This window comes from Herminiimonas contaminans, from assembly GCF_015645465.1.
Classification (GTDB): domain Bacteria; phylum Pseudomonadota; class Gammaproteobacteria; order Burkholderiales; family Burkholderiaceae_D; genus Oxalicibacterium; species Oxalicibacterium contaminans.
The window spans coordinates 57,672-113,896 of record NZ_JADOEL010000007.1; the positions used below are offsets into that span (position 1 = coordinate 57,672).

Below are 56,225 nucleotides of genomic sequence, written 5' to 3' on the forward strand. Positions count from 1 at the left end.
CTATTGTAGGCGCGCCTACCGGGAATGTGAATCTTATTGGATTGATACGGGACCGCGATGAATTTGCTTGAAGCACAACTAGCCTATCCATTTGACGACACGTTGCCAGACGTTGGCAGCACATTCGAGGTAATGCCCGGCATCAAGTGGCTGCGCATGGGCTTGCCCTTCGCCCTCAACCACATCAACCTGTGGCTGCTGGCCGATGAATACGAGGGTGAAAACGGCAAGGTCCGCGGCTGGACCGTCATCGACTGCGGCATCTCCAACGACGCCACCCGCGCCGCCTGGGAAACCATCTTCGCCACCCAACTGGAAGGCTTACCGATAGTGCGCGTCATCGCCACCCATTGCCATCCCGATCACGTCGGCCTGGCCGACTGGATCTGTAGTCGCTGGAACGTACCGCTGTGGATGACCACAGGTGAATATACCTTCGCCCGCATGATGTCCGCCGCCTTACCCGGCGCGGACGGCACCTCGATGTTCCCGTTCTTCAAACGTCATGGCCTGGCTGATCCGCAAATGCTGGCAGAGCTGGAAGGCCGCCGCAGCTACTACCCAACACTGGTACCTAGCGTGCCGACTTCATACATACGCATGCATGATCATCAAAGCTTTCGCATAGGCGATCATGCATGGCGCGTCATCACCGGCTTCGGCCACGCACCGGAACATGCTGCACTCTACTGCGCAGACCTCAACTTATTAATCTCCGGCGACATGGTGCTGCCGCGCATCTCGACCAACGTTTCAGTATTCGCAGTGGAACCCGAATCGAATCCGGTACAGCAATACCTGGACTCGCTGCTGAAATACAAAGACCTGCCGGAAGACACGCTGGTACTGCCGTCACACGGCAAACCTTTCCGTGGTTTGCATACGCGTATCCAGCAATTGTTTGACCATCATGCAGCGCGACTGGAAGAAGTACTGAAAGCTTGCGTCACACCACAATCGGCAGCGGACATCGTACCGATCATGTTTGTGCGTAAGCTGGATTCACATCAGTTAAGTTTCGCGCTGGGTGAGGCGCTCGCGCATTTGCACAAGCTGTGGAAGGATGGGATGTTGAAGCGGATTATTGATGAGGATGGGGTGATACGGTTTCAGGTTTACTAAGCTTTCAGAACCGAAACCCATCTAGTCTTATAGCAATACACCCCACTCTCTCAACGACTCATAGCATGTTTGAGATGAATAATGGATAAGGTCTGCTCTTGAATCTGCAATAGAATTAAAAGCATATTCGCGCTCCTTATTTTTCATTCCGAGAGTCGTGGCGAAAATATGCGGTTGATTTAAACCTTCATCCGATTTACGAGATATTAGTTTTCGAATACCAAGACGATCGTTGTTCTGGTTATCAAAACCATATCCAAGAAAAATTATATTCTCAGCTTGCCACAGCAGATCAAATGCATTGCTATCAATTTCATCTGCTCGGTCAGCGGGAATGACTCTCAGGCTTTTTACAGCGGAGGCCATCCTGTTACCTAGCGCCCTTGGTTCCTCTTCTACCAATCCATATCTGAAACTTGTTTCCGGCCCAAACTTCCCTAAATGCCCGTGTACATGGTGAATAGGAAACTGGCTTGATATTTCATAAGCTAAATCCGCGGTTAATCCATAGGTATTTTTTATAGCAGTATGCAAAAACAACTCTAAAGACCGATCATAGTTAAACGTTATAAATGACACATTATTATTTACAACGAGATCAGCAACGTCGTTTACTTGGTCATACATTCGGCTCCAAAGATAACCATACCAATCACTATTATTTGCCTTCCCATCTACCGAAAAGAGTTTTTCCGGTTTTTCACAATCTAGTAAGTACGCAGCTATAGCCGCTTTCCCCGCGTCAGAAAAAATATCCCTTCTCGCCAAAAAAGCATCTATCGAATGTGTACCGGATTCCTGAAATGAGGCGAAAAACGGTTCGGAATAAATTCCCAATAGAGTAGTCGCCGCAGAGAAAGCCCTTACTTTCTTTTCTTTAGGATAGGCTCTAGTTAAGCCACAAATTTCTCTCGACAACTCTGATCCAGTTGGAAAGCCAAAGCAGCAACTTGCACCGGCTCCTAAAACAAATGTTGTATTAGCTCTTAACATTGTTCCCCCTATGTTTTTGGCGCCTAAGAATATTCTGTTTCGCGCCATCTATGTTAATCCAGCGTTGCGTGCCGCTTTTGAATTCCACTGTGACGATGCCGTTTGTGGGGGACAGAAAATGGAAAAAGAAGTGGGTGTGTTTGAGCGCAGCGAGTTTCACCCACTTCCCATTTTTTGTCTCCCACAAACGGGAACCCCGCAGGGGCAGCGGCGCCGTGGTCGCCTTTCTTTGCGTACTTTCTTTGGCGAAGCAAAGAAAGTAAGTGGCCGCCGGGCCACACCCGGCAAGTCACCACGAAGAAAGACTGGTATTAGCGAAGAAACTAAAGCTTTCTAGCCTTCCTAGGCGCATTAGCAAACAAAAAATCATAAGCCCAATTAGGCAACAACCTAAGCACCTTAGCCACCACTCCCATCTGCCAAGGAATCACCCGATAGCTGCAGCCCGCAGCTATCGTGGCAGTCGCCACTTCAGCAAACTTCTCCACCGGCATCAAGAAGGGCATCGCATAATCATTCACCTGCGTCATAGGTGTATCGATGTAACCCGGTGCGATGGTCACTACCTTGATACCTGACTTCTTCAACTCCACCCGCAGCGATTCGCAGTAGCTGATCACAGCCGACTTCGACGCACTGTAAGCACCTGCTCCCGGCAAACCACGTATGCCCGCCACGCTGCCTATGCCGACCAGGCGGCAATTCGTGTGTCCAGCTGCAGCTTGCGCCTGCATGGCAGGAAGGAAGGGTGAGAAGGTCGCAACCGTCGCCGTGACATTGGTAGCAAACACCTGCTCAAACACTTCCAGGTCTTCCGCATACTCGGTCAGCGTGCCACGCGAGATGCCGGCGTTTGCGATAACGATATCTATACCTTGCGCGTGTGCGATGAAGTTAGTCGCGGCTTGTGCCAATGCCGCATGGTCATTGACGTTCAGCGCATAGATCTGATGATCCGCTGCGTGTGGCAAACCCGCCACCAGTTCCTGCAGCATTTCGTGACGGCGTGCCACCAGGCCCAGCACCGCACCTTGCTCTGCGTATTTACGCGCCAGTGCCGCACCCAGCCCGCTGGATGCACCTGTGATGAACACGCGTTGCCGATTCGTTGTCATGGACGTTCCCCAATAAAAAATCCGCAATCTTGCGAGTTGCGGATTTTACTCATGCTGCGATGTGCTGAGTACTCAGCACGGTGATTTTACTTGGCCGATTTGGTAACCAGCCAGTCCATGACTTGCAGGGTAGCTTCGTGCAGGACGGCTTCCGGACGGTTGCCCAGCGATGCGCCGACGATGGATGGCGAGGTGATGTAACGACCATCGATCGCGATCATAGGTACGCCGTCAACCTTGTATGCGCCTTGCAGCTGGGTTGCGCGCTGTACTTTGGACTGGATGCCGAAGGAGTTGTAGGTTTCAGCGAATTTCTTCGTGTCTACACCTTGCTTGGCGATGAAGTCAGCGATTTGCTTGTCGGTGTCCAGCGGTTGACGCTCTACGTGGATGGCGCGAAATACTTTGCCGTGCAGGGAGTTAACCCAGCCGAGTGCTTCCAGCGTGTAGTAGAGCTTTTGTTGCGGTACGAAAGAGTCGCGGAAGGCAACTGGTACACGCTTGAAGTTGATTTTGTCGCCTTGCTTTTTCACCCATGCTTCGAGCGATGGTTCGAGCGCGCTGCAGTGCGGGCAGGAGTACCAGAAAAATTCGGTGACTTCGACTTTTTTGCCGCTGTCGACTTGCTGGGCTTTTTCCAGCGTACGGTAATCAGTGCCATTGACCGGAGCGGATGGCGAAGCGCCGGCGGTCGCGGCAAACAAACTCAGACTTGCGACAGCCAACAGGTGTTGAATAAAACGCATGTAAATCCCTTTCAGTTATTTGCCAATGCGCACCACTGCGACATCGACGCCGTTATCAGACAGCTTGCCACGCACTCGGTTCATTGTTTCCAATTGGCCGAATGGACCGATACGTACCCGGTGCAATGCACCGGTATCGGCTTGATAGGCAGAGACGCTTGCTTCGAAACCCAATAATGCCAGTTTTGCCTTCATGTTTTCTGCATCGGCGCGTTCACGGAAGGCGCCAGCCTGCAGATAGTAAATCCATTTTTCATCGCTTTCAGCCTTGGCTGCAGCTTCTACCTTGGCCTGGGCTTTTTCCTTGGCCAGTGTCGATTTGTCTACGACCGGAGCAGCAGGTGTGGTCGTTGCTGCCGGTGCGGCAGGAGCGGCCGGATCTGTCGTTTCTACAGGTTTAGGCTGCTTTTTACCGTACAGAGGTTTGTTCGGATCGGACAGGTCGTTGGTCGCTGGCGGCAGCTGTGTCGAACGTTCCGGCTGCGCGCCGGTTTTGTTGGTGAACGGCAGCGGCGTTTTGGAAATCATCAAGGCCACACCGACCGCAATACCCAAACCGATAATGAGGCCGAGGATGAGGCCGAGCAAGGTACCGCCAGCCTGTTTTTTTAAATCTTTAGTCATAAATATCCTGTTACATGCGCGCCGGTGCCGAAACACCGATCAGGGCTAGGCCGTTACGCAATACTTGTCGTGTTGCACTCATGAGGGCGATACGCGCCATCTTCAGTGCTTCATCATCTACCAATACACGTTCTGCATTGTAGTAGCTATGCAATTCGCCTGCTAAGTCGCGCAGGTAGAAAGCGACCTGGTGCGGGCCGAGTTCTTCCAGTGCTTTTTGCAGGGTTTCCGGATATTCGGCGAGCTTGGCCAGCAGCGCGGCTTCGCGCGGTGCGGTCAGCGGCGACAGATCCACATTCGTCAGGCTGGCTTCATCGCCGTCTGTCCATTGTGCGAGTACCGAGCAGATACGCGCATGGGCGTACTGCACGTAGTAGACCGGGTTTTCATCGCCTTGCGTCAATGCGATATCAACGTCGAATACGAATTCGGTATCGGCCTTGCGCGAGATGAGGAAGAAACGGACAGCGTCGCGACCACGGGTCAGGTCACGAACTTCGCCCTCTACCGTTTCACCATTCGACCATTCGATCAGGTCGCGCAGTGTGACGTAAGAACCAGCACGCTTGGAAATTTTGACTTCCTCGCCATTACGCATGACGGTCACCATTTTGTGCAGCACGTAGTCGGGATAGCCCTGAGGAATACCGATGTCGAGTGCCTGCAAGCCAGCGCGCACACGTGCGATGGTGCCGTGGTGGTCGCTGCCCTGGACGTTGATCGCTTGCGTAAAGCCGCGTTGCCATTTGACGGTGTGGTAGGCGACGTCCGGTACGAAGTAGGTATAGGTACCGTCGGATTTTTTCATTACGCGATCTTTGTCATCGCGGTAATCGGTAGTGCGCAACCACAGTGCGCCATCCTGTTCGTAGGTCTTGTCGGCCTTGATCAGCGCCTGCACGGTTTTTTCTACCTTGCCGTCAGCGTAGAGCGAGGACTCGAGGTAGTAGTTGTCGAACTTGACGCCGAAAGCCTGCAAGTCCAGATCCTGTTCGCGACGCAGATAGGTCACCGAGAACTGGCGTATCGATTCGATGTCGTTGATGTCGCCGCTGGCGGTGACCGGCTCGCCATTGCTGGCGGAGACTGTCTTCTTCGCCAGGAAGTCGTTTGCGATGTCCTGGATGTAGTCGCCGTTGTAGGCTGATTCCGGCCAGCCTTCGACACCCGGTTTCAAACCACGGCCGCGTGCCTGTACCGAAGTAGCCAGGGTCGCGATCTGCACACCGGCATCGTTGTAATAGAACTCGCGGGTAATGTCATAGCCTTGCGCCTGAAACAGCGAAGACAAGGCATCGCCCAATGCACCCTGGCGACCGTGGCCGACGTGCAGCGGACCGGTCGGGTTGGCGGAGACGAATTCGATGATGACTTTTTTGTTATTACCCAGATTGCTTTTGCCGAACTCGGCACCTTGCTGCAATACGGTTTTCACCACAGCCTGGCGCGACGCTGCGGTCAGGCGCAGGTTGATGAAACCCGGACCGGCGATGTCAGCCGATTCGATCAAGTCACGGTTGGCCGGATTATCGAGCAGGGCGGCGACCAGCGCCTGCGCTACTTCGCGTGGATTTTTCTTGAGCGGTTTGGCAATTTGCATCGCCAGGTTGCAGGCGACATCGCCGTGGCTGGGGTCGCGCGGACGTTCCAGCGTGATGTTCGGCTGCAAATCGGTACCGGCCACCAACGGTGCGACGGCGGCTTGGAAGAGTTCGGTGAGGCGTTGTTTTTGTGCTGCGAGCATGGAGTTGTTTCTGACGGTACAAGACCGAATATTGAATTGGAATAAACGTAGACGGAATTATACTGGCTAGCCAGCCCTCATCCGCCCATTTTGTCGCTGCAATACGTCCCTATGAAACGCGACATCTGGAAAGCCTGCGGCTCCCACGGCAAGCTGGAAAGACGCTGCTCAGCCAAAAAGATGTAAGTACACGCTATCAAGGTTTCGCCTGATTCTATTACAACATCGACATTTTGGCGGCGATATTCGCTGCCTTCAAACTGATCCAGCGCGGCCACGTCCTGCGGCGTCACATCATAGTAAATTACGCCTTGCACCACCGCATCCGCCTGCGCCACCATGCCGGGATAGGTGTCGTCGGCCAGCGCATAGCGGGCGTGATCGCTGAGCGTTGCTGTTGCCGAAAGGTAATTGCCGCGCACGACCCGCTGCCAGATTTCCGGAAACATCAGCGAGCCGTAGGTAAATATATGCATAGGGGCGAATAAGCAGGACAGTTAAGCGGGCAGGATATGCCGCCGACTTTCGACCAGATATTCTAAGGGAAGTGCCCTACTGCAGTGTGACAGCGGGAGAGAAATGAAACGGCAGGCCATACGGCTGATCCGCACGGCCTGCCTGGCCAACCAATTACTTAATGCTTAATGCGCGGACGGATCAGCCGCGATGGCGTCATGTTCATCCAGCACACCTTGCTGCGCCGCCACTTTACGCGCCAGCGCTTCCGCACTATCAACCAGGCGTTCGGTCGCCTCGCTCACCAGGTTCACATTGCCATACGCAATCGCTTCCGCCACCCCGGCGTGCAGCAAGGCCGTGACCGACAGGTAATCGAAGCTGTTGTAATGACAAAACCAGAAGCGCCGTGACAAGCCCTGGATGGAACGCAGGCTGTCGGTGAGGAATTCATTGCGTGCGCAGTTGAGGCACAGTTCATTGAACTCTTTATCGTTACGGATGAAGAGCATTTTGTCATTCGCCGCAGAAGCTCGGCGGAAGTTGTCACCCAGCAGCGCAAACTGGCGGCGCTGCTCAGGCGTGGCACGCCGCGCCGCATGCCGGAATACCAGCCGGTCTATTTCACGACGCACTTCCAGCAGGCGCAGCTGCGCGACCGGATCGACTTCGGTCACAAAGATGCCGCGCTTGGGCTTCACTACCAGTAAGTGTTCGAAGCACAGCTTGCGCACAGCCTCACGTACCGGTGTGCGGCCAAAGCCAGCGACATCGCTGAGAAAGGCTTCGTTTACATCGGTGCCCGGCTGGATTTCCATCGTGACGATGGCTTCCTCTATGCGCAGATAGGCGCGTTCAGACGAGCTCGCGACGGATGGTCGCGGCGAGGGTAAAGGTTGTCGGGTCGGCTTGAGTTCCGGCCCGATGGATACTGGTTTGACTGCAATACGGTTAGTCGCCATAAATATTTTTCTCTTTGTTTCTATGTTCAGGCTAGTCTGGTCTCCACCCATTTGACGATGCCGTCGAGGGTACGAAAATCTTCTGCCGAGCGCGCCTCCACCGTCGCGCCCAGTTCGTCGAACATGCGGCTCAGCGCGCGGCCGGGCCCCAGTTCCAGTACGACAGTGACGCCGCGTTCCAGCGTCGTCTCCATACAATCCTGCCAACGCACCGGCTCCGCGATCTGCGCCGACAAGGTATTCGCTATCGTCGCTTCCGCACCAGCGAGGCCATTGATGCCAGCCAGCACCGGCGCTGTCAGCGTGCGCGCAGGCACTGTCGTCAGCAAATGGCGGAAGGGTGGCACCGCCGCCCGCATCACCGAGGTATGCGAGGGTATCGCCACATCCAGCGCCTTGCACCAGTGACCGGCGGCTGTAATTTCCGCTGCTGCCGACTCAATATCGTCACGCACACCGCCGAGCACAAAGTGATCATCTGCATTGATGATTGCCAACTCAAGGTTGTAACATTTGCAGATGTCATCCAGCGCTGTCGCTGCCAGTCCTTTGACTGCCAGCATACCCGCATGAGCTGGTGCGACCTGATCCATCAGCAATGCACGCTGCGGCACCAACAAGCCCAGCTCCTTCACGTTCCACGCCCCGGCACAGCCATAGGCCGCCAGTTCACCCACGCTGTAACCGATGAATACTTCCGGTTGTGGCAAGCGTTCCTGCAATGCAGTCCAGGTCGCGATCTCGGCACCACAGATCAGCAATTGCGCGTTGCGGTTGCTGAATAAATTCTCACCGCTGGCAGCCAGCGCAACGACATCCACGCCAGTGGTTGCGGAATAGACTTTCAGCCAGTCGCGCGCTGCTTCCGATTGCAGCGCGAGATCGAACATCTTAGTATGCTGCGCACCCTGCCCCGGACACGCGATCGCCAGGCCGCTCATATCACCGCCGTCCGCTCAGTCAACGCTGCAATGAATAAAGTCGCTGCCAGCAAGTCGGCTGAACCACCCGGACTCAAACGACGCGCGACGAATACCTGATGGATGTGCTTCGCACGTTGCAACCAGTTCGCCGCGAACACGCCGCCTTCGGCCAGGAAGGAAATCGCTGAAGTGCGTGCATAGTGCAAACCATCGGCTCCGGCCCTATGCAATAGATTGGTATCTTCCAGCGCCGCCATGATGGCAAAGAAGGATTGGCAACGCGCAGCCACGGCATTGCCACCGGCCTGATGGATCGCCACCAGGGTTGGCAAACCTATCTTGAACACATGCGGAAAACCGGCCGCCGCTTCACCACGCGCACCACCGACCGCATATTTGCGGCACACCAGGTTGCCATGACTGGAACTCATATCCTTGCTGTCGGCCAGCTTGATGTCTGCACCCCAGCTATCGATCACAATTTGCGCAAGATCAGCATTAGGCAAAGCGGCGGCATCCGCCTTGCCTAATGCCGCGCACAACAAACCAAGATTGAAGATGGCACCGCGATGCGTGTTCACACCTGCAGTCGCACGCAACATGGTCGCTTCCGCCGCGATGCCTAGCCGCGTCAGTTCAGCGAAATCTGCATCGCGCGTACCCGCCTGATAAATCGCTGCGAAGTAATGGCGCAGGCTGAACAGGCTTTTGATAAAGGTGGCAGCCTGCATGTCATCGTGACTGCCGTTATCCGTTTTGCTGACCAGCCCCGGCTTCGGATACAGACACATCTCGTCATACAAGGCACGCACCGCCGCCCGCGCCACCTGTTGCGTGCGGAGTCTGTACACAGTGCTTGCGATCAATGCCATGCCGATTGCTTCCATACTGATTCCAGTGTTGCCAGTGCAACGCCTTCATTACTTTTGACCATGACCAGTCGTGTGTTCGCCAGCAACTCTTTCCAGGCGACGGCACGACCATCCGGGAAAATCATTTCACCATCGAGGCGCACGCGACCTTCTTTTTCCACCGCATCCAGCAAGCGCAAACCGGCATGCGCCTGCTCCAGCGTAGCCGGTGCCAGCAACAAATCGACATCCGAGTTGTCCGCTAGGTAGGGCGTACCGGTCACGCATTGCCAGGCCAGCGAACCATAGATACGCAAGGTCAGGCCTAGCTTAGCCGCATCCGTCTGCAGATGTATCAGCGTGTCATACCAGCCGGCTGGCAACGGTGTTTGCTGCAGCAGGGCTTCCGACAAAGTCATCGCATCACTCGCTTCGCGCACCACCGATGCCGGCACGCAAAATGCCAGTGAACGCTGGTCGGTGGTACGCGGCAGGCGCAAGCCCAGTTGCACCATATCGAGCCGGTCACCGGGTTGACGACTGCGCGCGACGAAGGGCAAGCCACGCGCCGCGTGCTGATGTATCGCAGCGGCCTGCACGCCATCCCGCACATGCATGCGTTCGGCGGCTTCCGGCCAGTTTAGCCAGACGCGTGAATGACGCTTGAATACGAAAGACGATGATTGCGGCGCGATCATGTCAGCCTCCGTCAGTATTCGCGCACCAGTTGCGCCACCCGTGCAGCACCGGTGCGGCCACCGCGACTGGCACCCAGGGCGCGCCGCTGGTCCAGTCGGTTCTTGCTGGAAAGCGCGTTCAGCAAACACTGATCCAGCGGACCTTCCCAGATTTCTTCGACGGCACCGAGTGCGACGAAGTTATGTGCGCCCGGACCAAGTATGGGTGAGGTACGGCACAAAGCTTCCAGCTCTTCCAGCGGCAACTTGGTGATGCGTGACATTGCAGGCAGCGCCATCACGCGTATCTGTGCACCGGGTACCGCATAGGTTTCATCTGCAATCATGCCGAGCGAGAGGAAACCGCCACTGACTGCTTCGCTATAGACCACGCTAAGCAACTGATGACCACGCGTACGCGCCACCGCGAAGCATTTCGCCAGGTGCGCGAGGAAAGGACTATTGCCCAATAATTCATCACGGCGCGACAACTGCTGTCCCTGCGTATCGACCAGCATCAGGATAGGCATGCGTGGCTGATCGTTCATGATGGCGATCACGGCCTCGGACAATTGCAGCGCGATATCAACACCAATAGCGGCGTGATCCAGCGTGCCTACCACCGCGACCATTACATCGCCTACACGACCCTGTCCGGTCAGCACCTGGCCACTGGCCGTGACCGTATGTCCTTGCGGGAACAACTGATCACATAATTCTTTCCACTCAAGCATGTTCTTCCCTCCGCACGTGTGCGCTCATTTCCAGGAACTCGGGTATCTCTGCCAGCGGCACATTCTTCGCATCGGCCACACCCAGCGCCTGCCAGATTTGCGTCGCATCGGCGCAATCAGAGAAACGCTGCATGCGATTCTTCAAGGCCGCGTGTTCCTGCGTGACGCTTTCCAGCGTGAGCGGGCGTGAAGCACCGAGCAGGCTAACAGCAGCATCACGGAACGCCGCGATGTCATCCGGCACGATCAGATCGGCATCTCCCATCAGGTAGCGATGCTTGCCACCCATGGTGCGCCACACCAGCGCGCGATCACGGGCGTCGAATTCTTCCACGCCTTTGGCAGCTTCTATGACTTCAGGGCCGGAGACAGAAAGACGACCTTCTTCCGAGATGATCATGTGATCACAGCATTTGGCGACGATGCCTATGCCGCCATAACAACCGTTGGAGCCGCCTATCATGACGATGACCGGAATACCGGCATGCCGGACTTCGAATACCGCGCGCTGGATTTCAGAGATCGCGATCAAACCTGCATTCGCTTCATGCAAACGCACGCCACCGGTATCGAGCAGCAGCAATACTGCAGCCGGACGCTGTTCTACTGCGCGCTCCAATATGCCGGTCAGCTTGGCACCGTGAATCTCACCGACCGAGCCACCCATGAAGGCCGGTTCCTGCGCAGCGATCAAGACTTTGGCACCACTCAGCAAACCGGAACCAATCACGATGCCATCGTCAAATGCGACCGGCTGCCCCAGCACTGGCAAGTGCGGACTGAAGTGACGTTCTGCAGGTGGCAGGATTTCTGCAAAACTGCCGGCATCCAGCAAGTCGGCAATACGCTGGCGTGCAGTGCGTTCGAGGAAACTTTTATGTGCGCCGCTCATGCGTTACCTCGGAATTCTTCGACTGCCTGCATCAGGCGCAGACTGACGACGGCCGGAGTTGCACCCGCATCGTTGATGGTAATGACGAGGTTGGCGAGGCGATAGCGTTCGGCGCAGGTGCGCGTAACAGCACGCCAGGTTTCATCGAAACCATGCACCGAGGTTTCGATCACGAACTTTACCTTGTCGTCGAGTTCTGCCGGTTCAAACAGCACTTCCAGATTGCCAGAGCCGACGACGCCGACCAGGCCGCTGCCTATGTTGCGATCAGGGTTGGCACAAGGGCCAACTTCAAATTCAAGTGTTTGCATGGGTGCCTACCAGTTTCTGAATCTGTTTGGTGGTTGATAGAGATTGCCTGACCATCTGACCAAATCCTTCATGGATTTGGCGGCCAGCAAATCGCGCGTCGCCAGTGATACATCGACGCCTATGTCTTCCGGCCGCTGGATCACGCCACGGTCGCGCAGATTGTCGACGACACGCTGGTCGCGCTTGAGGCCAACTGCAGTAAAGCCAGCCACACCACGTACTGCCTGCTCACGTTCCTGCGGGTTGCTGCATTTATGCAGATGCGCGATGCCTTCTTCAGTCACGATTTGTGTGACGTCGTCGCCATACACCATGACCGGTGGCAGTTCCAGCGAGAGGTCTTCCATCAGTTGCCATGCATCCAGCTTTTCTGTGAAAGTCGGGCTCATTTTTTCGCGGAAGGATTCGACCATCTGCACTACCAGCTTGCGACCGCGCGGCATGGTCGCACCGGTCGCCTGCGCCGCTTCCTGTCCCGCCTTCAGCCATGGATAGCTGACATGACGACGCGCCCGTGACTCGGAACCGAAGTTGGGTGCACCGCCGAAACCGGTGATGCGGTTGAGGGTGGCGGTCGAGCTATTGCCTTGCGTATCGACTTGCAGGGTCGAACCTATGAACAGATCCGAGTAGTGACCGGCGATCTGGCAAAACACGCGATTCGAACGCATGCTGCCATCCGGCCCGTTGAAGAAGACGTCAGGGCGCGCCCGCACATACTCTTCCATGCCGAGCTCGGAACCGGCGCAATGTATGCCTTTGACGAAGCCGGATTCAATCGCCGGGATCAGCGTAGGGCATGGGTTGACCGTCATGTAATTACAGATCTTGCCGCGCAGGCCGAGCGACTCAGCGTAAGTCGGCAGGATCAGCTCTATCGCAGCCGTGTCAAAACCGATGCCGTGGTTCAGGCGGGTAACGCCATACGGGGCGTACAAGCCCTTGATGACCATCATCGCCATCAGGATCTGGGTTTCAGTGATCTGTGCCGGATCGCGCGTGAAGATAGGTTCTATGTAATGCGGCTTCGGTGCCTGCACCACATACGAGACCCAGTCACCCGGTACGTCTACGCGCGGTACGGTGTCTACGATTTCGTTGACCTGCGCGATGATGATGCCGTTCTTGAAGGCAGTGCCTTCCGCGACTGCTGGCGTGTCTTCGGTATTCGGCCCCGTGTAGAGATTGCCGTTGGCATCTGCACTTTGCGCCGCGATCAATGACACGCGCGGCGTCAGATCCATGAAGTAGCGACCATACAACTCTAGGTAAGTATGGATCGCACCGACATTAATCTTGCCCGCCTTGATCAGGCGTGCGAGGCGCACACCCTGATCGCCGGAGTAGCAAAAGTCCAGACGTGACGCGACGCCACGTTCGAAGACATCCAAATGCGCAGCCAGTGCCAGGTTGGATTGGATGATGTGCAGGTCATGCACCAGATTCGCATCCATCTTGGACAAAGCCGTAGCAAGGAAGTCGGCATGCTTCTGATTGTTGCCTTCGACGCATACACGGTCACCGGATTCAATCACCGCATGCAGCAGGGCGGCGATGTTTTCGGCGGCGACTACTTTGCCGTTGGCGTGCGACGCACCGCGCTTGAGGCGCGCCGCAGTGTTACGGGCCAGCGTATCCCAGTGGAAGTCCGGCGACATTTTCATGCTGCCACCTCCACTGCTTTAGTACGCTTGCTGAAAATCCCCGAGATGACTGGCCACATCAGCGTAATCAATGCCAGCGTGGTGATGGAACCGACCAGGTAGTTGGACCAGAAGATTTCCATGCCGCCATGCGACAACAACATGGTTTGACGGAACGCGTCTTCTGCCTTGTCGCCCAGTACCATCGCCAGCACCAGCGGAGCCAGCGGGTAGTCGAGTTTCTTCAAGACATAACCAACAATGCCGAACACGACCATCAGCCAGACATCGAACATCGCACCGTGCACGGTGTAAGCACCGATCGCACACAGCAGGATGATGACAGGTGCAACTATGGTGAACGGTACTCGCAAGATGGCAGCGAAGAATGGCACGGTACTCAGCACCACGATCAGGCCGACGATATTACCGAGGTACATACTGGCAATCAGGCCCCAGACGAAATCCTTTTGCTCAACGAAGAGCATAGGGCCCGGTTGCAAACCCCACACCATCAGACCACCCAGCAAAACCGCAGCGGTAGCCGAACCCGGAATGCCGAGTGCCAGCATAGGCAGCAAGGCCGTCGTACCGGATGCATGTGCCGCTGTTTCCGGTGCGATCACACCTTCCAGGCTACCTTTACCGAAGTGCTCTTTCTCTTTCGAGAAGCGACGTGCGATGCCGTAGCCCATGAAGGAAGCAGCAGTTGCACCGCCAGGTGTCACACCCATCCATGCGCCGACCACGAAGCTGCGTACCAGCGATGCCCAGTAACGCGGCAGTTGACGCCAGGTTTGCAATACCACTTTCAGATTGATGCCGGCTTGCTTGCCACGGAAGGCCAGACCTTCTTCCATCGTCAGCAGGATTTCACCGATACCGAACAAGCCGATGACGACGATCAGGAAGTCGACACCGCGCAACAATTCGTCGAAACCGAAAGTCATGCGTAAGCCGCCGGTGATGGTGTCCATACCGATGGTGGCGAGACCGAAGCCCAGCATCATCACGAGTATGGTTTTGAATGGCGAACCACCGCCCATGCCAACGAAGCTGCAGAAAGTCAGCAAGTACACCGCAAAGAATTCCGGCGGACCGAATTTCAGTGCGAACGACGCCACCAGCGGTGCCAGGAAGGTAATCAGCATCACCGAGAAAAACGCACCTATGAAGGAACCGCTGAAAGCAGCCGTCAACGCTTCCCCGGCCTTGCCTTTCTGCGCCATCGGATAACCATCGAAGGTCGTCGCGACCGACCACGGCTCACCCGGGATGTTGAACAGGATGGAGGTAATCGCACCGCCGAACAAAGCGCCCCAGTACAGGCAGGACAAGAGGATGATGCCGGCGGTCGGCTCCATCGAGAATGTCAGTGGCAACAGGATCGCCACGCCGTTCGGCCCGCCCAGTCCCGGCAGTACGCCGATCAGGATGCCCAGCGTGACGCCTATGAACATCATTAAAATATGCTGTCCCGTAAGGGCGACAGAAAACCCATGCATCAAATAACCCAGCTCTTCCATGAATGTCTCCTTCTATGGATTTTTTTATTAGCGAGATTCAGTAGCCGAATGCCGCTTCAAGCGGGCCCTTGATCAACGGAACCATGAATTGAATTTCAAACAGCCAGAACACAACTGCTACCACCGACAAACCTACCGTCAGTGATTTCAACCAACTGTATTTACCTAGTACACGCATAAAGCCTGCGATGAGTGCCAGTGCCGCGATGTACATGCCGAGGAATTGCGCGATCGCGACAAAGCCGAGTATCGGTGCCAGCACTTGCAGTACTGGCTTGAGTTCACCACGTGTGACAAACGACGAAGCGTTAATCGCTTTGCTGCGGGTCGCGTTAAACATTACGACCGCAGCAGCGATGCACATGATGATGCCGATGCGGAACGGGAAGTAACCGGACTTCGGTCCGGCACTCCCCCAGCCTGCGCCCCGGTGGTAGCTGTCCCAGATCAGCAAACCACCGGCAATCATGAATGCCAGGGCGCAGGCGAACTCCGCCACACCGTGCTTGACTAAGACACGGTCTTCTTTTTGATTGCTATCCATGTTGCTGCTCCGTTTATTTACCAGCGGCCAGGAAGCCAGCTTTTTTCAGCAAGTCGTAGTGCATATCGGCATCGGTTTGCAGGAATTTCTGCAGCGCTGGGCCGGTCAGGAAGGCGTCCTTGAATGCATTGCGATTGGAGAATTCTTTCCACTCCGGTGTCGCTACGATTTTCTGCATTTGATCGACGTAGTAAGCGACTTGATCAGGCTTGACACCTGTAGGCAGGAACACACTGCGTTGCATCAGGTAAGTAACGTTGAGGCCTTGCGATTTGCAGGTAGGAATGCTGGACCAGGATTCGGTCGTCGTGACTTTTTCGGTTTGTGCCATCGGCTTGTCGTCGAATACGCACAGTGGGCGCAGCTGACCGGCACGCCATTGTGATACTGCTTCTACCGGATTGTTGACCGAAACGTCGATGTGATTGCCGACCAGCTGGGTAGCGACATCACCGCCGCCTTTGTATGGAATGTAATTGAACTTCACACCTGCCGCTTGTTCAACGGCTGCAAACAACAGATTGTCTTCACGTTTGGAGCCTGCACCACCGGCACGGATCTGGCCTGGTTGCGCTTTTGCTGCTGCCAGCAGTTCAGCCGCTGTTTTGTATGGTGAAGCTGCATTCACCCACAGCACGAATTCATCCATCACCAGGTTGGCGACTGGCGTCATGTCTTTCCACGAGAACGGAACATCAGCCGTCAGCGGCAACATATACATGTGCGATGCGGAGATCAGGATTTTGTGCGGATTGCCCGGCGAGGTTTTGAGATCAATGAAGCCTTCGGCACCGCCGGCACCACCTTTAGGGGTAACGATGTAAGGCTTCTTTGCCAGGCTGTGCTTGACCACAATGCTGGACATCAGGCGCGCCATTTGATCAGTACCGCTGCCACTACCGGATGGCAACACCATTTCTACAGCTTTGCTTGGTTCCCACGCATAGGCCGGTGCACAGAGCATGGCGGCGGCGACGACAGATAGCGACGCGCGTGCGACGTTAAGGCGATTCAACATTTTTGTCTCCTAGTTTTTCTTAACTTCGTTTTTAGCCGCGCAAACTCGTGATGCACGGTCTGGTTGGTGGCGCTTTTTTGCACCTGATTGATATATTCTTCTCATATATTAGTTGTGTCAATCAATTTTGCAGAAAATTTTAATTTATTGACGCGCGAGCAAAATACGACAAGTATCTGGAGTACGGATTTGCACTTCAAAACGGGCATCAACGGCGCCACAACCGCACCAGGACTGGGCATCTGGCGGATGACGCATAAAGTTGACGGGTGTTGCGGGAACGCCGCAACACAAAGTGTGCAGGTAGCGGGGACGATATTTGCAGTGACAAACAGGGTAGTGAGAGCGCTCACACTCTGCGGAAAACCGTTAAATTACGGGCTGAAAGATGGTTTCCACATAGCAATAATTTAACGCAATCATCAAATAAATCGCGCAAAGAAATATTTGTGATATCTTAGATGCACATAATTAATATATAAAACGTTCTGAGACCCAACCCCATCCCCGGAGGAGACTATGAAAAAGCCCGCTTCATCAGTTGAAGTTTCATCAGTTAAGGTTCCATCTATCCAACGTCGTACCGTACTCAAAGCTGCCGGTGCAGGTATCGCTACCGGCTTGCTCGGTATGCCGGCGTTCGCACAAAACAAACCTTTGCGTGTCGGCGTCATCGCACCACGCGGCGGCGTCGCCGGCACTATCGGTGAATGCGGCTTGCGTGGTGTCGAGTGGACCACTGCCCGCATCAATGCTGCCGGCGGTATCGGCGGTCGCAAGGTCGAGCTGGTGATCCAGGAAGAGACTTCGCCTAAAGACACCATCGATCGCTTCCGCAAACTGGTGCTGCAGGAAAAAGTGGATTGCGTACAAGGCATCGTGTCCTCCGGCGTCAGCCTAGCGCTGGCACCAGCTGCTGAAGATTCGCGCATGCCGACCATCTTCTGGGATGGCACCACACAGGACGGCGTGAAAGAAACCATGCCTAAGCCTAAGTATGTGTTCCGCAGCACGGATAACGAGTGCGAAGCCGTGATGGCCTCGCTGCTGGCGATCAAACACTTCAAAGGCAAGTTCAAACGCATCGCCTGCGTCAACCCTGATTATTCATATGGCCGCAATACCTGGACCGCATTCCAGGCACTGCTGAAAAAATACGGCATCGAACACGAAGTCGTGTCCGAACAATGGTCGAAGATCGGCAACCTCGATCTGACCGCCAACGTCGCCGCACTGAAGGCCGCCAAACCTGATCTGATTTTCTCGTCGCTGCTGTTTGCCGATTTGCCGGTCTTCATGAAGCAGGCGCACAACGCCGGCCTGACCGAAGGTACGCGCTTCGTCCTGCCTGCAGCCGGTTGGCAACACACCGCGATGAAGAAAGAGTTCACACCTGAAGGCATCGTCTGGGGTCACAACACGATGTACTTCGATGATCCGAAAGCATCGGCGACACAGAAGGAATTCGTCAAATGGTATGCCGACAAGTACAAGGATTATCCGCACTGGGAAGCTGACCGTGCGTATTTCTCGATGATGGTCTACAAGGCTGGCGTAGAGAAAGCACTAGCAGCGAAAAAATCCTGGCCGACCGCGGAAGAAATCTGTCTGGCCATCCCGGGTGTGCAGGTCGAATCACTCGGCGGTAAAGGTGCGATGCGCGCCGACCATATCGCCAACCAGACTTTCCACCAGGGCTTGTCGACCAATAAGAATAACTACGACTTCCCGACGCTGGCATCAGTCGAGACCATGTATTCCGACCAATTGCAGAAACCGACAGGCGCGGATTTCTGGGAATGGCTGAATACCGCGAACTTCAAGATCTAACACCTGACACAAAGGAGGGAACTTCCCTGGTGGATACTTAGCAATTCGTATCAGCCAGGGAGGGGTGTATCTATGGCTCCGTTTTTCAATATCCTTTTGGCCGGTGTATTCCAGGCAGCTGTCCTGTTCCTGGTAGCGTCCGGCTTGCAACTGATCTTTGGCGTACAGCGCATCATCAACCTGGCGTGCGGTTCGATCTATGCGCTCGGCGCATACTTCGGCATCTTCGTCACGTCGTGGGCGCTGAGCAAAGGTTTACCCGTACACCTGTTTCCACTGGTACTGCTAGCCGCCGGTATTGTCATCGGCCTGATCGGACTGCCACTGGAACGACTGATACGCACTATCTATAACCGTCCGGAATCATTCCAGTTGCTGCTGACGTTTGCAGTGATGCTGATGTTCCAGGACGTACTGCGTTTCTTCTGGGGTGCCGACCCGCAGCAATTGCCTAACGTCTCCATGACCTTCGGCACCATGTCTGCCTTCGGTGTCAGCATGCCGACGTATAACGTGATGGTGATCGCCGTCGCCATCGCACTCGCGATCGGCATGGCGTACTTCCTCGGCAAAACCAAGACCGGCAAAATCCTGCGCGCAACCGCAGAGAATCGTGAAACCAGCGCCGCGATGGGCATTAACGTGACCCGCGTCTACGTGATGGTGTTCACCCTCGGCACCATGCTCGGCACGATCGGTGGCGCACTCGTCATCCCGAATGCAGCAGCATCGCTGGAGATGGGCGTCGAACTGGTGGTTGAGGCGTTTGCGGTGGTGGTGATCGGCGGCCTCGGCAGCATGAAAGGCGCAGCAGTCGGCGCCCTCATCGTCGGCCTGATCCGCGCACTCAGCGCCATGTATTACCCGGAAGCTGAAATCCTGGCTATCTATGCAATTGTGTTGGCGGTCCTGATCTGGAAGCCGGCAGGTCTCTACGGAAAGGCTGAAGCATGAGAACCGATACCGTACACAGCGCGCCTATTACCGCGCCGGAGGAACTGGAATTTGTCGCGCCACCTCCGATCTCTCGCGCCAAACTGATAGCCGGTGGTCTGGTGCTGGCCGTGCTGGCAGTCGCACCGCTGGTGATCAGCCAGTACTACATGACGCTGCTGATTCCTTTCTTTGCCTATGCCGTGATTCTGCTCGGCTTTAACCTGCTGTTTGGTTATGGCGGTCTGCTTTCTTTCGGCCACGCCCTGTTCGTTGCGATCGGTGCCTATGCCGCAGCGGCCATGGTATCGAAGACGGGCATGGTTTCATTCGAGATGATGTTGCTGACAGCCGTCGTCGCTTCCTTCGTGATTTCTATCCCGATTGCATGGCTGGCGAGTCGCTTTACCGGCATCTTCTTCGGCATGCTGACCTTGTCTTTCGGTATGTTGTTCCACTCCTTCCTGAACAAGTTCTACTACATCACGGGTGGCGACAGCGGCATGCGTGTGCCACGTCCTAGCCTGTTCGGTATGGAGCTGGATCAGTTCGACAAGACGGCTTTCCTCGGCGGCCCGTTCTATTACTACTGCCTGGTGATGGTGCTGCTGCTGACCTGGATCATGTGGCGCATCGTGCGTTCACCTTACGGCATCCACCTGATGGCTTCGCGTGACAATGCGGTCAAGGCGCTGTATCTCGGCGTCAAGGTACGCAGCGTACGTGCCATCGCCTTCGTGGTGTCGGCCGTATATGCATCCATCGGCGGCGTGATCCTCGGTGTCAACACTGGCCTGGCTGATCCGGAGCTGGCTTACTGGACGCACTCCGGTCATCTGGTCTTCATGGCGGTGCTCGGTGGCTATCAGGAATTCCTCGGCCCTGTGCTCGGTGCTTTCGTCTTCATCCTGCTGCAGGATGAGCTGTCGTCGCTGACCCAATACTGGCGCTTTTTCCTCGGTGCCATCCTGGCGATCCTGGTGATCGTGCTGCCGGGCGGCATCATGGGTGCCATCCGTAAATTCAAATCCAAAGGAGAGCAAGCATGAGTAGCACTGATGTATTGCTCCGCGCAGAACAGATTTCACGCCACTACGGCGACTTCATCGCGCTGCAGAATGTAGATCTGTCCGTCTCACGCGGTGAGTTTGTTTCTGTGGTCGGGCCGAATGGTGCAGGCAAGACCACACTGGTCAACGTACTGACAGGCTTGCATCAGCCAACCACTGGCCATGTCAATTTCAATGGCTCGAATATTGCCGGTGTCGGTGCAGTCGACCTCGCCACGCGCGGCCTCGCGCGCGCCTTCCAGCTCACCAGTATTTTCCCTGAGCTGACAGTGCGCGAGACTATCGCCGTATCGGCCTGTTCCTACCTGAACCAGCGCTGGAATGGCTTTGGTCATCTATTCGGCAGTCGCAAGATCAATGACATCGTGGTGCGCACCGCTGATGCATTCGGCTTGTCACCGTGGCTGGATACCAAGGGTGGCTCACTGCCACATGGCCGACGCAAGCTGCTCGACGTCGCCAGTGCCTTCGCACTGCATCCGAAAGTGATGCTGCTGGATGAACCGACTGCTGGTGTATCCACCGCTGACAAACACGGCGTCATGGAAACCCTGTTGCGTGCCGCCAAACATATGGGAATAGAAGCCATCATGCTGGTAGAACACGATATGGATCTGGTATCGCGTTATTCGACACGCATCGTTGCGATGCAGGCTGGCAAGAAAATCGCCGACTTGCCGCGCGATGAGTTTTTTGCCAATGAAGAAGTGGTGTCCATCGTCGTCGGCAAAGGAGCGCACTAATGTCTCTCGCACTCGATAAGGTCAATGTCACCCTGGTCGGCAATCCGGTGCTGCGCGATATTTCGATGCGTATCAATCCGGGTGAGCTGGTGTGCCTGGTTGGTCGCAACGGCGCAGGCAAGTCCACCACCTTCCGTTCCATCATGGGTTTCCAGGCGCTGAAGTCCGGCGCGATCAACTGGAAGAACAAGGCGATCAACGGCATGCAAACGCACAAGATCGTGGAACTCGGCCTCGGCTATACCCCGGAAGGCAGCGATGTGTTCGGCGACCTCACGGTCGAAGACAATATCGCGCTGCCGACCTGGACGCGCAAATCAGCGCGCAGCGCACAGGAACGCATAGATGAAGCGTATGCCGTCTTCCCCAAGCTCAAGCAGTATTTGCATAGGGGCGGGCAGCAACTATCCGGCGGTGAGCGCAAGATGGTATCGATCGCACGTGCACTCGCGCTGGACCCTGAGCTGCTGTTGCTGGATGAAGCATTCGAAGGCTTGTCGCCTGCCATCATCCCGACCATCAGCGAAGGTTTGCAAAGCATTCTGAAGCAGGGACGCGGTGTGCTGCTGGCCGAATCCAACTTCTATCACCTGCCGCCATTTGCTGATCGGCTGTACGTGATAGAGCGCGGCGAGATTGTGTTTGAAGGAACGCTGGCGCAAGCCGAAGCAGATACCGCAACGATGAAAATCATCAAGGGTACTTAAGGCTTGCGCTTCAATTCATTTTTCAAATAAGGCAAGACACTCAGCAAACCGGCTATGGCCAGCGCAAACCCAAGCCACAAGGGAGCGCGCAGGCCATAGCCAGCTGCGATGCCGATACCACCCAGCCAGGACCCCAGACCCAATCCCATATTGATCACCGATGAATGCATGGTGTGCACCAGCGCACCCGGATGCGCAGTTTTCATAATGCGCGCAATCATCGCCGGATTCAGCGCCACACCGATCAGGCCGATCACAATCAAGGCCACTACGCTGATGATCTGCTTGTGCGCAAAGTATGCGAACACCGCGAGCGCGGTAGCCAGACCCGCCTGGCCCCAGGCCAGGATAGGGAAAGTGTATTTGTCAGCGTAACGACCTATCACCATATTGCCGACCACGTTCGCGACACCATACAAGCCGAGCAACCATGGTATCGCCGCAGCGCTGAAACCACTGAGCTCGGTCAGGATGGGAGCGAAATAACTGAAGGCCGCAAACGCAGCGCCTATGATGCAGCCACTGGTGAGATAAGCCGCCCACAGGTCACGGTTTTTAAACTCCGCCAATTCGGTATCCAGGCTGCGTGCCGCTGCTGCCTGCGAGCGCGGCACCAGGAAAATAATCAGCAGGGCGCACAAGGCAACCAGCATCACCACCAGCCAGAAACTGGCGCGCCAACCCCAGTGCTGGTCGATCGCAGTCGCGGCTGGTACACCCGTTACATTCGCCAGCATCAAACCGCCAACCACGATGGACGCTGCACGCGCGCGCGATCCCATCGCAACCACCTCACCACAAATCGCCAGCGATGCACCAAAGCAGGCGGCCGCCGCCACTCCGGTGACAAAGCGCGCACTCGCCATGACGTCGTAACTATTGGATGCGGCTGCCACGGCCTGCGCGCAGGCGTAGAGCAGCAACAGGCAGAGCAATGCTTTCTTGTTCGAGACACGCAGCTTGAGCAAGGCCACCGTCAGCACTGGCCCGCCTATCACCATACCTATCGCGTAGTAGGAAATCAGATAACCGACTTGCGTTACCGAGACGCCGAAAGCCTGGGTCAGCGAAGGCATCATGCCTGCCACCATGAATTCGGAAGTGGTCAACGAAAAGATCGTCAGCCCGAGGATATAAACGACTAAAGGCATGTGTATAAGGATTCCAGGTAAACAGCCTGTGAAATCCTAACACCATGAACAAGGGGCAAGGCAGCATGTTGCTGGCTTGCCCCGCTTACTCACTATATGCCTGGCGTGCTAGTTTTTACGCCAGCATGCATTACAATTTATGCCCCTTATGCAAAGGGATTCAATCTCCCAGCTTGCCATGCCATGCGGCATCGATGATGCGCGCATAGGTAGCAGGCACATCCGCCACCGGGAATGCTTTCGCCAGGCGTACAACTGCCAGGGCATCACGTGTCAGGTCACCCAGATGTTCACGGCCCACACCAAAATCACGCAAATTGGTCGGGATACCAAGCTCACCGATCAAATCACGTATCACCACCGGCACCTGCGCCACCGCAGCAGCAGGATCTTGGGTATCTATGCCGAACAGGCGTGCCACTTCCAGCATCTCGGTCGGACGTTCAGTACGCAAGGCATCCAGCACGTACGGCAACATCACGGCATTGGTACTGCCATGTGTCGCATGTGTGAGTCCGGCCACTGCGTAGGCTATCCCGTGCACTGCGTTCAGGCCCGCACCGCCGTATGACAGTGCTGCGTAGTGACTGGCGTAAGCCATACCTATGCGTGCTTCGGTATCCGCACCATCCTTATAAGTACGCATCAGGAAACGCGCGCACAGATCGATAGCTTCACGTGCAAACAACATGGTCAGCGAAGAGCGACCACTATAGCCCGGATCAACCTGGCCACCGCGATCAAACTCGGCGGAGTCCAACGTCAGGTAAGACTCAACTGCATGTGTCAGCGCATCGATGCCTGAATCCGCGGTCACACGTGGCGGGCAAGTGTAGGTAAATTCAGGATCGATCAATGCAATGACAGGACGCAGCACGTTATCCATCACCGCCACCTTGGTCGCATTCGACGGATCGATCAGGATCGCGCCCGGCGTTGCCTCCGAGCCGGTACCGGCAGTAGTCGGCAGGGCGATCAGCGGCAGGGCCTTAGGTGCGGCAGGCAGCGCGCCGATGAAATTTTTCACCGGCAAACCGTCAGGAATGGTGACGCACAGGGCTTTGGCCAGGTCGATATTGCTGCCGCCACCCAGCGCAATGATGTGATCCGGTTGCTGCGCGCCGATTTGCGCACGTATCAGTTTGGTCGCATCGTCACACAGCGTGGTGGTCGGATCGGCTGCGCCACCATCAAACACGATGGTGGAAATGCCCAGCGCTTCGGCGGCTGCGATGTATTCACGCACCCACGGTGTTTGTTTACTGAAAAAGGTATCGGTAACCAGCACGCCGGATTTGTATCCGAGGCGCTCCAGCAAGGCAGGCAGTTGCGCACGGCTGCCGCAACCGAGTACAACCCGTGCAGGCGGACAAAAATGGATGACATCATTACTTCTCATAGGGACTCCGCAGGGTAGGAATATCAGAAAGAAAAACGCGCATTTCTTCGGCAACGCGCGCCGTGTTTTGCGTCAATATGCTGTGCATCGCATGTTCTATCGTGCACAGCCTGGCGTGCGGCAAACCCTGCTCCAGCAATTGCGCATGCGCATAGGGTGAATCTTCATCATCGCTGCCGTGCACTATCAGCACCGGCAAGTCCATCTCCGGCAACAGTGAGCGTTGATCGCTGCGGCTGATGCTTTGCCAGGTCCAGGCCACCGCATCCCGATCTGCCGCATCACGCAAACCGAGACGCTGCTCACGCGCGGTAATTTCTTCCAGCAGCGCGCCATGTTCGGTTGCGTGGAACCAGCTGGTCTGTTGTAGTACCGGGCTGCCCGACATCAGGATCAGCGCTTGCGGCAAGGGCACGCCTTGTTTGCGTAATAAATCCATGGTTGCCAGCGTAACTGATACACCCATACTCCAGCCCGCCAGCACATAGCGCGGCGTCGTCACGTAACAAGCGATTACTTTGGCGATTTCGGCGGCGAAGGCTTCCAGGCTGTAGTCATCGCTGCCATGGCCGCGAAAAGCCTGCGCCCGGCCGCGCAAATTCGGCAAAACCCAGCGCACCTGCTCACCCAGCGCCTCGGTCAACGACTGCCAACTGGCGCGCGTGCCCTGGATCCCGTGCACCGCAACGATCGTTATTCCGCCGCCACCGCGACAAACCACGTCCATCGCATCTCCCTGCGTATTTTCTTGTTGTTGCGCAAGCTTATTGAAATTGTTCATACTAGCCATATATAAGATGAATTACAGTAGGCAAAACGACTTTTTAAAACCATAATTGCAGACATGTACAACGCACTGCATCTTTCATCCAGACTGACCACAACCATTTGATCGCCCCATGACAGCTACTAAAAAAGCGCCACGCAAATCAGGTGCCACAAAAACTGCGAAGCAGGCAAAAATGCCCTCTCCTCAATCTGCGATACAAGATATGGCCGAACCCAAGGTAAAGCTGACCGATATCGCTTACGAGCAAATCGAAGAAGCCATCATTACCCTGCGCATACCGCCGGGTTCGGTCATCTCCGAACTGACCCTGAGCGAAATGCTCAACATCGGCCGCACCCCGATCCGCGAAGCCATCCAGCGCCTGGCGCGCGAACATTTGCTGCTGGTCTTGCCGCAACGTGGTTTGCTGGTTCCCGAGATTGATCTCAGGAAGCAACTCAAGCTGCTGGAAACACGCCGCGAAGTGGAGCGCCTGATCTGCAAGAGCGCTGCCCGTCGTGCCTTGCCGGAAGAACGTGAACGCTTTGCTCGCCTGCACGACGAGTTCATCCATGCTGCCGCGACTGACGATGACGTTGCTTTCCTGCGCTCCGACCGCGAGTTCAACGAACTGTCGCTGGTTGCAGCACGCAATGAATTTGCCGAAGGTGCGATGCGCCTGATGCATGGTCTGTCACGTCGCTTCTGGTATTTCCACTATAAGCAGGCTGCCGACGTTCCTGAAATGGCCCGTCTGCATGCCGCGGTCGCTGGTGCCATTGCCAAAGGTGATGTGAATGCAGCGGGTGAAACACTGGATCTGCTGCTGGATAACATCGAAACCTTTACCAAAGCCACCCTGATGTCCGATATGTAATCAAAAACTTTTCCCGCCGCGCCGCTACTACTAATGCGACGGGAAACAGAGCAAAAAGCGCCGGGTTATACCCGGCGTTTTTTATAGTCAGATTACGAGACCGCGATCAATGCTCGCTTCTTCTTCCTTGGTCAGCTCCGGGCCGTCCAGCGTCACGCGGGAATCATCGTAACGGAAGCGTTTGATAATGGGCTTGAGCTCTTCCTTGATGTGCTCTTCGCTGTAGCCGTTGAACAGGTGGCCGATCAGACCGCGATCCAGATCGGTGCTGCCCATGACCCAGTCAGCAATCGGGAAGGTCAGGTTCATGTTGTACTTCATCATGATGCCCTGATTGTGATGCGCAGTATGGTGGCGACGTATCGTATTGATGAAAGGCATGTTACGAACGAACCAGTTTTCGCGCACGTGGCAGCAATAGTGGAAGGTTTCATAAATCAGGTATTGCGCCACCATCGTAATGAACAGGATGTAACCGGCATTCGTATTAATCAGTACCGATGCCAGGTAACCCAGGGTCAGACCACCCACACCCAGCGTAATTAATACGCGCCAAGGGAAGAACACAATACGGAATTCACGCGTGGTATCGATAGTTGCTTCATTGTCGGTGAAGTACTGATGATGCTGACGCGTATGGCGATCGTAAATCGCGCGCAAGGCAAATACGTCTATCTTGCGATGCATGACGAAACGGTGCATGCCCCATTCAACAAAATTCCCTGCCAAAAACACCGGGATGACGATCAGCCATTCCCAGCCTGAATTCTGCAACTGCGACACGCAGTACCAGATAGCCGCGATCCCGCTCGCATACATCACTGCGATGTGCAGCAAACCGTTGTACAGCGGGCTGATGTCCGCCTTGTATTGTTCGCGGAATTTCCGCTGGCGTTCACTCATCATGATAAATCTCCTGAAGTAGATGAATTATTCTTATTGTGTATGACTGACATATTAGTAGTATCCGAAAGCACTGTCAAGCGCGCTTTTGGGATTCTGTTGGCGCGACGGCTTTTACCTGCTAATGTGCAAATGCATGGTCAATATGCAAACAGGCAACATAAGAGACAGGCAGTGCTGGCGCGCTTTTCCGCAGCTAAGGGCCGAACCGGGGCAGGCAGCGGATGAGGTCAGCCCACGCCAAAAAAACAACAGATTCCATACAGAAACCAGGGTGCTTCCCTTACCCAAAGTCATTGGAGACTTGCCATGCTTGAACTCATTTCAGACCCACAAATCTGGTTAGCCTTCATCACCCTCACCGCACTTGAACTGGTGCTGGGCATAGACAACATCATTTTTATTTCCATCCTGGTCGACAAGTTGCCGGTCGAGCGCCGCGAATTCGCCCGCAAACTGGGGCTGTTCATCGCCATGTTCATGCGCATAGGTTTGCTGATGGTATTGGCCTGGATAGTGGGGCTGACAGCACCGTTGTTTACAGTGCTGGGGCAGGAAATCTCAGGGCGAGACCTGATACTGATAGGCGGCGGGCTGTTCCTGATATGGAAAAGCACCGGCGAGATCCATCAATCACTGGAAGGTGAAGAAGGGCATGCTTCCAGCGCAGTGAAGGCGACTTTCACCGCCGTCATCCTGCAAATCATGGTGGTGGATATGGTGTTTTCGCTGGACTCCATCATCACCGCAGTCGGCATGGTGGATCAGATCGAAGTGATGGTGGCCGCCGTGATCGTCTCGGTCGCACTGATGATGCTGTTCGCCGGTCCTATCGGCCGCTTCGTCTCGCGCCATCCATCGATCAAGATACTGGCGCTGGCCTTCCTGGTCGCGATCGGCGTCATCCTGATAGCGGAAGGCTTCGACCATCACATCCCGAAAGCATATATCTACTGCGCGATGGGCTTTGCGCTGGTGGTGGAAATGATCAACATCCGCATGCGTTCACGCACCGCGAAACCGGTGCACCTGCATGCGCAGTACGCCAACGACGAAACTGCGCCTGACAATAAATAAGGAAGGATATGGTGTGACTGCAGCACGCGCTGTGGTCACACCATCACTGGCTCAGGCCAGCTTGCGCATCGCGAGGATAGCTTCGTGGTCGGTCATGAAAATATGATCATCACCCAATGCCTTGATCCAGCCTGCATGATCCAGCACATCCCACACCTGCTTTTTGATATTCGATGCATACAGCTCTATGCCCAGCCCCTGCAAGGTAATCTGCAGGGACTCCAGGGTTTCCACACCGGTCGCGTCTATATCATTGACCGCGCCTACACATAGCAGGACGTGGCGTATATCGTGATCGCTGCCGCATTGCGTCACGATGAAACGCTCCAGCGCAGACCCAGTCAGGAAATTGAGTGCCGCATCTATGCGCACCGCCAGCACACCCGGCGCCAGTCGCGGCAAATCGAAGCGCTGGCTATCGCGCAAGGTACCATCGCCATGCTCGCTGACTTCGATAATGCGCGGCTGCATATGGCGGTACAGATAAGACACCATGGTTAGCGTAATACCTGCCACCACGCCCCAGTGCAGACGCGGCATGGCAACTATCGTGACGACAAAGGTAACGATGGCGATCGCCGCATCATCGCGCGAGATCGCGAACAAACGCTTGAACGCAGAGAAATCGAACAGGCCAAATACCGGGATGATAATCAGCGCTGCCAGTACCGAACGCGGCAGGTAGTACAGTAAATCTGCCAGGAAGATCAGGCTGAACAATACGCACAGCGCGCTGAACAAAGTCGACCACGCACTGGTTGCACCTGCATACAGATTCAGTGCCGAACGTGAGAAGGAGCCGCTGACCGGGAACGCGCCACTCAAACCGCTGGCCGCCTTGGCCAGACCCTGGCCTATCAACTCCTGGTTTTCATCCCAGCGTTCACGGCGTTTACGCGCCAGCACACGGCAGCTCGACATCGCTTCGGTAAAACTGATAAGCGCCAATACCAGTGCCGCCGACCACAGCTCACGATGATGCTCAAACGGAATCGCCGCAGGCAAAGCCAAAGGCGGCAAACCCTTGTCAATATCACCGACAATGGCGGCACCGGTCGCAGCATAGCCGACCAGCCAGCTCAAAAAAGTACCGAGTATGGTCACCAGCAAAATGCCGGGGAAGCGCGGGAACAAACGCTTGATAACAACCAGCAAGATCAGCGTCCCGAAACCAAAGGCACTCGTCATCAGCATGATGGACGGTGCATCTATGACGCGCTGGATTACCTTGCCGATATCAGCAACGAACAAATCCGGCACGCCTATCAGCGCAGGCAGTTGCGACATCATGATGATGATGGCCGCTGCATTGATAAAACCGATGATGACCGGTTGCGACACCAGATTGGACAAGCGACCAAGCCGGAACGCACCCAGCATAAACTGGATCACGCCGGTATATATAGAGAGCCAGATCGCCAGCGTCACCCACTGCATGCTGGCCGGAGCCGCCATAGGCGACAGCGAGCCAAACACCAGCAAGCTGGTCAGCGCCGCCGGACCCACTGCCAGCAAGGCAGACGAACCCCACAAAATCCCGATGACGCTAGGCAATAGTGCCGCGTACAAGCCAGTCGCCGCCGGCATACCAGCCAGCGTCGCATATGCCACCGCCTGTGGAATCAAGACCAGGCCGACACTGATACCCGCCCAGGCATCGCTTTTCAGGGATGCCATCGTAGGCCGCGGCCAATTCAGGAAAGGGAAGAAACGCTTGATATCGAATGCACTCATGGAATCGCAAGGCCAGGCAAAGGGATGCAGAAGGGCATAGTTTACTCGCATTGCATTTGCCCCAGTGCAAAGCTGGGCAGCAACTTTTTACACCTGCTTACCGCCACAGCTGTGCGAGCGTACAATGAGGCGATGGACATCACCCTAGCCGACCTCGAACAAGCCATTAATCACTGGCGTCACCGACGTCCCTCCACCGGGGAAGAGCGGGCCTTGTCGCCTGAGGTCAACATCCTGGCCAAAGTCTATGCGCTGATGATCTTCCATCAGCAAAAGAGTATCGCGCTGGAAACCATCGAACCGGCTGCACGCCAGTTAATCGAGGCCTGGCAGCAACAACTGGCCGCTTGAATTACGAAGCCATATGCCGCGCCTGCCGCCGCGTAAGGCTGGACAGGGCGTCCTGCAGCACAGCTTGTTTCTCTTCTTTAACGGCCTGCTTGTGCACGGCCTCGGTCTTTAACTTGGTATTGGCTTGTCCCGCATAATCGCTGCGCACGACTTCGGCTGCCGCTTCTTCATCCATACCTTCCAGCACCAACCATTGCCGCACCAGTACCGCCAGACGCTCCAGCGCAATCCGATTGGTCGCATCGGTAGTCGAGTAGAGCCAGTTCGATAAGCGCATGAAGTTGGCGAACGGCGTCTCGCGCAAGATCAGCGGCAAGGTATGTGCGAAACGGCCGGAGTTGGCGATCAGATCCCAGTAACGCGCAAAGCGCACCAGCTGCTGCATTTCATTGAAGTCTATGCGATCCGTCGCGAGGATCGTATAAGGCGGATAAGGATCGAACACCAGGCCGTAGTCCTGCGTATGACGAATGATAGGCGTGCCGCGCAAACGCTTGAGGATACCGAACTGAATTTCATGCGGCCCCAGCTCCAGCAGGCGATCAAAGCCACACGCAAAGCTGGCCACATCTTCACCCGGCAAACCCGCGATCAGATCGACGTGCAAATGCGCGTGCGAGTTCTCGCATAGCCAGCGAATATTCTCGGCGGCTTTTTCATTATTCTGCTTACGGCTGACCAGGGTCTGCACTTCCGGGTTGAAACTCTGGATGCCGATTTCAAACTGCAAGGTACCCGCCGGGAATTTCTTGATACCTTCTTTCAAGGCGTCGGGCAAATGATCCGGCACGACTTCAAAGTGTGCATAGACCGGATCTTCCGGATGTGCTTCCAGCTTGTCGAGGAAGAACTGCATGATCTTCAGGCTGGATTTGATATTCAGGTTGAAGGTACGGTCGACGAATTTGAACAGACGTGCACCACGTGCATGCAGCGTTTCCAGTTCACCGAGGAAGAGGTCGAGGTCGTAAGGCCAGGCCGTCTTGTCCAGCGCCGACAGGCAGAACTCGCATTTGAACGGGCAGCCACGCGACGCTTCCACATACAGCGTGCGGTTCTTGATGTCTTCATCTGAATACAGGCTGTAAGGCATGGTCAGCTCGGCCAGTGGCGGCTGCACACCTGCGTGTATCTTCATCAACGGCTTCGGGCCGTGCAGTATCTGTTTGCACACTTGCGGGAAGGTCACATCGCCCCAGCCGGTAATCAGGTAATCGGCCAGCTGCACGATGGTCTGCTCGGACGACTCATACGACACTTCCGGCCCACCCAGCACGATCACCACTTCCGGTGCCACCCGCTTGAGCAGGGCGACCAGTTTGGTGGTTTCTTCCACGTTCCAGATATAGACACCGAAACCGATGATGCGCGGCTTGCTTTGCAACAGCTTCTCCGCCATATCGGTGGTGCGCGCGCCGATCACGAATTCCTGTATCTGCGTGACGTCCTGCAAATCGCCCATGTTCGCCAGCAGATAGCGCAAACCGAGGGAGGCATGCGTGTAACGGGCGTTTAGCGTGGAAAGCAGTATGGTCATGAGGCGAGGACAGGCGAAAACTACGGCGAAGCGGCCATTTTACGCTGCCCTGATGGAAACCAGCGCGGAATTGGTATGACTAGAACTCATTTCACAAATATCCGTGAGATGCGTTCTTACCAAAAGCGGTGCTGGCAAGGCGTGCGACGCGTCGCATAGCGGGGCTATGCGCAAGGAGCACAACGCGGCCAGCGCCGCTTTTGGTAAGAACCCGAAGGGAACGGGCTATTTGGGCGTATTGCTGCGTTGCGCCACTTGCCAAGGGGACCACCCTTGGCGGCGCGACACGCCTTGCACTACCTCCCAAATAGCCGCGTTCGCACTCGCGGATATTTGTGAAATGAGTTCTAGCAACATGCTGCCCATATAATGAGTCTATGACCACATTCCCGCTATACCAACGCTACTTCGCGGCCATTTTGCTAAGCATCGCAGCGACCGCCCATGCCGGATCATCCATCTCCGAAGTCAGTCCTGCCGCCTGCAACAGCATGCGCCAGCAAGGCGTCATGCAAAAAGATGCACCGGTTACCTGCGCGCAATTGCGCATCGTGCATTTCTCTTACCTCGATTTCGACGGCAAGCTGCGCAACGATGGCGAGATCATGGTGCTGGCTGCGGTCGCCGAGCATGTACAAGCCATTTTCGATACGCTGCTGCAACGTAAGTTCGCCATCGCCAGCGCGCGCCTGATGGATCACTATCGCGGTAATGATGTGGCCTCCATGCGCGACAACAATAGCTCGGCTTTTAACGACAGGCGCATCACCAATGGCAAAGCGCCATCGCTGCATGCCTACGGCGTCGCCATCGATATCAATCCCTTGCAGAATCCCTACGTGCAGTTTGAAGCTGACGGCAAAGCACTTTACAGTCCGCCCGGCGGCAGCAAGTATGCGAACCGCCTTGCGGTGCGACCTGGCAAGCCTGCACGGCAGGGCATGGCGGAAGAAGTGGTCGAAGTCTTTGCCCAGCATGGCTTCCTCGGCTGGGGTGGCAACTGGGATGCGCCGATCGACTACCAGCACTTCCAGGTCAACCGCGCGCTGGCCTTGCGCATGATCGCCTTGCCGGTGCCCGAGGCACGCAGCTTGTTCAACGCTTATGTAGAACGTTATCGCCAGTGCGTACAGGGCAGCAAGGAAGCTAAGCGCGCCAGCGTGCAAGCCAGCTGTGCAACTTCAGTGGAACGCGGCGGTCAATAATCAAACACGGCCTGCATGGAAAGCTTGACGGAGCGACACAGTGAGTGTGTACTCTCAGCTAAACACAAGAACAAGCGGCCCCAATTTCGGAGACTTTATACATGCTCATCAACTGCGTCGTCTATCAGGACGGCAATAAACTATCCGACATCCCTATTGATGAAATCAGCGACTACCTGGTACGTCCGGATTGCTTTGTCTGGGTTGCGCTGAAGGACGCCGAGCCGGCTGAACTGGCGCAGATGCAGGAAGAGTTCAATCTGCATGAACTCGCGGTCGAAGATGCACGCAACGGCCATCAGCGTCCCAAGATAGAAGAGTACGGTGACTCACTGTTCACAGTCGTGAAGACTGCAGAAATGGTGGATGGCGAATTGCACATAGGCGAAATCGATATCTTTACCGGCAAGAACTACGTGCTGTCGGTACGTAATCGCAGCAACCAGGGCTTCCTCGGCGTACGCGCACGCTGCGAACAGGAACCGGAGCAATTGCGCAAAGGCTCGGCCTTCGTGCTGTATGCATTGATGGATGCAGTCGTCGATCGCTACTTCCCGGTGGTGGAAAGTCTGGAAGCGGAGCTGGAAACCATTGAAGGCAAGATCTTCGACAAAGGGCTGGCACGCCTCAACATCGAACGCTTATACGACCTGAAGCGCCAGGTCGTGATGCTCAAGCACGTGGTCGCACCGCTGATGGAAGCGGTCGGCAAACTCTCAGGCGGACGTGTACCGGCACTGTGCGAAAGCACGCGTGATTACTTCCGTGACGTCGGCGATCATCTGTACCGCATCAATGCGCTGACCGATGCGATCCGGGATACGGTCGCCACCGCGATCCAGGTGAACCTATCGATGGTAACGATTGAAGAAAGTGAAGTGAATAAGCGGCTCGCTGCATGGGCCGCTATCTTTGCGGTAGCCACTGCCTTCTTCGGCTTGTGGGGCATGAACTTCAAGTTCATGCCCGAACTCGACTGGAAGTATGGCTACCCGGCTTCGGTACTGCTGGTGGTCTGTGTCTGCGGCTATCTCTACTACCGCTTCAAGAAGTCCGGCTGGTTATAAGCAATAAGCGGTCGGCGCTACTCAGAACTGCTCCCACTCATCACCCACCGGTGTCGCACCGTTAGCCCTAAGTTTAGGCTGCGGTGCCGGTACCGGAACTCCGGACGATTTCGTAGCGCTCTTGCCTAGCTGAACCACGCTCGCTGCACGCGGTGCAAACGCTGCTTGCGCATCGCTGAGTTTGAACGCACCCACCACTTGTCCCAGCTTCCGTGCCTGATCCTGCATGGATTCCGCAGCAGCCGCAGCTTCTTCCACCAGCGATGCATTCTGCTGGGTGACATGATCCATCTGGCCTATGGCCTGGTTGATTTGCTCGATCCCGGCGCTCTGTTCCTGGCTGGCGGCCGTGATCTCGCCCATGATGTCGGTGACACGACGTATGCTGCTAACGATTTCATCCATGGTCGCGCCAGCTTCGGTGACCAGCTTGTTGCCGGTATCAACCTTGCCTACCGAATCCCCGATCAGCGCCTTGATTTCCTTGGCAGCACTGGCAGAGCGTTGTGCCAGACTGCGCACTTCGGTCGCCACCACCGCAAAGCCACGCCCCTGCTCACCTGCACGTGCAGCTTCGACCGCTGCATTCAGCGCAAGGATATTGGTCTGGAAGGCGATGCCATCGATGACGCTGATGATGTCGACGATCTTGCGCGAGGATTCATTGATGGAACTCATGGTCTCGACCACTTGCGATACAACCTCGCCACCCTTGGTCGCGACTTCGGATGCCGACGCTGCGAGTTGATTCGCCTGCCGTGCATTATCTGCATTTTGCTTGACGGTCGAGGTCAGCTCTTCCATAGACGAAGCAGTTTCTTCCAATGAACTGGCTTGCTGTTCGGTGCGGGAAGAGAGATCCATATTACCTGCGGCGATCTCGTTGGATGCAGTGGTAATCGCATCAGTACCCAGACGGACTTCACCGACTATGCGTTGCAGGCCGTCGTTCATGTCTTTCAACGCTGCTAGCAATTGGCCGCACTCATCTTTGGATTCAGCCTTGATGTCATTCGTGAGGTCACCACCGGCCACACGCCGCGCTGCGTCGACAGCTGTTTTCAACGGACGTGTAATGCCTATGGTCAGACGCCATGCGCAAAACATGCCGAATGCCAGCACCAGTGCAGACAACAGCATCAGCTGGCGTGCACTCGCTGCTTCCACTTCACTCAGCTGGGCAGTACCGGCATCCATCTGCTTGCGTTCCAGTTCGACAAATTCGGTGAAGTGATTCTTAAAGCTATCTGCGGCAGGCAGGAAAGTCGCATCGAAATATTTCGCTGCTTCTGCTTCCTTGCCTTCGGTCTTCAGCTTCATCACGCCTTCACGCCCCGCGAGGAAGGTTTTACGGACGTCGAGGATTTTTGCGTACAACGCTTTTTCCTGTTCGGTATTCAGCAGAGGCTCCAGCTTCTGGATGATCTCCATCGACTGCTTGCTGTCATCAGCCGCAAACTTCGCCGAGAACTGTGCCAGTGAAGGATCAGCACTTTTTGCCACGCTGATGGTGCGCGTGATGCTGGCCTTGGTGATCGCTGACCAGTCACTGACCATGCGTTCCTTGGCGATCGGCATCTCCAGCATGCTGCGTGTGATATCGGATACCGCGTGCAACTGGTGTATGCCGTCTGCTGCAATCGCGATGGACAAGGCCAGGACCACGCCAAACCCCAGCATCAGTCGTGTACCTATTTTCATGTTTGAGAAATTGATCATTCTTTATCCCTTAGGTGGTGGATCTTGTTACGACCAGCCAGGCGGATAACTTGATGCAACTTGAGGCCACGCAGGCAAATACGCACTATTCACAAAAATGATAGTGAGCGGTCATGCACTGCAGAGCGAAGAGTGACGCGCCGTGACGTGTGTTTACACACGCACGGGCAGGACTACGAAATGGACAAATATTTAACGCGTGGTGCCGCGGCTGACGCCGTCCAGCATGCTAAGTGCGACCGCTTCCGCCACGCGTATGCCGTCTATCGCCGCCGACATAATGCCACCAGCATAACCAGCGCCTTCACCGGCCGGGAACAGGCCACGTGTGTTCAGGCTTTGCAAATCGTTGTCATTGCGCTTGATGCGGATAGGCGATGAGGTGCGGGTTTCGATACCGGTCAGTACCGCGTCGGCCATCGAGAAGCCTTTGATCTGTTTATCGAAAGCAGGCAAGGCTTCACGGATTGCGGCGATCGCATAGTCAGGCAGGGATGGATTCAGGTCGCCCAGTTTGACGCCTGGCTTATAGGAAGGCAGTACCGAACCGAAAGCTGTCGATGGACGGTTCGCGATGAAGTCGCCGACCAACTGGCCCGGCGCATCGTAGTTACTGCCGCCGAGTTCATAGGCACGTGATTCCCACTGTCGCTGGAATTCCATACCGGCCAAAGCATGACCCGGATAATCAGCTGGCGTGATGCCGACCACGATACCGGCATTCGCATTGCGTTCGTTACGCGAGTACTGGCTCATACCATTGGTCACGACGCGCCCCGGCTCCGAAGTCGCTGCCACCACAGTACCGCCCGGGCACATACAGAAGCTGTAGACCGAACGGCCGTTGCTGGCGTGATGCACCAGTTTGTAATCGGCGGCACCGAGGATTTCATTGCCCGCATTCGGACCGAAACGGCAGCGATCGATCAGCGATTGCGGATGTTCGATGCGGAAGCCCATGGAGAATGGTTTCGGCTCTATATAAATACCGCGTGCATGCAGCATCTGGAACGTGTCGCGTGCGCTATGGCCGATGGCCAACACGATGTGATCTGTTTCAATGTGTGTACCGTCGGCCAGCTTCAGGCCGCGTACCTGGCCGTTTTCGACTTCGATATCGTCGACCTTGCTCTCGAAACGGAATTCACCACCCAGTTCTTCGATAGACGCACGCATCAGCTCCACCATCTTCACCAGACGGAAGGTGCCAATGTGCGGCTTGCTGACGTACATGATTTCTTCCGGCGCATCGGCTTTGACGAATTCGGTCAAAACCTTGCGACCATAATGCTTGGGATCCTTGACCTGGCTCCACAGCTTACCGTCCGAGAAAGTACCGGCACCGCCTTCGCCAAACTGCACATTCGATTCCGGATGCAGCTCGCGCTTGCGCCACAGGCCGAAGGTATCTTTGGTGCGTTCACGTACGGCTTTGCCGCGTTCAAGGATGATAGGGTTGAAGCCCATCTGTGCCAGGATCAATCCGGCAAAAATACCGCAAGGGCCGGTACCGATGACGACCGGACGCGTTTTCAGACCCGCCGGGGCCTGTGCCACGAAGTGGTAACTGGTGTCCGGGGTCAGGCCGACATGACGATTGCCCGCCAGGCGCTTTTGCACCTTGGCTTCATTTTTTACTTCCACATCCAGTGTGTAGACAAGTGTGATCGCGCTCTTTTTGCGCGCGTCATAGCCACGACGAAATATCGTGTAGGCAATCAAATCATCTGCAGCAATACCCAGCCGCGCGAGGATCGCGGCTTTGAGATCTTCTTCTTGATGGTCGAGTGGGAGTTGAACGTCGGTCAATCGCAACATGCTTGTTTCCAGCCAGGCCCTGTAAAAAACTGTGCTGCCGCCAGGGTCGTGTCGGTCGGCAGGGCGCTATTTTACTCCAGCTAGACCGTGCGACCACGATGCATATCGGCGCTATCAGGCCGCATACATAGGGTGCGGAGACCGTCATTCCTGCTGGCTCCTGACTTATTTAACAATCTTTTGCCTTCCGGCCCGACATCGACGGGGGCTAGCTATACACGCATGACATGCGCACATCCTCCTATGACAAAGCCTGTCGGCACCTGCAAATGATGCCCGATTTACGGCTCTCCCCGCACCAGATCTGGCCTCCAGCCTTGTTGACGCAAGGAAACTAATTGTTTAAGGTGGCTGTGCAAGGCTGCAGCAGCTAGTTTGGTCTTGTGGCAATCGCTCTACATCCATTAAAAAATCGACGTTAAAAATTAGACGTTCACAGAACGCTTAACAGAGACCGCAAGGAGGGTGCACATGGCCACACTTAGCACGCAATCCGCCAATTCCAGTCATGGCGAAACACTCGAGTACCTGGCATTCACGCTAGGCCAGGAAGAGTACGGCGTTTCCATCCAGAAGGTGCAAGAACTGCGCGGCTACGATGCCGTCACGCAAATTGCCAATGCCCCCGAGTTCATCAAGGGCGTCGTCAACCTGCGCGGCATCATCGTGCCCATCATCGATATGCGCATCAAGTTCAATCTCGGCACCCCGACCTATGACCAGTTCACGGTTGTTGTCATCCTCAATATCAACAATCGTGTCGTTGGTATGGTGGTCGACAGCGTGTCGGATGTCATCACGCTGACACCAGAGCAAATCAAACCGGCACCGGAAATGGGTGGCGCAGTCGACACCAATTACCTGGTCGGCCTCGGCACCGTCGATGAACGCATGCTGATCCTGGTTGATATCGACCGCCTGATGTCCAGCAACGAGATGGGCCTGATCCAGCAACACGCGGCCTGAACCCAGCCCGCCCTTACTCCTTGTCCGTCCGTGAGGATGGGCGTGCGCCTGTGCACGCCTAAGCGGCAAGTTTTCTTCCATTCCTGTCGCAATTCACTTGTCCGAGAGCATCATGTTGAAGAATCTAACGATCAAATCCCTGCTCCTGTCCGTCATGGGCATACTCTCCTTGCTGCTGGTCGGTACCGGCATACTGGGCCTGACTTCCTTATCCGTCACCAACAACGCGCTGAAAACGGTGTACGAAGACCGCACCACGGCGCTGGGTGAATTGAATACCGTCATCACATTGCTAACCATCAATCAGCTTGATCTCGCCACTTCGATTTACGGCGATCCCAACCTGGTCCTGCCGAAAATGGATGCCATTGAAAAGCGCGCGAAAAAAATAGAAAGCACCTTCGCCGCTTACTCGCAAACCGAAGCTACCGCCGATGAAAAAGCACTCACGGATAAATTCCGTACCGATTACAAAACATTTGTCGACAAGGCGCTGATCCCGGCGATTGCAGCATCACGCGGCGGCAATGTGCTGCGCGTCACTGAAATCGTGAATGAAACCATGGAAGGGCTGATCACACCGGTGCGCAATGACGTCTCCGCACTGATCGATATCCAGCTGCAAGAAGCAAAGCATGCGTTCGAAGCATCGCAGACGCGCTTCACCTTCGTGCGCGGCATTTCCATCGCCGCAATTATTTTTGGCGTGCTACTGGCAGGCTTCATGGCGTTCTGGCTGCTGCGACTGATTGTGCGTCCATTGCGTGAAGCAGTCGGCGTCGCCCGCAGCGTGGCGGCAGGCGACCTGACCCAGCAAATCCAGGTACGCTCCGGCAATGAAACCGGGCAACTGCTGCAAGCCATCAAGGACATGAACGACAGCCTGGCGCAAACCGTCAGCGCAGTACGTCACGGCACCGAAACCATCACGCTCGCATCCGGCGAGATAGCATCCGGCAATGCCGACCTTTCCAGCCGCACCGAAGCACAAGCCGGTTCGCTGGAAGAAACGGCGAGTTCGATGGAAGAGCTGACGTCAACCGTGCGCCAGAATGCGGACAATGCACGCCAGGCCAATCAGTTGGCCGCCTCGGCTTCCGAAGTTGCAGTCAAAGGCGGCGTCGTAGTGTCAGAAGTGGTGCAGACCATGAGTTCAATCCAGGATAGCTCGCGCAAAATCGTCGACATCATAGGTGTAATCGACGGCATCGCTTTCCAGACCAACATCCTGGCGCTGAATGCCGCAGTCGAGGCAGCACGTGCCGGTGAGCAAGGACGCGGCTTCGCGGTCGTCGCAGCCGAGGTGCGTAACCTGGCGCAACGTTCAGCTGCCGCTGCCAAGGAAATCAAAATCCTGATCGGCGATTCAGTCGATAAAGTGGAAGCGGGCAGCAAGCAGGTGAGCCAGGCCGGTACCACCATGGATGAGATAGTCAGCAGCGTGCGACGCGTGACCGACATCATGGCCGAGATTACTGCAGCCAGCCAGGAACAGACTTCCGGCATCGAGCAAATCAACCAGGCCATCACGCAAATGGATGAAATGACCCAGCAAAATGCGGCGCTGGTCGAACAAGCTGCGGCTGCGGCTGCTTCACTGCAACAGCAGGCAGATGGCTTGTCACAGGTGGTCGGCACATTCAAGCTGAATGGCGGTGGACCCGGTCTGATGAGTGAAGTGCGTCACTACACACCTGAGCCGCAAGCGCAGATAGCAGGCAGACCCAGCCACCAGGCGCTGCCAGCCAGGAGTAGTAGCGCCCCGGCACAGAAAGCCATCGCCAGCGATAAGGCTGGCGACGGCTGGGAAGAGTTTTAGCAGTAGCTACAAATTGGCTGCGCGTGCAATGCGCGCAGCCAGCTTTTATTCATCCTGTCATACGCTTGTCATCTCAGTGTTTTTACACTGACTCTGTAGCGTATCTGCACTAATCTCCCGATAAAGCTATGCGCTCAATTGTTCTTGCACGCGTATTGATGGACAATAGCGCGCGTAGCAAGTGGAACGCTACTTGCAGATTATTGTCGGACTCAAGCAAGCCTGAAAAACTCTTCCCTTTAGATTCAACATGACCAAATCGAGCAAGACCCCAACTGCGGCATCCTCAGATAAACCTGCATTCCTCGTCAGAAATTCACCGGTACACGGCCGCGGTGTTTTCGCGACACGCAATATCAAGGCTGATTCGATGCTGCTGGAGTATGAAGGCGAGCGCATCAGCGACAAGGAAGCACTCAAGCGTCACGGCACTGATCCGGAAAATCCGTACCACACCTTTTTCTTCAGCCTCGAAAGCGGAAAAATGATCGATGGTGGTGCAGACGGCAGCGATGCGCGCTGGATCAACCACGCTTGCGAACCTAACTGCGAAGCACGCGAAGAAAAAGGGCGCGTCTTTATCTACACACTGCGCGATATCAAACGCGGAGAAGAATTCAATTACGACTACGGCCTGATCGTCGAAGACCGTCAGACCAAGGCTTTGAAAAAAGCTTACGAATGCCGTTGTGGCGCGGAAAGCTGCCGCGGCACCATGCTGGCGCCGAAAGAAAAGAAATCCGGCAAGAAGAAAAAGAAGAGCAAAAAGAAAGACAAATAAAAAAACGGAGCCATGCGCTCCGTTTTTTATTAGTGCATCAACTATTTAGCTGAAGTACTTCAGACCGGCGATGCCGGAAACAATCAGCATGATGCAGAGTATGCGCACCACGGTGACCGCGTCACCCAGCAGGATCATGCCGAGGATGACCGTGCCAACGGTACCGATACCGGTCCAGACTGCATAAGCAGTTCCTACCGGCAGCGTTTTCATCGCCACGCCCAGCAAGGCGACACTGATCACCATCGCCAGTACCGTACCAACGGTAGGCCAGAGCCGGGTAAAGCCCTCGGTGTATTTCAGGCCGATCGCCCAGCCAATTTCAAACAAACCCGCAATAACCAGAATAGTCCAAGACATAGTGCTACTTCCTATAGTGTCGAGGCCGTCCTCAATTGATGATGGAGCGGTGGGGTCGTCCCCACTTCCTTATATGTAACGGCCCGGCACCTGAACCAGGTAGCGGCACCTGCAACGATGCAACAAACGGGATCGTTTTGAATCAGCCAGCGGATATTAGCAAATTTTTTAAAAGTGCACCGGATGCGAAAAATGCGTTTCGGCTAGTGAAATGATGGGGGGCTGACATATCTAGGAGGCTTTTAGCCCGCGGAACGCTACAAAGATAGAGACAGTATGTGAGCAGTTACTGTGATTTAGAGAAAGGCTGTAAGGGACTTTAGAGGCAAAAAGTTGCCATATATGAATATTCTATAACTGATATCAGAAAAGGAAAGTGGCCTCCAGGCGCGCCCATCCATATACTTCAGTTGTCTCCTCTATGTCTCCTCCTTTGATATAGATTTAGCCCGCCACCTGCGCGGGCTTTTTTTTTGCCCAAGAATAAGCGATCTGCCAACTTCTCGCAATTTCTTGCAGCACTTCACTGACATATCAAAATAGCTATTTTCATTGTTATTCGCATTGTGAATATCGGATATCAGAAAAGGAAAGTAGCCTGCAAGCACAGCCATCCATATACTTCAGTTGTCTCCTCTATGTCTCCTCCTTTGATATAGATTCAGCCCGCCTTCTTTGAGCGGGCTTTTTTTTTGCCTGTCGTTCGCGCAAGTCCCAGCGGGCCTGGCTTACACCCTATTTCTTCCCCTTGTAGCAAAAGCAGTCGACCGTGTGATCGTCGACCATGCCTATCGCCTGCATATATGCATACATAATTGTCGATCCGACAAACTTGAACCCGCGTTTCGCCAGATCCTTGGACAATTGATCCGATATAGCCGTCTTTACCGGCGCATCCTTGATGGTTGCCCAACGGTTTTTGATTGGCTTGCCACCCACATATGCCCACAGATAAGGATCCAGGCCGCCGACTTCGTCGCGCAGGCGCAGATATGCCTTTGCATTGCCTATGGTGGCAGCAACCTTGAGCTTGTTGCGAATAATGCCCGGATTGGCCAGTAACTCTGCAACCTTCTTGTCATCGTAGCGTGCGATTTTCTCCGCATCCCACTGGTCGAAGGCAGCACGATAACTTTCGCGCTTGTTCAGTACGGTCAGCCAGCTGAGACCGGCTTGCGCACCTTCGAGGTTCAGCATTTCAAACAGGCGGGTTTCATCATGGCAGGGTATGCCCCACTCTTCGTCGTGGTAAGCCACATAAAGCGGACTGTCGAGATTGACCCAGCTGCAACGTGTACGTGTCATGATGGCTTCCTATAGCTTGCAATGAATTGATGTCAGACGCGCATTATCGCCGATAGCGAATATTTAACTTATTGAATACTTGAGCTTGAGAAAAATCCGCCCATGATCAAGAATGGCGCCTTCGCGGCTGCGAGCAATTGCACCAGCCTTCATCCGACACCAGACTCCATGTACACAGCCGCTTACCATCTGATCCGCAACACTCCGTCCTTGTTGAAAGGGTGTGCAGATGCCTGAGCTGCAGAAATATACCGTCGCCATCATCGGCGGTGGCCCTGCCGGATTGATGGCGGCCGAAGTATTGATCGCACAAGGCGTGCAAGTCGATTTGTACGACGCGATGCCATCGGTAGGGCGCAAATTCCTGCTGGCAGGCAAAGGCGGCATGAACCTCACGCATACCGAAGCTGAACCAGCCTTCGTCGCACGCTACGGCGCACGCGCCGAACAAATCGCGCCCATGCTGCAAGACTTCAATCCGGAAGCCCTGCGCGCATGGGTACACAAACTGGGGATACCCACCTTCGTTGGTACATCCGGGCGCGTATTCCCGACCGATATGAAAGCCGCACCTCTGTTGCGTGCCTGGCTTAAACGTCTGCGCGATGCGGGCGTGCGCTTCCATATGCGACACCGCTGGCTGGGCTGGGATGATGCAGGGCACTTGCATTTCAGCACGCCCGAACAGGAACTGCATATCAAACCCGATGCTGTCGTGCTGGCGCTGGGCGGAGCTAGCTGGGCGCGCTTAGGTTCTGATGGCAAATGGCTGGCAACGCTGGAACAGCAGGGCATACACAGTGCGCCACTACAGCCAGCGAATTGCGGTTTCGAGGTCGCGTGGAGTACACACTTCCGCGAGCGCTATGCGGGCCAGCCCATCAAGCCCGTGATCGCCACTTATCTCGACCAGCAAGGGCAGTTACAACAAAGACAGGGCGAGTTCGTCATCAGCGAGAGCGGTGTCGAAGGTAGTCTGATCTATGCCTTGTCGTCTGCGTTGCGCGAACAAATCAATAGCACCGGTAGCGCCACACTCACGCTGGACCTCGCTCCCGGCAAGTCAGCCGAACGCGTACTGGAAGAAGTGTCGCATCCGCGTGGCTCACGTTCCATGGCCAGCCATTTGCAAAGCAAGGTCGGCATCGCCGGCGTGAAGGCAGGCTTGCTGCATGAATATCTGTCTAAGGAAGAGTACACACAGCCGGCCAAACTGGCTGCAGCGATCAAGGCTGTACCGCTGCAACTGCTGGCAGCGCGTCCGATAGACGAAGCCATCAGCAGTGCTGGTGGTGTGTTGTTTGAAGCGCTCGATGCGCAACTGATGGCACGCAGCAAACCCGGCGTATTCTGCGCCGGTGAAATGCTGGACTGGGAAGCACCTACCGGCGGCTATCTGCTGACTGCCTGCTTCGCCAGCGGTCGCATTGCAGGCCAGGGCGCGCTGGACTGGCTGCGCGCGCAAGCCTGAGTCTTTACACCAGACCTCTATCCATCAATTCTTTTTTGACATAGGCATAGAACACCGGCGCGGCTATCACGCCGGGTATGCCGAATATCGATTCCATCACCAGCATCGCCGTCAGCAATTCCCAGGTACGCGCATTGATATGTGTACCGATGATCTTCGCATTCAGGAAATACTCGAGCTTGTGTATCACCATCATGAACACCAGCGAGCTCAATGCGACATACACCGAGTGCGACAGTGCGATGACGACCAGTATCGTATTTGAAATCAAATTACCGATCACCGGCAGCAAGCCGACAATGAAAGTCACCACCACCATGGTTTTGCGCAAGGGCAGGTCCACCCCGGCCAATGGCAATATCACGATCAGGTAAATACCTGTCAACAGTGCATTGATGGCAGCGATGCGCACCTGCGCAAAGACGACATTCCGGAATGAAGCATGCAGCGCGATCATGCGTTCATGCAGAGCCGCTGCCAACGGTTGATACACCCGTGTGGTAGTGGTGTCGTACAAGCCTGCCATCGCGCCTATGATCATGCCGATCAGGATATGCGCCAGAATGCGCCCCGCCTCGCTACCCATGGTGCGCGCTTCCAGCGCATGCGTGTGCAGCCAGCCTGTGATCATGCTACGCAAGGCTTCCGCATCCACCGGTACATAGGCAGCAATCCAGGCCGGAATCTGGCTGCGCGTCGCCTCCAGGATATCGGCCATCTTTTGCAGCAACACCGACAATCTGCCAACGTCACTGCGGAAGAAGGCAACTGAGCCCCAGACCAGCGCAAACAGGATGATGACGATCAGCGCACTGAGTAAAGCGACGGCAGCAACCTTGCCCTTTTGTCCGACCAGCTTGCGGCCCAATCTCGGTGCCAGCATCTGCACCAGTGAATACACCAGCAAGCCGGAAAACAGGGCTGCCAGCAAACCCCGATGCATCACCAGCAGCAGGGCGAACGCAGCCAGGAAATAGGAAGCGGTGACTACATGGGAATTCTTGATCGGCGTGGACATGGTGCTCCGCGTGGTGATGGCTTACTTGATAGGAATCGGATTGCTGCGCGGCACCGGCACCGCGGTCACGCCATTTTTCGGACTGCCGTCTATCAACTTATCGGAGTAGGTCAGGTAGACCAGGGTGTTGCGTACCGGATCAACGATGCGCACGATATGCAGGCGTTTAAACAGTATCGACTGCCGCTCGGAGAATACATCTTCCTGTTTGGGTAATTTGCCCTTAAATGTCAGGACGTCGCCGACCTGACGACAGGCGATAGACGCGTCCGCCGTGTCTTCAGCCAGACCCACCGTGCCGCTGACACCACCAGTGCGCGCACGGGATACAAAGCAGGAAACGCCCGTCACCTTGGGATCGTCATAGGCTTCAATCACGATACGGTCATTCTTGCCGAGGAAGCGGAAGGCGGTACTGACTTCACCTATTTGCTGCGCATGCAGCGGCAGCGCTGCCATCGCACTGCCTGCCAACATCAGGCCAACCAGAATTCTTCGCATACTTGTTCCTCTCGTGTAATTCATATTAGAACTCATGTCATGAATATCCGCATCTCACGGATATTCATGACATGAGTTCTAAGCTTACGCACATCGCTGCTGGCTGAACAGTAGCCGCGCCGGTATGGAAAACAGCGAAGTGATGCAGCCCACCGGGCAAAATGTAATAATTCCGCATTCACCACACTATTACAGGAAGCAAACATGATTCTCGAACTCGTCGATATCCGCATCCAGCCTGGCCAACAAGCTGAATTTGACGCTGCCGTACAGCGCGGCCTGGAACAAGTGATAGGCAAGGCGACGGGCTATCAATCGCACGTCATCAACAAATGCATAGAAACACCAGAGCGCTACGTCATCCAGATTTACTGGGCGACACTGGAGAATCATACCGTTGATTTCCGTGGCTCACCTGCCTTCCTCGAATGGCGCGGCATCGTCGGCCCATTCTTCGCTTCGCCGCCAGTCGTGGAACACTTCAACATCCTGTCGAAATCGGCCTGAGCCATTCCCGACCAGACACAAAAAAGCCTCGCTGCTGTTTAACAGGGCGAGGCTTTTTTTATCAGTGCATGGCTGGCTGCTTAAACTCAGCTTTTTTCCGGGTGATAGCTTTTGAAGTTCTCAGCATAATCACGGAAGTTTTCACGCAACATCTTTTCAAACTCGGTACGGAAGTAAGCAACTGCAGGATCCGCTTCGGATTTGAAAACTGCGCCGCTCGGTGCATCAACTGAAGCGGTAAACGCGTTGAAACGTGCCGCAGCATACATCATCGCTGCACAAACCTGGCCGCGCTCTGCACCCTTGCAGTTTTCATTGGCAAGGTGGATGAAGGTGTCTGCGATATCCCAGAATTTGGCATTAGGATCCGGTGCTTTGGTGCTAGGACGGGTAACGTCCCGTGCATTGAAATTGTCGTCGCTCATGATTTAAAAGTGATATCTGATTGTAAATATTGCGTATTCATCTGCAGGAAAATGGGCTTTTTTACTGGGCTGGAAGCACTACCCGGGATATGCTGATTTCTTGCGTGTGCAGCACTATAGCCTAAAAACGGACAGACGCTGAGCGCGGTGCAGGCTGTCTACAGCCATTATCAGGGCGCTTCCGGTGCCAGCGCGACGAATTCCCCGTGCAATTTGCCGGCTTGCTGCCCCTGGAATTCCAGCACCGAACTGACTGAAATCCGCGCCCGGCCCTTGCGCGCCAGCGTACGCAGGAAACGCGGCCAGTCGGCATCCGGCTCCAGATAGGAGCGCGCGGTAAAACTACCGGCGATGGGTAATTCATACTGCATGGTGTTGCTCTGGATAACCAGGCGACTACTGATGCCCTGATGCTGCAAGCGTACATGCAGCAAGGACCACGCTGCCAGTATCGCTACCGCAGAGGCGCTGCCGCCGAATATCGTTTCCTGGTGATTGATGTTGGGCGGCAAGGGCGCGGTGAGCAGCACGCCATCCGGCTGGGCGCTGAGTACTTCGACCTGCATCGCCTGTGACAGGGGGATGTGATCGTATAAATATTGCCGCAAGATACCCGGATCCACATTCAGCCCCTGTTTGTCATATTGCGTTAGTCGGAAGAATACTGATGCAGCACATCATTGCCACGGGTCGTAAGTGCCGACACTCCACAAACGACCTTCGAGATCGCGGCAACTGAAACCGCGTCCGCCGTAATCTTCAAATTTGATATCGATGACGATCTCTGCGTCGCGCTTCAGTGCACGCTCGTAAACCTGATCTGCATCCGCCACCACCAGATACGGACTTTGCGTTTCATCACCGCCGATATCATCCGGCTGGCGTATCAGTTTGCCCCACTCGCTATCGGCCACCACCGATCCGATCATGAGCATGCCACCGCCCAAAGTCAGCTGCGCATGGGCCACGCTGCCATCCGGATTGGTATACACCGCCTGCTTTTCAAAACCAAAGACTTCGCACAACCAGTCTATTGCTGCCAACGCATCGCGATAACGCAGGCATGGAATGATAGTGGATTTCGTTGCTACCGCAAATTTGCTCATGATGATCTCCTCAGCTCAGGACGAAAACAGATGACAACATCAGCTTGCCACAGTTCCTCAGTGAGGACTGATCATGCGGTCGATCTGTCTGTCATGCCATCTGGCAAGCAGGATAACGGCTATCATCGCGCCGAAGAAAGCCATGCACATATCCGACTGCGTATCCCACTGGTCACCTTGCGTACCGAGGAATTCATCCGCGCCTTGCCCCATGATGACGGCGGCCCACCACTCGATCAGTTCATACCAGGCACTGATAGCCATCGCCACGCAGATGGCGAGGAAGGCGACCATCTTCTTGCCGCTGACAAACTGCCCACGCACGAATATCTCCTTCGCCACCAATGCCGGTACCAGTCCTTGCCACAGGTGTCCCAGCTTGTCGTAAGGATTGCGCGCCAGCCCAAACAAATCCTGCACCCAAAAACCGACAGGTACGTGCGCATAGGTATAGGTTCCGCCGACTATCAGGATCAGCGCATGCAGGAAAATCAGGAAGTACAACAATGGCGTCAGCGGAAAGCGCTGATAAGTGAAACCCAGCAAAGGCAGGGCGATCAATACCGGCATAACTTCCATCAACCAGGTCAGGCGGTCATGCGGATTGATAAAAGAGATGGCCAGCGCCAGCACGATCAGTGCACCTGCGGTCAGCAGGTAGCGCGGAGATAACTGCGGAGATGAAGGCAGTGTAGGCATGTATGGGTATGGTTAATGAGCCAGCATCAACCATACCTTTTTTGTTCCGTTACTGCATGTCTGAGGCGTTATTCCACATTTCTGTGTAACCGCTGGCACTTCAGTGCAAGGAATTCAAACGACAAACAAAATTATTATTTTCACAAGTGAACATGCATATAACACGCAATTCCAGCGTATATATGTGCGCACATCCAACATGATTTATAGCGCCGCCACTATCGCTTTCATTCGAAGCACGGCTATAATCAGCCGCGATAAGTCGCCAACCGTCAACAAGATGGTTGTCCAAATTTCCCTTTTTCCTTGATGCCCGCGCCATGCGAATGACGAAAGCCAAGCATAGATGGACCACCTGGATCGCATGTTTTGCGATCCTGCTGGCGTCGCTTGCACCGTCGATCTCGCATGCAGTTGCTGCCGCCAAAGGTGCGCCAAATGCCTGGGTTGAAATTTGTACGGTAGACGGTAGCAAGATGATGATGGTCGACCAGGACCAGAATTCACAGGCACCGAAACCTGCTGAAAGAGCCATACACTTTGAACACTGTGCGTTTTGTATGACGCACGCAGGCTCGGTAGGCTTGCCGCCTCCGGCCGATTTCGTGATGCCGGTAGTCAGCGGCGATCACGTCCTTCCTCCACTGTATTACCAGGCATCGCGCCCACTGTTCGCCTGGGCCGTTGCACAACCCCGCGCTCCCCCGGCTTTTTCCTGATCGTTGCTGAGTACCGTTAGCACGTACGCCCGTAGGCGTGCGTCTGTCTGGCGGTGTGTCTTCATCTCGAAACAGGAGTTCGCCATGTCAACTCGCCGTAAATTCGTCATCACCCTCAATCTGATTGCGCTCGTGATCGTTGCGCTGCTCGTCAGCATCCAGCGTCATGCTTCTGTCGCTGCATCGACGGCTGAAAATCCAGCCGTTGAAATGCAACTGGTCGCACTGCCGATATTGGCCAGCGCCAGCCAGTGCGGCGCTTCCTGCGTCGTTACCAGTCGCGCTGCGCTTGGCATATCAACACAAATCGCGCAGTAATCCGCATCCATCTTCCATCAGAGGAAATCCATATGAACAAGTTCTTACTCGCTTCATTGCTGAGTCTCGCCTGCGCGTCGTCTTTTGCTCAAGTAACGGTCAGCGACGCCTGGGTACGCGCCACCGTGCCACAACAAAAAGCCACCGGCGCCTTCATGCAACTAAACAGCGCCAAAGGCACACGTCTGGTAGATGCACAGTCACCTGTTGCACGCGCAGAAATCCATGAAATGGCGGTGCAAGACCACGTCATGCGCATGCGTCAGATCAGCAGCCTGGATCTGCCAGCAGGCCAGAACGTGATGCTCAAACCGGGTGGCTATCACATCATGTTTTTCGATCTGAAGCAGCCAGTCAAAGAGGGGGATGTGATTCCGCTCACGTTGACATTTGCAGACAAAGACAAGAAGCGCGAAACGCTGGAATTGCAAGTCCCAGCGCGCGCACTCAACACCGCGCATAAACACTAAGCGCCCTTCAGACTACTTTTGGATCAACAATGAAACTCGTATTTGAAAACCACACGCTGCCACGTCGACTGGCACACGCTGTTTTGTACACGCATTGCACACTGGGATGTCTGCTGGCGATGCACTCTGCATCGGCGGCTGACACCACCACCTTGCCCAGCATCTCGGTCAGCCCGGAACCAGCCGGCACCTTAAAATCGCCAGCCTCTACCGGCTCCAACCTGGACCTCACACCATTCCAGACACCGGCCAGCGTCAGTGTCATCACACGTGAGCAATTGGAACAGCGCGGCGATGCCAATCTGGTCGACGCCATTACCCGCAGTGCAGGCATCAGCGGCATGGGACATCCAGGCAATAGCGGCTCCTCGCTTTCCGCTCGCGGCTTTACCGATACCACGTCTGTCATGCGCCTGTATGACGGCACGCGTCAGTACGGTGGCGTTGGCGTGTCCTTTCCGTTCGACACCTGGTCCATTGATCGCATCGAAGTATTGCGCGGACCGGCTTCCGTAATCTATGGCGATGGCGCTATTGGTGCGGTGGTAAATGTGATACCGAAAAAGCCAACTCGTGGCGCGATACAAAATGAAGTGCAAGCCACCATAGGCACCGACAACACGCAACGCCTGGGCTTCGGCAGCGGCGGCGCGATCAATGACAAGCTGTCATATCGCGTCGATCTCAGTGGTGATCGTTCCGATGGCTGGGTTGATATGGGCGACTCACGCAACCTGAGTTTTTCCGGCGCATTGCAACTCGACGTCTCGGCCGACTTCCGTCTGAAGCTCAGCTATGCACAAGGTCGGCAAGAACCAATGCGCTACTTCGGCACGCCATTGGTCAACGGCCAGCAACTGGAAGCCCTGCGCAAAAAGAACTACAACGTCAGCGATAGCAAAATCCAGTATGACGATCGCTGGACTGAATTGTCCGCTGAGTGGACACCGAATGCGGATACGACGGTGCGCAGCAAGTTGTATTACATAGACAGCAAGCGTCAGTGGCGCAATGCGGAAAACTATGTCTACGATCCCGCGCAAGCAAAAATTGTTCGGTCCGGTGATACAGGGATCATGCATGATCAAACTCAGATCGGAAACACCACCGACGCAACTTTCCGAGGCAAGCTCTTCGGTCTAAAGAATCAGGTGTCGATTGGTTTTGACGTAAGCTCAAGTTCATTCCAGCGTACTAGTAACTCGATAGCTAGCTCGCCAAATCCGGCCGTAGTCGATCCGTACAACCCAATCGCCGGCAACTATGTCAGCGCCGCCGATTACATCCCGCGCTACCGCAACAAGGCAGACCAGTACTCCGTATTCGCTGAGAACCGGTTGGAACTGAACGATAAGTGGTCAGTACTAGCTGGCTTACGTTACGACCACGCCGATATATCGCGCACCGATCTGTTAAGCAATACGTCCGCATTCGATCAAAAGTATTCCAACGTGGGCTGGCGTCTCGGCACTGTCTACAACATCGAACCAGATACTGCACTTTACGCGCAATATTCTGAGGCGGCTGATCCGGTTGGTGGCTTGCTGATGATTACGGCTGCCAACAGCAAGTTCGACCTGTCTACCGGCAAGCAAATCGAAATCGGCGTCAAACAGGCCTTCTGGGGCAAGAAGGGGGAATGGACGCTGGCCGCTTACAACATCAAGAAAAATAATCTGCTCAGCCGCGATCCGAATGACTTCAATGCAAGGATACAAGTCGGTCAACAATCATCTACCGGACTGGAAGGAACATTGGCGCTGGCCTTTGCTCCGGGCTGGCAACTCGATGCAAACGCCGCCATCCTGCGTGCCAAGTTTGATGACTTCCTTGATCCGGTAGGCAGCCCAGCAACGGGCACAGTATCGCGCGCCGGCAACGTCCCGCCGAACGTCGCCGAACGCCTGGCCAATGTCTGGCTGAGCTGGAACTTCATTCCCGACTGGACTGCCAGCGGTGGCCTGCGTTACGTCGGCAAACGCTATGCAGACAATGCCAATACTTTGGTCATGCCTGCGTACACCACGACTGACCTAGCACTGCAATGGAAAGCATCACGCGATACCACGGTGACGCTGCGTGGCTTCAATGTGTTCGACAAGCAGTACTTCACCACTGCTTACTACTCCGGCACGCAATGGTTTAACGGTCCGGGACGTCGTATCGAGTTGACCGCCAACTATCGCTTCTGAGTCGTAGTATGAATCTGTCCGCACGCGCCAAACGCCTGACTTACCTGATCCATCGCTGGACAGGTGTGGCCGCGTGCGTGCTGATGGCTTTGTGGTTTGTCAGTGGCATCGTGATGCTGTTCATCGGTTACCCGAAGCTGACGCCATGGGAGAGATTGCAGGCTATGCCTGCATTGCAGGTACAGCAGTGCTGTGTGTCGCTGCATCAGGTACTGACACATAGCACCGCGCCGGACAAGGTGCAGGAGATCGTGCTCACGTCTGTCCGCAACCAGCCGTATTACCGTTTGCGTGAAGGCAAAGGAAATTATTTGCTGGTCGATGCACGCAGCGGTGCGCTGGCTCCGGCGATGAACGAGCAACTGGCACTAGCCGGTGCTCATGCCTTTGTCGCTGATGCTGATGCACATTATCTCGGCACCGTTCACGAAGACAGATGGACACATGCACGCTCACTCGATCAGCATAGGCCACTGCATCTGGTGCAAATGGATGATGCAGACCATACCTTGCTGTATCTGTCGGATCGCACCGGACAAGTTGTGATGGATGCGCCGCGTGCACAACGCATGTGGAACTATGTCGGCGCGTGGTTGCACTGGCTGTATATGTTTCGTGACAAACCGGTTGATCCGGTCTGGAGCTGGATAGTGATCGTGCTGTCTGCGTTCGGCACGCTGACTGCAGTCACCGGTACGCTGGCAGGTATCTGGCGCTGGCGTTTTCGCGGACGCTATAAATCCGGTGCGCGCACGCCGTATCGCGAAACCTATTTGCACTGGCATCACATCATCGGCTTGACCTTTGCCGCGATTATCTTCACCTGGATCTTCAGCGGCCTGATGTCGATGAATCCGCTCGGCATCTTTGATGCACGCGGTGAGAAACCAAATAGCGCAGCCTATCGTGGGACGACTCCTGGCATCACGTACTTGTCACTGGACGCGACGCAGGCTATCCATTTATTGAATGATGCAGGGTTCCGTGCAAATGAAATCGAATGGCGCGTATTGCATGGGCGTCCTTATCTGCTGGCACGCAACGCCGCCAATGCGACACGTTTGATCATCGAAGACGGCGGACGCTATCAAGTGCGGGAACGGTGGAGTGATGCCGAGTTGTTGCAGGCCGCAACGCAATTGATGTATGCACCAATACGCGATCATCAGGTGCTAACACAGTACGACACTTATTACTACGGACGACAGCAGGAAGCGATGATGGGAGCCGCGGAACGACGCCTGCCCGCATTGCGCATACGCTTTGATGAACCGCATCAAACCTGGGTACACCTCGATCCGTTTACAGGTGATGTAGAAAGCAGTTCGGATCAGGCGCAGCGCACAGGACGCTGGTTGTTCAGCTTTTTGCATAGCTGGGATTTGCCAGTGATGCTGCAAGCCGGTGCATGGCGCGACGCGATACTGATACTACTCAGCCTCGGCGGCCTGGCGCTTAGCCTGACCGGCATCGTCATCGGCTGGCGTCGCCTGCGCGTCTGGCTCGGCCAACATCATCGCGCACATTGACATATCAAGCCGCTGGCACAGATAGATCAGTTCGTACAAATCATGGTGTTACTATTACGCAAGTTCTCGTATCAGCTCATAGCAAAGCACGGCAGGATCACAGCCAGTTCACGATAAACCGGTGTCAACAGATTGATATCGGTGATGCGCCAGCATCGAATCCGGGAGGCTTATGACGATAGTTACCGTATTCAACCAGAAAGGCGGGGTGGGTAAAACCACGACAGCCCTGAATCTCGCCGCTGCATTGGCACGGCGCGGTTGCCAACCCTACGGTATCGACCTCGACCCACAAGCCCATTTAAGCGCCATTGCCGGTTTCACCGCGCAATCGGGTGATGACACCATACTCAGCATGTTCCAGCGCGATCGGCCATTGAAGGAGCTGGTACAACGTTCATCGACCAGTAGCCTGGGTCTGATCCCGTCACATATGGAATTGTCCAAGGTGGATACCTTGTTCGGCAAAGGCTATGACGTCGTCAATCGACTCAATGCCAACCTGCGGGCAGAAAAATTCAACACAGAAAACACACCGGTGATGATTGATTGCTGCCCGCTGATAGGGGTGCTGTCACTCAATGCGATTTTTGCGTGCGACTGCATCATCGTGCCGGTATCGGCCGATCATTTGTCCGCCAAGGGTGCGATGCAAATCGAAAAAACCCTGCGCGCGCTGGAGCCCGTACTAAAACGACGCGTGAACCGTCGCTACCTGCTGACGCGCTTCGACGGGCGACGCAGTATGGCGTGGGAAGTACTTAAAGTGCTGGAAGAGAAATTCGGTGCCGATGTATGTCGCACACGCATCGCAGAGAACGTCAGTCTCGCGGAAAGTCCTGCTCACAATAAAACGATATTCGAACATGCGCCCAACAGTCGCGGCGCTCAGGACTATGAAACCTTGCTCGATGAATTACTGGCTGACGGCTTTATCCAGCAACCGGCATTAACGCGAGATGAGCGAGAGGATATCGTCAACTGAGTGCGCAATGCCGGGACGCTGCACCGCACCTTTGATATCACAACGCAGTATTTCGCAATGCCGATACATCTGTCGTAGCTTGCGCTCCGCATCACTACGATCCATACCGCCGATAACGATGCTTTCCAGCCTTTGGCCTTCGCGCGTTTTCACAGAAAAATCATATTTCAACATGAGCACCTCCTCTACACTGCACAAATGGAGCAGTCCGCATTGCGCTATAAAGGGGCGCAACGAATTGGCAGATTAGCACGCGTTAACAAATTTGGTTGCCAAAACGTAACACCAGGCAATAAAAATGGGCTTATTTTGTGCAAAAAAGCCACTAACTACGCCTAAAACCCCGATTTACAGCCCGCCACCGCCAAAAAGTCTTACGAAAAGCTTAACTGGAGGAAATCCATAGCAAATATCACGCCATCGTCCTGCTTTTAGATCGGCTATGCTGATGACGCAACCTTTGTAGTGAAGCCTGGTCACAAAAGACCTTACCCTCATTTTTCCAAGGACTTGTCATGCGCATAGATATATATCGAAGAGCTGAAAATGCAGGCCACTTTTCTTACCTCGCTGTACCTGAAGGTAAGCTGCTACCGGAAGAAGTCGTCAACACTGACTGGGAACCAACCGACCGCAGCGTCGACTTGGCAGATGATGCGAAACACCTGGCGGATTTTGCGATTGATGATCCTTTCGAACAAATCAATGCCAAAGGGTATGCCATCACCAGTGTAAAAAATCTCGCGAACGAACCACCGCGCTAAAAATAAAAGAATACTGAAACCGGACCGGTGACCCGGCCTGGTTATAGATCAGCCCCTGCCGCGGAATATCACTTCCCCGCTGATCTTAGAGTTGATATAAGCTATCCCGCCCGGCATGTACCGGGCGGTTTTCAAATCCAACTTGCGCAGAGGCCTGTATGCATATTCCATCCATCAGCACTCATCTCCTCGCCGCCGCACTCCTACTCACATCCGTCTGCGCATATGCGCAAAACACCGCTCAGCTACGTACTGAATTACTGGCAGAAGGCCTCGACCATCCATGGGCACTCGCCTTCATCGGCAATGGGCGCATCCTGCTGACCGAGCGCTCAGGAGATATGCGCGTGTTCCAGCCTGGCGCGCCACTGTCTGCACCGCTGACTGGCTTACCCAGGATAGAAGTCGGCGGGCAGGGCGGTTTGCTGGATGTCATTACCGATAGCAAATTCTCCGAGAACCGCATGATTTATTTTTGCTATAGCGAAGAAGCAAATGCCCGCACCGGCGGCAGCGGC

The 56,225-nt window shown here is 55.2% G+C and carries 59 protein-coding genes (1 of these 59 only partly in view); 25 read left to right on the forward strand and 34 right to left on the reverse strand.

Features of this window, described 5'->3' with window-relative positions; all coding sequences use genetic code 11:
- The first annotated feature begins 57 nt into the window (after window positions 1-57).
- A complete protein-coding gene (locus IXC47_RS10395) occupies window positions 58-1,122 on the forward strand; it encodes an MBL fold metallo-hydrolase (RefSeq protein WP_195875592.1) in 1,065 nt (354 codons plus the stop codon).
- 27 nt (window positions 1,123-1,149) lie between these two features.
- On the opposite strand, the gene IXC47_RS10400 is transcribed toward IXC47_RS10395, so the two are convergent.
- A complete protein-coding gene (locus tag IXC47_RS10400) occupies window positions 1,150-2,115 on the reverse strand; it encodes an SIR2 family protein (protein ID WP_195875593.1) in 966 nt (321 codons plus the stop codon).
- A gap of 10 nt (window positions 2,116-2,125) precedes the next feature.
- Between IXC47_RS10400 and IXC47_RS10405 the strand changes: the two genes are divergently transcribed.
- Window positions 2,126-2,452, forward strand: a complete 327-nt coding sequence (locus tag IXC47_RS10405) for a hypothetical protein (RefSeq protein ID WP_195875594.1) — start codon at window positions 2,126-2,128, stop codon at window positions 2,450-2,452.
- Here IXC47_RS10405 and IXC47_RS10410 read toward each other — a convergent pair.
- The 16 genes from IXC47_RS10410 to IXC47_RS10485 form a co-directional block, all read right to left on the reverse strand.
- Complete coding sequence (locus IXC47_RS10410; RefSeq protein ID WP_195875595.1) at window positions 2,439-3,230, reverse strand: SDR family oxidoreductase; 792 nt, start codon at window positions 3,228-3,230, stop codon at window positions 2,439-2,441. The two genes, IXC47_RS10405 and IXC47_RS10410, sit on opposite strands and share 14 nt — an antisense overlap.
- Before the next feature lie 86 nt (window positions 3,231-3,316).
- The gene (locus tag IXC47_RS10415) at window positions 3,317-3,976 is read right to left on the reverse strand and encodes a thiol:disulfide interchange protein DsbA/DsbL (protein WP_195875596.1); all 660 of its coding nucleotides are present in this window, start codon (window positions 3,974-3,976) and stop codon (window positions 3,317-3,319) included.
- A 15-nt stretch (window positions 3,977-3,991) separates the two neighbouring features.
- Entirely contained in the window at window positions 3,992-4,600 is a 609-nt protein-coding gene (locus IXC47_RS10420) for an SPOR domain-containing protein (RefSeq protein WP_195875597.1), read from the reverse strand.
- Window positions 4,601-4,610: 10 nt separating this feature from the next.
- Window positions 4,611-6,344, reverse strand: coding sequence for an arginine--tRNA ligase (argS, locus tag IXC47_RS10425; protein WP_195875598.1), 1,734 nt, complete (start codon window positions 6,342-6,344; stop codon window positions 4,611-4,613).
- Between the two features lie 77 nt (window positions 6,345-6,421).
- Window positions 6,422-6,820, reverse strand: a complete 399-nt coding sequence (locus tag IXC47_RS10430; protein ID WP_195875599.1) for a gamma-glutamylcyclotransferase family protein — start codon at window positions 6,818-6,820, stop codon at window positions 6,422-6,424.
- Window positions 6,821-6,985: 165 nt separating this feature from the next.
- Window positions 6,986-7,762: a GntR family transcriptional regulator gene (locus IXC47_RS10435; RefSeq protein ID WP_195875600.1), complete on the reverse strand. Its 777-nt coding sequence runs from the start codon at window positions 7,760-7,762 to the stop codon at window positions 6,986-6,988.
- A gap of 26 nt (window positions 7,763-7,788) precedes the next feature.
- On the reverse strand, window positions 7,789-8,703 hold the full coding sequence (locus IXC47_RS10440; RefSeq protein WP_195875601.1) for an ACP S-malonyltransferase: 915 nt from the start codon (window positions 8,701-8,703) through the stop codon (window positions 7,789-7,791).
- Entirely contained in the window at window positions 8,700-9,572 is an 873-nt protein-coding gene (gene mdcB, locus IXC47_RS10445) for a triphosphoribosyl-dephospho-CoA synthase MdcB (RefSeq protein ID WP_230089499.1), read from the reverse strand. Before mdcB ends, IXC47_RS10440 begins: the two co-directional genes overlap by 4 nt.
- Window positions 9,548-10,234 carry a malonate decarboxylase holo-[acyl-carrier-protein] synthase gene (mdcG, locus tag IXC47_RS10450; RefSeq protein ID WP_195875602.1) on the reverse strand — a complete coding sequence of 229 codons (687 nt, stop codon included), beginning with the start codon at window positions 10,232-10,234 and terminating at the stop codon, window positions 9,548-9,550. Before mdcG ends, mdcB begins: the two co-directional genes overlap by 25 nt.
- Before the next feature lie 11 nt (window positions 10,235-10,245).
- Window positions 10,246-10,947: a biotin-independent malonate decarboxylase subunit gamma gene (locus tag IXC47_RS10455; protein WP_195875603.1), complete on the reverse strand. Its 702-nt coding sequence runs from the start codon at window positions 10,945-10,947 to the stop codon at window positions 10,246-10,248.
- Complete coding sequence (locus IXC47_RS10460; protein ID WP_195875604.1) at window positions 10,940-11,839, reverse strand: biotin-independent malonate decarboxylase subunit beta; 900 nt, start codon at window positions 11,837-11,839, stop codon at window positions 10,940-10,942. Before IXC47_RS10460 ends, IXC47_RS10455 begins: the two co-directional genes overlap by 8 nt.
- On the reverse strand, window positions 11,836-12,150 hold the full coding sequence (gene mdcC, locus IXC47_RS10465) for a malonate decarboxylase acyl carrier protein (protein WP_175624315.1): 315 nt from the start codon (window positions 12,148-12,150) through the stop codon (window positions 11,836-11,838). The genes IXC47_RS10460 and mdcC overlap by 4 nt, the downstream gene beginning before the upstream one ends.
- A 6-nt stretch (window positions 12,151-12,156) precedes the next feature.
- Window positions 12,157-13,815, reverse strand: a complete 1,659-nt coding sequence (gene mdcA / locus IXC47_RS10470; RefSeq protein WP_370458588.1) for a malonate decarboxylase subunit alpha — start codon at window positions 13,813-13,815, stop codon at window positions 12,157-12,159.
- A complete protein-coding gene (locus IXC47_RS10475) occupies window positions 13,812-15,320 on the reverse strand; it encodes a tripartite tricarboxylate transporter permease (protein WP_195875605.1) in 1,509 nt (502 codons plus the stop codon). Before IXC47_RS10475 ends, mdcA begins: the two co-directional genes overlap by 4 nt.
- A gap of 37 nt (window positions 15,321-15,357) precedes the next feature.
- On the reverse strand, window positions 15,358-15,864 hold the full coding sequence (locus IXC47_RS10480) for a tripartite tricarboxylate transporter TctB family protein (RefSeq protein ID WP_195875606.1): 507 nt from the start codon (window positions 15,862-15,864) through the stop codon (window positions 15,358-15,360).
- 13 nt (window positions 15,865-15,877) lie between these two features.
- The gene (locus IXC47_RS10485; RefSeq protein ID WP_175624318.1) at window positions 15,878-16,882 is read right to left on the reverse strand and encodes a Bug family tripartite tricarboxylate transporter substrate binding protein; all 1,005 of its coding nucleotides are present in this window, start codon (window positions 16,880-16,882) and stop codon (window positions 15,878-15,880) included.
- A 519-nt stretch (window positions 16,883-17,401) separates the two neighbouring features.
- Between IXC47_RS10485 and IXC47_RS10490 the strand changes: the two genes are divergently transcribed.
- The 5 genes from IXC47_RS10490 to IXC47_RS10510 all read left to right on the forward strand — a co-directional run bounded on the left by IXC47_RS10490 (window position 17,402) and on the right by IXC47_RS10510 (window position 22,165).
- Window positions 17,402-18,712 (forward strand): ABC transporter substrate-binding protein, encoded by a 1,311-nt coding sequence (locus IXC47_RS10490; RefSeq protein WP_175624319.1) that lies wholly within the window; start codon window positions 17,402-17,404, stop codon window positions 18,710-18,712.
- A gap of 72 nt (window positions 18,713-18,784) precedes the next feature.
- Entirely contained in the window at window positions 18,785-19,666 is an 882-nt protein-coding gene (locus tag IXC47_RS10495) for a branched-chain amino acid ABC transporter permease (RefSeq protein WP_175624320.1), read from the forward strand.
- Complete coding sequence (locus IXC47_RS10500; RefSeq protein WP_195875607.1) at window positions 19,663-20,694, forward strand: branched-chain amino acid ABC transporter permease; 1,032 nt, start codon at window positions 19,663-19,665, stop codon at window positions 20,692-20,694. The genes IXC47_RS10495 and IXC47_RS10500 overlap by 4 nt, the downstream gene beginning before the upstream one ends.
- The gene (locus IXC47_RS10505) at window positions 20,691-21,458 is read left to right on the forward strand and encodes an ABC transporter ATP-binding protein (RefSeq protein WP_175624322.1); all 768 of its coding nucleotides are present in this window, start codon (window positions 20,691-20,693) and stop codon (window positions 21,456-21,458) included. The genes IXC47_RS10500 and IXC47_RS10505 overlap by 4 nt, the downstream gene beginning before the upstream one ends.
- Window positions 21,458-22,165 carry an ABC transporter ATP-binding protein gene (locus IXC47_RS10510; RefSeq protein WP_175624323.1) on the forward strand — a complete coding sequence of 236 codons (708 nt, stop codon included), beginning with the start codon at window positions 21,458-21,460 and terminating at the stop codon, window positions 22,163-22,165. Before IXC47_RS10505 ends, IXC47_RS10510 begins: the two co-directional genes overlap by 1 nt.
- Here IXC47_RS10510 and IXC47_RS10515 read toward each other — a convergent pair.
- From IXC47_RS10515 to IXC47_RS10525, 3 genes are all read right to left on the reverse strand, one after another.
- A complete protein-coding gene (locus tag IXC47_RS10515; protein WP_195875608.1) occupies window positions 22,162-23,316 on the reverse strand; it encodes an MFS transporter in 1,155 nt (384 codons plus the stop codon). The genes IXC47_RS10510 and IXC47_RS10515 overlap by 4 nt on opposite strands.
- 160 nt (window positions 23,317-23,476) lie before the next feature.
- Window positions 23,477-24,715 carry an iron-containing alcohol dehydrogenase gene (locus IXC47_RS10520; RefSeq protein WP_195875609.1) on the reverse strand — a complete coding sequence of 413 codons (1,239 nt, stop codon included), beginning with the start codon at window positions 24,713-24,715 and terminating at the stop codon, window positions 23,477-23,479.
- Complete coding sequence (locus tag IXC47_RS10525; protein WP_195875610.1) at window positions 24,705-25,496, reverse strand: alpha/beta fold hydrolase; 792 nt, start codon at window positions 25,494-25,496, stop codon at window positions 24,705-24,707. The genes IXC47_RS10520 and IXC47_RS10525 overlap by 11 nt, the downstream gene beginning before the upstream one ends.
- A gap of 181 nt (window positions 25,497-25,677) precedes the next feature.
- Between IXC47_RS10525 and IXC47_RS10530 the strand changes: the two genes are divergently transcribed.
- Complete coding sequence (locus IXC47_RS10530; RefSeq protein WP_175624327.1) at window positions 25,678-26,361, forward strand: GntR family transcriptional regulator; 684 nt, start codon at window positions 25,678-25,680, stop codon at window positions 26,359-26,361.
- A gap of 87 nt (window positions 26,362-26,448) precedes the next feature.
- On the opposite strand, the gene IXC47_RS10535 is transcribed toward IXC47_RS10530, so the two are convergent.
- The gene (locus tag IXC47_RS10535; protein WP_195875611.1) at window positions 26,449-27,267 is read right to left on the reverse strand and encodes a sterol desaturase family protein; all 819 of its coding nucleotides are present in this window, start codon (window positions 27,265-27,267) and stop codon (window positions 26,449-26,451) included.
- 306 nt (window positions 27,268-27,573) lie between these two features.
- On the opposite strand from IXC47_RS10535, the gene IXC47_RS10540 reads away from it, so the two are divergent.
- Complete coding sequence (locus tag IXC47_RS10540) at window positions 27,574-28,341, forward strand: TerC family protein (RefSeq protein WP_195875612.1); 768 nt, start codon at window positions 27,574-27,576, stop codon at window positions 28,339-28,341.
- Window positions 28,342-28,392: 51 nt separating this feature from the next.
- Here the strand turns inward: IXC47_RS10540 and IXC47_RS10545 are convergent, their stop codons facing one another.
- Complete coding sequence (locus IXC47_RS10545) at window positions 28,393-30,075, reverse strand: SulP family inorganic anion transporter (protein ID WP_175624330.1); 1,683 nt, start codon at window positions 30,073-30,075, stop codon at window positions 28,393-28,395.
- A 132-nt stretch (window positions 30,076-30,207) separates the two neighbouring features.
- Here IXC47_RS10545 and IXC47_RS10550 point away from each other — a divergent pair, with 132 nt between their 5' ends.
- Window positions 30,208-30,426 (forward strand): DUF3717 domain-containing protein, encoded by a 219-nt coding sequence (locus IXC47_RS10550; protein ID WP_175624331.1) that lies wholly within the window; start codon window positions 30,208-30,210, stop codon window positions 30,424-30,426.
- 1 nt (window position 30,427) lies between these two features.
- Here the strand turns inward: IXC47_RS10550 and IXC47_RS10555 are convergent, their stop codons facing one another.
- Window positions 30,428-31,963 carry a B12-binding domain-containing radical SAM protein gene (locus tag IXC47_RS10555; protein ID WP_175624332.1) on the reverse strand — a complete coding sequence of 512 codons (1,536 nt, stop codon included), beginning with the start codon at window positions 31,961-31,963 and terminating at the stop codon, window positions 30,428-30,430.
- A 377-nt stretch (window positions 31,964-32,340) separates the two neighbouring features.
- Between IXC47_RS10555 and IXC47_RS10560 the strand changes: the two genes are divergently transcribed.
- Together IXC47_RS10560 and corA are read left to right on the forward strand one after the other, a co-directional pair.
- Complete coding sequence (locus IXC47_RS10560) at window positions 32,341-33,168, forward strand: M15 family metallopeptidase (RefSeq protein WP_230089500.1); 828 nt, start codon at window positions 32,341-32,343, stop codon at window positions 33,166-33,168.
- A 101-nt stretch (window positions 33,169-33,269) separates the two neighbouring features.
- Window positions 33,270-34,235: a magnesium/cobalt transporter CorA gene (gene corA / locus IXC47_RS10565; RefSeq protein WP_175624333.1), complete on the forward strand. Its 966-nt coding sequence runs from the start codon at window positions 33,270-33,272 to the stop codon at window positions 34,233-34,235.
- Window positions 34,236-34,256: 21 nt separating this feature from the next.
- On the opposite strand, the gene IXC47_RS10570 is transcribed toward corA, so the two are convergent.
- Both IXC47_RS10570 and IXC47_RS10575 read right to left on the reverse strand, forming a co-directional pair.
- The gene (locus tag IXC47_RS10570; protein WP_195875613.1) at window positions 34,257-35,954 is read right to left on the reverse strand and encodes a methyl-accepting chemotaxis protein; all 1,698 of its coding nucleotides are present in this window, start codon (window positions 35,952-35,954) and stop codon (window positions 34,257-34,259) included.
- Between the two features lie 192 nt (window positions 35,955-36,146).
- The gene (locus tag IXC47_RS10575) at window positions 36,147-37,772 is read right to left on the reverse strand and encodes an NAD(P)/FAD-dependent oxidoreductase (protein WP_175624335.1); all 1,626 of its coding nucleotides are present in this window, start codon (window positions 37,770-37,772) and stop codon (window positions 36,147-36,149) included.
- Window positions 37,773-38,243: 471 nt separating this feature from the next.
- Between IXC47_RS10575 and IXC47_RS10580 the strand changes: the two genes are divergently transcribed.
- The 3 genes from IXC47_RS10580 to IXC47_RS10590 all read left to right on the forward strand — a co-directional run bounded on the left by IXC47_RS10580 (window position 38,244) and on the right by IXC47_RS10590 (window position 41,338).
- On the forward strand, window positions 38,244-38,738 hold the full coding sequence (locus IXC47_RS10580) for a chemotaxis protein CheW (RefSeq protein ID WP_175624336.1): 495 nt from the start codon (window positions 38,244-38,246) through the stop codon (window positions 38,736-38,738).
- 112 nt (window positions 38,739-38,850) lie between these two features.
- Window positions 38,851-40,557 (forward strand): methyl-accepting chemotaxis protein, encoded by a 1,707-nt coding sequence (locus tag IXC47_RS10585; RefSeq protein ID WP_195875614.1) that lies wholly within the window; start codon window positions 38,851-38,853, stop codon window positions 40,555-40,557.
- 250 nt (window positions 40,558-40,807) lie between these two features.
- A complete protein-coding gene (locus IXC47_RS10590; protein ID WP_175624338.1) occupies window positions 40,808-41,338 on the forward strand; it encodes an SET domain-containing protein in 531 nt (176 codons plus the stop codon).
- 45 nt (window positions 41,339-41,383) lie between these two features.
- On the opposite strand, the gene sugE is transcribed toward IXC47_RS10590, so the two are convergent.
- Together sugE and IXC47_RS10600 are read right to left on the reverse strand one after the other, a co-directional pair.
- On the reverse strand, window positions 41,384-41,698 hold the full coding sequence (gene sugE, locus IXC47_RS10595) for a quaternary ammonium compound efflux SMR transporter SugE (protein WP_195875615.1): 315 nt from the start codon (window positions 41,696-41,698) through the stop codon (window positions 41,384-41,386).
- Between the two features lie 735 nt (window positions 41,699-42,433).
- On the reverse strand, window positions 42,434-43,003 hold the full coding sequence (locus IXC47_RS10600) for a DNA-3-methyladenine glycosylase I (RefSeq protein WP_175624339.1): 570 nt from the start codon (window positions 43,001-43,003) through the stop codon (window positions 42,434-42,436).
- 229 nt (window positions 43,004-43,232) lie between these two features.
- On the opposite strand from IXC47_RS10600, the gene IXC47_RS10605 reads away from it, so the two are divergent.
- Window positions 43,233-44,474 (forward strand): TIGR03862 family flavoprotein, encoded by a 1,242-nt coding sequence (locus IXC47_RS10605; protein WP_195875616.1) that lies wholly within the window; start codon window positions 43,233-43,235, stop codon window positions 44,472-44,474.
- A 4-nt stretch (window positions 44,475-44,478) separates the two neighbouring features.
- Here the strand turns inward: IXC47_RS10605 and IXC47_RS10610 are convergent, their stop codons facing one another.
- Window positions 44,479-45,492, reverse strand: a complete 1,014-nt coding sequence (locus tag IXC47_RS10610; RefSeq protein WP_195875617.1) for an AI-2E family transporter — start codon at window positions 45,490-45,492, stop codon at window positions 44,479-44,481.
- A gap of 21 nt (window positions 45,493-45,513) precedes the next feature.
- Window positions 45,514-45,993 (reverse strand): CreA family protein, encoded by a 480-nt coding sequence (locus IXC47_RS10615; protein ID WP_195875618.1) that lies wholly within the window; start codon window positions 45,991-45,993, stop codon window positions 45,514-45,516.
- Window positions 45,994-46,197: 204 nt separating this feature from the next.
- On the opposite strand from IXC47_RS10615, the gene IXC47_RS10620 reads away from it, so the two are divergent.
- On the forward strand, window positions 46,198-46,500 hold the full coding sequence (locus IXC47_RS10620; RefSeq protein WP_175624343.1) for an antibiotic biosynthesis monooxygenase family protein: 303 nt from the start codon (window positions 46,198-46,200) through the stop codon (window positions 46,498-46,500).
- A gap of 86 nt (window positions 46,501-46,586) precedes the next feature.
- Here the strand turns inward: IXC47_RS10620 and IXC47_RS10625 are convergent, their stop codons facing one another.
- The 4 genes from IXC47_RS10625 to IXC47_RS10640 all read right to left on the reverse strand — a co-directional run bounded on the left by IXC47_RS10625 (window position 46,587) and on the right by IXC47_RS10640 (window position 48,730).
- Entirely contained in the window at window positions 46,587-46,925 is a 339-nt protein-coding gene (locus IXC47_RS10625; protein ID WP_175624344.1) for a DUF3144 domain-containing protein, read from the reverse strand.
- 170 nt (window positions 46,926-47,095) lie between these two features.
- Window positions 47,096-47,548 carry a YiiD C-terminal domain-containing protein gene (locus IXC47_RS10630; protein ID WP_195875619.1) on the reverse strand — a complete coding sequence of 151 codons (453 nt, stop codon included), beginning with the start codon at window positions 47,546-47,548 and terminating at the stop codon, window positions 47,096-47,098.
- Window positions 47,549-47,602: 54 nt separating this feature from the next.
- The gene (locus tag IXC47_RS10635; RefSeq protein WP_195875620.1) at window positions 47,603-48,031 is read right to left on the reverse strand and encodes a VOC family protein; all 429 of its coding nucleotides are present in this window, start codon (window positions 48,029-48,031) and stop codon (window positions 47,603-47,605) included.
- A gap of 57 nt (window positions 48,032-48,088) precedes the next feature.
- Complete coding sequence (locus IXC47_RS10640) at window positions 48,089-48,730, reverse strand: DUF2238 domain-containing protein (protein ID WP_195875621.1); 642 nt, start codon at window positions 48,728-48,730, stop codon at window positions 48,089-48,091.
- A 320-nt stretch (window positions 48,731-49,050) separates the two neighbouring features.
- Between IXC47_RS10640 and IXC47_RS10645 the strand changes: the two genes are divergently transcribed.
- The 6 genes from IXC47_RS10645 (at window position 49,051) to IXC47_RS10670 (ending at window position 54,943) form a co-directional block, all read left to right on the forward strand.
- A complete protein-coding gene (locus IXC47_RS10645; protein ID WP_175624348.1) occupies window positions 49,051-49,449 on the forward strand; it encodes a DUF2946 domain-containing protein in 399 nt (132 codons plus the stop codon).
- Window positions 49,450-49,533: 84 nt separating this feature from the next.
- On the forward strand, window positions 49,534-49,767 hold the full coding sequence (locus IXC47_RS10650; protein WP_175624349.1) for a hypothetical protein: 234 nt from the start codon (window positions 49,534-49,536) through the stop codon (window positions 49,765-49,767).
- A gap of 32 nt (window positions 49,768-49,799) precedes the next feature.
- Window positions 49,800-50,237: a copper chaperone PCu(A)C gene (locus tag IXC47_RS10655; RefSeq protein WP_195875622.1), complete on the forward strand. Its 438-nt coding sequence runs from the start codon at window positions 49,800-49,802 to the stop codon at window positions 50,235-50,237.
- A gap of 29 nt (window positions 50,238-50,266) precedes the next feature.
- Entirely contained in the window at window positions 50,267-52,429 is a 2,163-nt protein-coding gene (locus IXC47_RS10660) for a TonB-dependent receptor (RefSeq protein ID WP_195875623.1), read from the forward strand.
- 8 nt (window positions 52,430-52,437) lie between these two features.
- Window positions 52,438-53,958: a PepSY domain-containing protein gene (locus tag IXC47_RS10665; protein WP_195875624.1), complete on the forward strand. Its 1,521-nt coding sequence runs from the start codon at window positions 52,438-52,440 to the stop codon at window positions 53,956-53,958.
- Between the two features lie 172 nt (window positions 53,959-54,130).
- Window positions 54,131-54,943, forward strand: coding sequence for a ParA family protein (locus IXC47_RS10670; protein WP_195875625.1), 813 nt, complete (start codon window positions 54,131-54,133; stop codon window positions 54,941-54,943).
- On the opposite strand, the gene IXC47_RS10675 is transcribed toward IXC47_RS10670, so the two are convergent.
- Window positions 54,908-55,117 carry a hypothetical protein gene (locus tag IXC47_RS10675; protein WP_175624354.1) on the reverse strand — a complete coding sequence of 70 codons (210 nt, stop codon included), beginning with the start codon at window positions 55,115-55,117 and terminating at the stop codon, window positions 54,908-54,910. The two genes, IXC47_RS10670 and IXC47_RS10675, sit on opposite strands and share 36 nt — an antisense overlap.
- A gap of 341 nt (window positions 55,118-55,458) precedes the next feature.
- Here IXC47_RS10675 and IXC47_RS10680 point away from each other — a divergent pair, with 341 nt between their 5' ends.
- Entirely contained in the window at window positions 55,459-55,707 is a 249-nt protein-coding gene (locus tag IXC47_RS10680) for a DUF6139 family protein (RefSeq protein WP_175624355.1), read from the forward strand.
- Between the two features lie 158 nt (window positions 55,708-55,865).
- Window positions 55,866-56,225, forward strand: partial view of a PQQ-dependent sugar dehydrogenase gene (locus IXC47_RS10685; protein WP_195875626.1) — the start only. 780 nt of this gene lie beyond the right edge of the window; 360 of the gene's 1,140 nt are visible here — the first part of the coding sequence; it begins with the start codon at window positions 55,866-55,868; the stop codon falls past the right edge of the window.

Coding starts and splice junctions, on each gene's coding strand:
- IXC47_RS10405 (WP_195875594.1), top strand. CDS start 2,126: ATGTTTTTGGCGCCTAAGAATATTCTGTTTCGCGCCATCTATGTTAAT.
- IXC47_RS10615 (WP_195875618.1), bottom strand. CDS start 45,993: ATGCGAAGAATTCTGGTTGGCCTGATGTTGGCAGGCAGTGCGATGGCA.
- IXC47_RS10600 (WP_175624339.1), bottom strand. CDS start 43,003: ATGACACGTACACGTTGCAGCTGGGTCAATCTCGACAGTCCGCTTTAT.
- IXC47_RS10530 (WP_175624327.1), top strand. CDS start 25,678: ATGCCCTCTCCTCAATCTGCGATACAAGATATGGCCGAACCCAAGGTA.
- IXC47_RS10555 (WP_175624332.1), bottom strand. CDS start 31,963: ATGACCATACTGCTTTCCACGCTAAACGCCCGTTACACGCATGCCTCC.
- mdcG (WP_195875602.1), bottom strand. CDS start 10,234: ATGATCGCGCCGCAATCATCGTCTTTCGTATTCAAGCGTCATTCACGC.
- IXC47_RS10665 (WP_195875624.1), top strand. CDS start 52,438: ATGAATCTGTCCGCACGCGCCAAACGCCTGACTTACCTGATCCATCGC.
- IXC47_RS10415 (WP_195875596.1), bottom strand. CDS start 3,976: ATGCGTTTTATTCAACACCTGTTGGCTGTCGCAAGTCTGAGTTTGTTT.
- IXC47_RS10620 (WP_175624343.1), top strand. CDS start 46,198: ATGATTCTCGAACTCGTCGATATCCGCATCCAGCCTGGCCAACAAGCT.
- mdcA (WP_370458588.1), bottom strand. CDS start 13,815: ATGAAAATGTCGCCGGACTTCCACTGGGATACGCTGGCCCGTAACACT.
- IXC47_RS10510 (WP_175624323.1), top strand. CDS start 21,458: ATGTCTCTCGCACTCGATAAGGTCAATGTCACCCTGGTCGGCAATCCG.
- IXC47_RS10525 (WP_195875610.1), bottom strand. CDS start 25,496: ATGAACAATTTCAATAAGCTTGCGCAACAACAAGAAAATACGCAGGGA.
- IXC47_RS10605 (WP_195875616.1), top strand. CDS start 43,233: ATGCCTGAGCTGCAGAAATATACCGTCGCCATCATCGGCGGTGGCCCT.
- IXC47_RS10590 (WP_175624338.1), top strand. CDS start 40,808: ATGACCAAATCGAGCAAGACCCCAACTGCGGCATCCTCAGATAAACCT.
- IXC47_RS10395 (WP_195875592.1), top strand. CDS start 58: ATGAATTTGCTTGAAGCACAACTAGCCTATCCATTTGACGACACGTTG.
- IXC47_RS10480 (WP_195875606.1), bottom strand. CDS start 15,864: ATGGATAGCAATCAAAAAGAAGACCGTGTCTTAGTCAAGCACGGTGTG.
- IXC47_RS10655 (WP_195875622.1), top strand. CDS start 49,800: ATGAACAAGTTCTTACTCGCTTCATTGCTGAGTCTCGCCTGCGCGTCG.
- IXC47_RS10580 (WP_175624336.1), top strand. CDS start 38,244: ATGGCCACACTTAGCACGCAATCCGCCAATTCCAGTCATGGCGAAACA.
- IXC47_RS10660 (WP_195875623.1), top strand. CDS start 50,267: ATGAAACTCGTATTTGAAAACCACACGCTGCCACGTCGACTGGCACAC.
- sugE (WP_195875615.1), bottom strand. CDS start 41,698: ATGTCTTGGACTATTCTGGTTATTGCGGGTTTGTTTGAAATTGGCTGG.
- corA (WP_175624333.1), top strand. CDS start 33,270: ATGCTCATCAACTGCGTCGTCTATCAGGACGGCAATAAACTATCCGAC.
- IXC47_RS10540 (WP_195875612.1), top strand. CDS start 27,574: ATGCTTGAACTCATTTCAGACCCACAAATCTGGTTAGCCTTCATCACC.
- IXC47_RS10560 (WP_230089500.1), top strand. CDS start 32,341: ATGACCACATTCCCGCTATACCAACGCTACTTCGCGGCCATTTTGCTA.
- IXC47_RS10515 (WP_195875608.1), bottom strand. CDS start 23,316: ATGCCTTTAGTCGTTTATATCCTCGGGCTGACGATCTTTTCGTTGACC.
- IXC47_RS10455 (WP_195875603.1), bottom strand. CDS start 10,947: ATGCTTGAGTGGAAAGAATTATGTGATCAGTTGTTCCCGCAAGGACAT.
- IXC47_RS10625 (WP_175624344.1), bottom strand. CDS start 46,925: ATGAGCGACGACAATTTCAATGCACGGGACGTTACCCGTCCTAGCACC.
- IXC47_RS10505 (WP_175624322.1), top strand. CDS start 20,691: ATGAGTAGCACTGATGTATTGCTCCGCGCAGAACAGATTTCACGCCAC.
- IXC47_RS10645 (WP_175624348.1), top strand. CDS start 49,051: ATGCGAATGACGAAAGCCAAGCATAGATGGACCACCTGGATCGCATGT.
- IXC47_RS10400 (WP_195875593.1), bottom strand. CDS start 2,115: ATGTTAAGAGCTAATACAACATTTGTTTTAGGAGCCGGTGCAAGTTGC.
- IXC47_RS10575 (WP_175624335.1), bottom strand. CDS start 37,772: ATGTTGCGATTGACCGACGTTCAACTCCCACTCGACCATCAAGAAGAA.
- IXC47_RS10675 (WP_175624354.1), bottom strand. CDS start 55,117: ATGTTGAAATATGATTTTTCTGTGAAAACGCGCGAAGGCCAAAGGCTG.
- IXC47_RS10670 (WP_195875625.1), top strand. CDS start 54,131: ATGACGATAGTTACCGTATTCAACCAGAAAGGCGGGGTGGGTAAAACC.
- IXC47_RS10535 (WP_195875611.1), bottom strand. CDS start 27,267: ATGATGAGTGAACGCCAGCGGAAATTCCGCGAACAATACAAGGCGGAC.
- IXC47_RS10460 (WP_195875604.1), bottom strand. CDS start 11,839: ATGAGCGGCGCACATAAAAGTTTCCTCGAACGCACTGCACGCCAGCGT.
- IXC47_RS10680 (WP_175624355.1), top strand. CDS start 55,459: ATGCGCATAGATATATATCGAAGAGCTGAAAATGCAGGCCACTTTTCT.
- IXC47_RS10420 (WP_195875597.1), bottom strand. CDS start 4,600: ATGACTAAAGATTTAAAAAAACAGGCTGGCGGTACCTTGCTCGGCCTC.
- IXC47_RS10520 (WP_195875609.1), bottom strand. CDS start 24,715: ATGAGAAGTAATGATGTCATCCATTTTTGTCCGCCTGCACGGGTTGTA.
- IXC47_RS10430 (WP_195875599.1), bottom strand. CDS start 6,820: ATGCATATATTTACCTACGGCTCGCTGATGTTTCCGGAAATCTGGCAG.
- IXC47_RS10500 (WP_195875607.1), top strand. CDS start 19,663: ATGAGAACCGATACCGTACACAGCGCGCCTATTACCGCGCCGGAGGAA.
- IXC47_RS10410 (WP_195875595.1), bottom strand. CDS start 3,230: ATGACAACGAATCGGCAACGCGTGTTCATCACAGGTGCATCCAGCGGG.
- IXC47_RS10440 (WP_195875601.1), bottom strand. CDS start 8,703: ATGAGCGGCCTGGCGATCGCGTGTCCGGGGCAGGGTGCGCAGCATACT.
- IXC47_RS10495 (WP_175624320.1), top strand. CDS start 18,785: ATGGCTCCGTTTTTCAATATCCTTTTGGCCGGTGTATTCCAGGCAGCT.
- IXC47_RS10475 (WP_195875605.1), bottom strand. CDS start 15,320: ATGGAAGAGCTGGGTTATTTGATGCATGGGTTTTCTGTCGCCCTTACG.
- IXC47_RS10610 (WP_195875617.1), bottom strand. CDS start 45,492: ATGTCCACGCCGATCAAGAATTCCCATGTAGTCACCGCTTCCTATTTC.
- IXC47_RS10550 (WP_175624331.1), top strand. CDS start 30,208: ATGGACATCACCCTAGCCGACCTCGAACAAGCCATTAATCACTGGCGT.
- IXC47_RS10490 (WP_175624319.1), top strand. CDS start 17,402: ATGAAAAAGCCCGCTTCATCAGTTGAAGTTTCATCAGTTAAGGTTCCA.
- IXC47_RS10485 (WP_175624318.1), bottom strand. CDS start 16,882: ATGTTGAATCGCCTTAACGTCGCACGCGCGTCGCTATCTGTCGTCGCC.
- mdcB (WP_230089499.1), bottom strand. CDS start 9,572: ATGGAAGCAATCGGCATGGCATTGATCGCAAGCACTGTGTACAGACTC.
- IXC47_RS10635 (WP_195875620.1), bottom strand. CDS start 48,031: ATGAGCAAATTTGCGGTAGCAACGAAATCCACTATCATTCCATGCCTG.
- IXC47_RS10585 (WP_195875614.1), top strand. CDS start 38,851: ATGTTGAAGAATCTAACGATCAAATCCCTGCTCCTGTCCGTCATGGGC.
- mdcC (WP_175624315.1), bottom strand. CDS start 12,150: ATGCAAACACTTGAATTTGAAGTTGGCCCTTGTGCCAACCCTGATCGC.
- IXC47_RS10650 (WP_175624349.1), top strand. CDS start 49,534: ATGTCAACTCGCCGTAAATTCGTCATCACCCTCAATCTGATTGCGCTC.
- IXC47_RS10545 (WP_175624330.1), bottom strand. CDS start 30,075: ATGAGTGCATTCGATATCAAGCGTTTCTTCCCTTTCCTGAATTGGCCG.
- IXC47_RS10640 (WP_195875621.1), bottom strand. CDS start 48,730: ATGCCTACACTGCCTTCATCTCCGCAGTTATCTCCGCGCTACCTGCTG.
- argS (WP_195875598.1), bottom strand. CDS start 6,344: ATGCTCGCAGCACAAAAACAACGCCTCACCGAACTCTTCCAAGCCGCC.
- IXC47_RS10435 (WP_195875600.1), bottom strand. CDS start 7,762: ATGGCGACTAACCGTATTGCAGTCAAACCAGTATCCATCGGGCCGGAA.
- IXC47_RS10570 (WP_195875613.1), bottom strand. CDS start 35,954: ATGATCAATTTCTCAAACATGAAAATAGGTACACGACTGATGCTGGGG.